48 protein-coding genes and 2 pseudogenes (1 of these 50 only partly in view) are annotated in these 57,384 nt (G+C 70.1%); 23 read left to right on the top strand and 27 right to left on the bottom strand.

Going from position 1 to position 57,384, the window contains the following annotated elements; translation table 11 throughout:
• Positions 1-879, top strand: partial view of an ATP-binding cassette domain-containing protein gene (locus ACTMTI_RS18215; RefSeq protein WP_441121565.1) — the 3' portion only. The gene continues 204 nt to the left of window position 1, outside the view; 879 of the gene's 1,083 nt are visible here — the last part of the coding sequence; the start codon falls outside the window, past its left edge; it ends in the stop codon at positions 877-879.
• 212 nt (positions 880-1,091) lie between these two features.
• On the opposite strand, the gene ACTMTI_RS18210 is transcribed toward ACTMTI_RS18215, so the two are convergent.
• On the bottom strand, positions 1,092-1,745 hold the full coding sequence (locus ACTMTI_RS18210; RefSeq protein WP_441121564.1) for a GntR family transcriptional regulator: 654 nt from the start codon (positions 1,743-1,745) through the stop codon (positions 1,092-1,094).
• A 198-nt stretch (positions 1,746-1,943) separates the two neighbouring features.
• Here ACTMTI_RS18210 and ACTMTI_RS18205 point away from each other — a divergent pair, with 198 nt between their 5' ends.
• From ACTMTI_RS18205 to ACTMTI_RS18190, 4 genes are read left to right on the top strand one after another with little or no spacing between them, the layout of a single operon-like run.
• Positions 1,944-3,302 carry an MFS transporter gene (locus ACTMTI_RS18205; RefSeq protein ID WP_441121563.1) on the top strand — a complete coding sequence of 453 codons (1,359 nt, stop codon included), beginning with the start codon at positions 1,944-1,946 and terminating at the stop codon, positions 3,300-3,302.
• Between the two features lie 5 nt (positions 3,303-3,307).
• On the top strand, positions 3,308-4,141 hold the full coding sequence (locus tag ACTMTI_RS18200; RefSeq protein WP_441121562.1) for a transketolase: 834 nt from the start codon (positions 3,308-3,310) through the stop codon (positions 4,139-4,141).
• Positions 4,138-5,121: a transketolase family protein gene (locus ACTMTI_RS18195; RefSeq protein ID WP_441121561.1), complete on the top strand. Its 984-nt coding sequence runs from the start codon at positions 4,138-4,140 to the stop codon at positions 5,119-5,121. The genes ACTMTI_RS18200 and ACTMTI_RS18195 overlap by 4 nt, the downstream gene beginning before the upstream one ends.
• A gap of 17 nt (positions 5,122-5,138) precedes the next feature.
• Positions 5,139-5,900, top strand: coding sequence for an SDR family NAD(P)-dependent oxidoreductase (locus ACTMTI_RS18190; RefSeq protein ID WP_441121560.1), 762 nt, complete (start codon positions 5,139-5,141; stop codon positions 5,898-5,900).
• A 77-nt stretch (positions 5,901-5,977) separates the two neighbouring features.
• On the opposite strand, the gene ACTMTI_RS18185 is transcribed toward ACTMTI_RS18190, so the two are convergent.
• The 5 genes from ACTMTI_RS18185 to ACTMTI_RS18165 are packed head-to-tail and all read right to left on the bottom strand — an operon-like array spanning position 5,978 to position 10,223.
• Positions 5,978-7,345 carry a UDP-N-acetylmuramoyl-tripeptide--D-alanyl-D-alanine ligase gene (locus tag ACTMTI_RS18185; protein WP_441121648.1) on the bottom strand — a complete coding sequence of 456 codons (1,368 nt, stop codon included), beginning with the start codon at positions 7,343-7,345 and terminating at the stop codon, positions 5,978-5,980.
• 5 nt (positions 7,346-7,350) lie between these two features.
• Positions 7,351-8,307 carry a D-alanine--D-alanine ligase family protein gene (locus tag ACTMTI_RS18180; RefSeq protein WP_441121559.1) on the bottom strand — a complete coding sequence of 319 codons (957 nt, stop codon included), beginning with the start codon at positions 8,305-8,307 and terminating at the stop codon, positions 7,351-7,353.
• Positions 8,308-8,346: 39 nt separating this feature from the next.
• A complete protein-coding gene (locus tag ACTMTI_RS18175) occupies positions 8,347-8,664 on the bottom strand; it encodes a hypothetical protein (RefSeq protein WP_441121558.1) in 318 nt (105 codons plus the stop codon).
• 43 nt (positions 8,665-8,707) lie between these two features.
• Positions 8,708-9,919, bottom strand: a complete 1,212-nt coding sequence (locus tag ACTMTI_RS18170) for an MFS transporter (RefSeq protein WP_441121557.1) — start codon at positions 9,917-9,919, stop codon at positions 8,708-8,710.
• 7 nt (positions 9,920-9,926) lie between these two features.
• Entirely contained in the window at positions 9,927-10,223 is a 297-nt protein-coding gene (locus ACTMTI_RS18165; protein WP_441121556.1) for a hypothetical protein, read from the bottom strand.
• 575 nt (positions 10,224-10,798) lie between these two features.
• Between ACTMTI_RS18165 and ACTMTI_RS18160 the strand changes: the two genes are divergently transcribed.
• A complete protein-coding gene (locus ACTMTI_RS18160) occupies positions 10,799-14,083 on the top strand; it encodes a BTAD domain-containing putative transcriptional regulator (RefSeq protein WP_441121555.1) in 3,285 nt (1,094 codons plus the stop codon).
• A 42-nt stretch (positions 14,084-14,125) separates the two neighbouring features.
• On the opposite strand, the gene ACTMTI_RS18155 is transcribed toward ACTMTI_RS18160, so the two are convergent.
• The 4 genes from ACTMTI_RS18155 to ACTMTI_RS18140 form a co-directional block, all read right to left on the bottom strand.
• Entirely contained in the window at positions 14,126-15,154 is a 1,029-nt protein-coding gene (locus ACTMTI_RS18155) for a DUF5678 domain-containing protein (RefSeq protein ID WP_441121554.1), read from the bottom strand.
• Between the two features lie 36 nt (positions 15,155-15,190).
• Positions 15,191-16,624, bottom strand: coding sequence for a phenylacetate--CoA ligase family protein (locus ACTMTI_RS18150; protein WP_441121553.1), 1,434 nt, complete (start codon positions 16,622-16,624; stop codon positions 15,191-15,193).
• 650 nt (positions 16,625-17,274) lie between these two features.
• Positions 17,275-18,864, bottom strand: a complete 1,590-nt coding sequence (locus ACTMTI_RS18145) for an alkaline phosphatase D family protein (protein ID WP_441121552.1) — start codon at positions 18,862-18,864, stop codon at positions 17,275-17,277.
• Between the two features lie 220 nt (positions 18,865-19,084).
• Complete coding sequence (locus ACTMTI_RS18140) at positions 19,085-19,423, bottom strand: luciferase domain-containing protein (RefSeq protein WP_441121551.1); 339 nt, start codon at positions 19,421-19,423, stop codon at positions 19,085-19,087.
• Between the two features lie 279 nt (positions 19,424-19,702).
• Here ACTMTI_RS18140 and ACTMTI_RS18135 point away from each other — a divergent pair, with 279 nt between their 5' ends.
• A complete protein-coding gene (locus ACTMTI_RS18135) occupies positions 19,703-23,833 on the top strand; it encodes an HAD-IC family P-type ATPase (protein ID WP_441121550.1) in 4,131 nt (1,376 codons plus the stop codon).
• 46 nt (positions 23,834-23,879) lie between these two features.
• Here ACTMTI_RS18135 and ACTMTI_RS18130 read toward each other — a convergent pair whose 3' ends face one another.
• Entirely contained in the window at positions 23,880-26,783 is a 2,904-nt protein-coding gene (locus ACTMTI_RS18130) for a pyridoxamine 5'-phosphate oxidase family protein (protein ID WP_441121549.1), read from the bottom strand.
• Entirely contained in the window at positions 26,780-27,532 is a 753-nt protein-coding gene (locus ACTMTI_RS18125; RefSeq protein WP_441121548.1) for an HAD family hydrolase, read from the bottom strand. The genes ACTMTI_RS18130 and ACTMTI_RS18125 overlap by 4 nt, the downstream gene beginning before the upstream one ends.
• Before the next feature lie 211 nt (positions 27,533-27,743).
• Between ACTMTI_RS18125 and ACTMTI_RS18120 the strand changes: the two genes are divergently transcribed.
• A complete protein-coding gene (locus ACTMTI_RS18120; RefSeq protein WP_441121547.1) occupies positions 27,744-28,625 on the top strand; it encodes a PaaX family transcriptional regulator in 882 nt (293 codons plus the stop codon).
• Here the strand turns inward: ACTMTI_RS18120 and ACTMTI_RS18115 are convergent.
• Positions 28,616-29,038, bottom strand: coding sequence for a RidA family protein (locus ACTMTI_RS18115; protein ID WP_441121546.1), 423 nt, complete (start codon positions 29,036-29,038; stop codon positions 28,616-28,618). The genes ACTMTI_RS18120 and ACTMTI_RS18115 overlap by 10 nt on opposite strands.
• 119 nt (positions 29,039-29,157) lie before the next feature.
• Here ACTMTI_RS18115 and ACTMTI_RS18110 point away from each other — a divergent pair, with 119 nt between their 5' ends.
• From ACTMTI_RS18110 to ACTMTI_RS18090, 5 genes are all read left to right on the top strand, one after another.
• Positions 29,158-29,652 (top strand): cupin domain-containing protein, encoded by a 495-nt coding sequence (locus tag ACTMTI_RS18110; protein ID WP_441121545.1) that lies wholly within the window; start codon positions 29,158-29,160, stop codon positions 29,650-29,652.
• The gene (locus ACTMTI_RS18105; RefSeq protein WP_441121544.1) at positions 29,649-30,584 is read left to right on the top strand and encodes an acyl-CoA thioesterase; all 936 of its coding nucleotides are present in this window, start codon (positions 29,649-29,651) and stop codon (positions 30,582-30,584) included. The genes ACTMTI_RS18110 and ACTMTI_RS18105 overlap by 4 nt, the downstream gene beginning before the upstream one ends.
• Before the next feature lie 59 nt (positions 30,585-30,643).
• On the top strand, positions 30,644-32,302 hold the full coding sequence (locus tag ACTMTI_RS18100) for an AMP-binding protein (protein WP_441121543.1): 1,659 nt from the start codon (positions 30,644-30,646) through the stop codon (positions 32,300-32,302).
• A gap of 12 nt (positions 32,303-32,314) precedes the next feature.
• Positions 32,315-34,666 carry a bifunctional salicylyl-CoA 5-hydroxylase/oxidoreductase gene (locus ACTMTI_RS18095; protein WP_441121542.1) on the top strand — a complete coding sequence of 784 codons (2,352 nt, stop codon included), beginning with the start codon at positions 32,315-32,317 and terminating at the stop codon, positions 34,664-34,666.
• Positions 34,667-35,067: 401 nt separating this feature from the next.
• Positions 35,068-35,220: a hypothetical protein gene (locus tag ACTMTI_RS18090; RefSeq protein ID WP_441121541.1), complete on the top strand. Its 153-nt coding sequence runs from the start codon at positions 35,068-35,070 to the stop codon at positions 35,218-35,220.
• Between the two features lie 258 nt (positions 35,221-35,478).
• Here ACTMTI_RS18090 and ACTMTI_RS18085 read toward each other — a convergent pair whose 3' ends face one another.
• The 3 genes from ACTMTI_RS18085 to ACTMTI_RS18075 all read right to left on the bottom strand — a co-directional run bounded on the left by ACTMTI_RS18085 (position 35,479) and on the right by ACTMTI_RS18075 (position 39,199).
• On the bottom strand, positions 35,479-36,501 hold the full coding sequence (locus tag ACTMTI_RS18085; RefSeq protein ID WP_441121540.1) for a substrate-binding domain-containing protein: 1,023 nt from the start codon (positions 36,499-36,501) through the stop codon (positions 35,479-35,481).
• Between the two features lie 158 nt (positions 36,502-36,659).
• Positions 36,660-37,718 carry an ABC transporter permease gene (locus tag ACTMTI_RS18080; protein ID WP_441121539.1) on the bottom strand — a complete coding sequence of 353 codons (1,059 nt, stop codon included), beginning with the start codon at positions 37,716-37,718 and terminating at the stop codon, positions 36,660-36,662.
• An 80-nt stretch (positions 37,719-37,798) separates the two neighbouring features.
• Positions 37,799-39,199: a glycoside hydrolase family 125 protein gene (locus ACTMTI_RS18075; RefSeq protein WP_441121538.1), complete on the bottom strand. Its 1,401-nt coding sequence runs from the start codon at positions 39,197-39,199 to the stop codon at positions 37,799-37,801.
• Positions 39,200-39,381: 182 nt separating this feature from the next.
• Between ACTMTI_RS18075 and ACTMTI_RS18070 the strand changes: the two genes are divergently transcribed.
• Together ACTMTI_RS18070 and ACTMTI_RS18065 are read left to right on the top strand one after the other, a co-directional pair.
• A complete protein-coding gene (locus ACTMTI_RS18070; protein ID WP_441121537.1) occupies positions 39,382-40,311 on the top strand; it encodes an ATP-binding cassette domain-containing protein in 930 nt (309 codons plus the stop codon).
• 64 nt (positions 40,312-40,375) lie between these two features.
• Entirely contained in the window at positions 40,376-41,434 is a 1,059-nt protein-coding gene (locus tag ACTMTI_RS18065) for a LacI family DNA-binding transcriptional regulator (RefSeq protein ID WP_441121536.1), read from the top strand.
• A 154-nt stretch (positions 41,435-41,588) separates the two neighbouring features.
• On the opposite strand, the gene ACTMTI_RS18060 is transcribed toward ACTMTI_RS18065, so the two are convergent.
• From ACTMTI_RS18060 to ACTMTI_RS18050, 3 genes and pseudogenes are all read right to left on the bottom strand, one after another.
• On the bottom strand, positions 41,589-42,089 hold the full coding sequence (locus ACTMTI_RS18060) for a carboxymuconolactone decarboxylase family protein (RefSeq protein WP_441121535.1): 501 nt from the start codon (positions 42,087-42,089) through the stop codon (positions 41,589-41,591).
• Between the two features lie 137 nt (positions 42,090-42,226).
• Positions 42,227-42,775, bottom strand: a complete 549-nt coding sequence (locus tag ACTMTI_RS18055) for a serine hydrolase domain-containing protein (protein ID WP_441121534.1) — start codon at positions 42,773-42,775, stop codon at positions 42,227-42,229.
• A gap of 64 nt (positions 42,776-42,839) precedes the next feature.
• A pseudogene (locus tag ACTMTI_RS18050) lies at positions 42,840-43,037 on the bottom strand (hypothetical protein); the annotation flags it as partial.
• A 139-nt stretch (positions 43,038-43,176) separates the two neighbouring features.
• Here ACTMTI_RS18050 and sigJ point away from each other — a divergent pair.
• Positions 43,177-44,064 carry an RNA polymerase sigma factor SigJ gene (sigJ, locus tag ACTMTI_RS18045; protein WP_441121533.1) on the top strand — a complete coding sequence of 296 codons (888 nt, stop codon included), beginning with the start codon at positions 43,177-43,179 and terminating at the stop codon, positions 44,062-44,064.
• Between the two features lie 93 nt (positions 44,065-44,157).
• Here the strand turns inward: sigJ and ACTMTI_RS18040 are convergent, their stop codons facing one another.
• Positions 44,158-45,384 (bottom strand): MFS transporter, encoded by a 1,227-nt coding sequence (locus ACTMTI_RS18040; protein WP_441121532.1) that lies wholly within the window; start codon positions 45,382-45,384, stop codon positions 44,158-44,160.
• 284 nt (positions 45,385-45,668) lie between these two features.
• Complete coding sequence (locus ACTMTI_RS18035) at positions 45,669-46,559, bottom strand: diacylglycerol/lipid kinase family protein (RefSeq protein WP_441121530.1); 891 nt, start codon at positions 46,557-46,559, stop codon at positions 45,669-45,671.
• A 74-nt stretch (positions 46,560-46,633) separates the two neighbouring features.
• Here ACTMTI_RS18035 and ACTMTI_RS18030 point away from each other — a divergent pair, with 74 nt between their 5' ends.
• Together ACTMTI_RS18030 and ACTMTI_RS18025 are read left to right on the top strand one after the other, a co-directional pair.
• Positions 46,634-47,377 carry a phosphatase PAP2 family protein gene (locus ACTMTI_RS18030; RefSeq protein WP_441121529.1) on the top strand — a complete coding sequence of 248 codons (744 nt, stop codon included), beginning with the start codon at positions 46,634-46,636 and terminating at the stop codon, positions 47,375-47,377.
• A 37-nt stretch (positions 47,378-47,414) separates the two neighbouring features.
• On the top strand, positions 47,415-48,032 hold the full coding sequence (locus tag ACTMTI_RS18025) for a phosphatase PAP2 family protein (protein WP_441121528.1): 618 nt from the start codon (positions 47,415-47,417) through the stop codon (positions 48,030-48,032).
• 145 nt (positions 48,033-48,177) lie between these two features.
• Here the strand turns inward: ACTMTI_RS18025 and ACTMTI_RS18020 are convergent, their stop codons facing one another.
• Positions 48,178-48,957, bottom strand: a complete 780-nt coding sequence (locus ACTMTI_RS18020; RefSeq protein ID WP_441121527.1) for a class I SAM-dependent methyltransferase — start codon at positions 48,955-48,957, stop codon at positions 48,178-48,180.
• Between the two features lie 57 nt (positions 48,958-49,014).
• On the opposite strand from ACTMTI_RS18020, the gene ACTMTI_RS18015 reads away from it, so the two are divergent.
• Positions 49,015-49,611 carry a helix-turn-helix domain-containing protein gene (locus ACTMTI_RS18015; RefSeq protein ID WP_441121526.1) on the top strand — a complete coding sequence of 199 codons (597 nt, stop codon included), beginning with the start codon at positions 49,015-49,017 and terminating at the stop codon, positions 49,609-49,611.
• 102 nt (positions 49,612-49,713) lie between these two features.
• On the top strand, positions 49,714-50,988 hold the full coding sequence (locus ACTMTI_RS18010) for a hypothetical protein (RefSeq protein WP_441121525.1): 1,275 nt from the start codon (positions 49,714-49,716) through the stop codon (positions 50,986-50,988).
• Between the two features lie 61 nt (positions 50,989-51,049).
• Here ACTMTI_RS18010 and ACTMTI_RS18005 read toward each other — a convergent pair whose 3' ends face one another.
• Positions 51,050-51,778 (bottom strand): DUF6461 domain-containing protein, encoded by a 729-nt coding sequence (locus tag ACTMTI_RS18005; protein ID WP_441121524.1) that lies wholly within the window; start codon positions 51,776-51,778, stop codon positions 51,050-51,052.
• A gap of 69 nt (positions 51,779-51,847) precedes the next feature.
• Here ACTMTI_RS18005 and ACTMTI_RS18000 point away from each other — a divergent pair, with 69 nt between their 5' ends.
• Together ACTMTI_RS18000 and ACTMTI_RS17995 are read left to right on the top strand one after the other, a co-directional pair.
• Positions 51,848-52,159 (top strand): hypothetical protein, encoded by a 312-nt coding sequence (locus ACTMTI_RS18000; protein WP_441121523.1) that lies wholly within the window; start codon positions 51,848-51,850, stop codon positions 52,157-52,159.
• An 18-nt stretch (positions 52,160-52,177) separates the two neighbouring features.
• Positions 52,178-52,309, top strand: a pseudogene (locus tag ACTMTI_RS17995) (SDR family NAD(P)-dependent oxidoreductase); the annotation flags it as partial.
• Positions 52,310-52,402: 93 nt separating this feature from the next.
• Here ACTMTI_RS17995 and ACTMTI_RS17990 read toward each other — a convergent pair.
• The 3 genes from ACTMTI_RS17990 to ACTMTI_RS17980 all read right to left on the bottom strand — a co-directional run bounded on the left by ACTMTI_RS17990 (position 52,403) and on the right by ACTMTI_RS17980 (position 54,752).
• Complete coding sequence (locus ACTMTI_RS17990) at positions 52,403-52,609, bottom strand: hypothetical protein (RefSeq protein WP_441121649.1); 207 nt, start codon at positions 52,607-52,609, stop codon at positions 52,403-52,405.
• Positions 52,610-52,960: 351 nt separating this feature from the next.
• Complete coding sequence (locus tag ACTMTI_RS17985; protein ID WP_441121522.1) at positions 52,961-53,788, bottom strand: alpha/beta fold hydrolase; 828 nt, start codon at positions 53,786-53,788, stop codon at positions 52,961-52,963.
• Between the two features lie 112 nt (positions 53,789-53,900).
• On the bottom strand, positions 53,901-54,752 hold the full coding sequence (locus ACTMTI_RS17980) for a DUF72 domain-containing protein (RefSeq protein ID WP_441121521.1): 852 nt from the start codon (positions 54,750-54,752) through the stop codon (positions 53,901-53,903).
• Positions 54,753-54,919: 167 nt separating this feature from the next.
• Between ACTMTI_RS17980 and ACTMTI_RS17975 the strand changes: the two genes are divergently transcribed.
• A complete protein-coding gene (locus ACTMTI_RS17975) occupies positions 54,920-55,777 on the top strand; it encodes an NAD(+)/NADH kinase (RefSeq protein ID WP_441121520.1) in 858 nt (285 codons plus the stop codon).
• A 63-nt stretch (positions 55,778-55,840) separates the two neighbouring features.
• Here the strand turns inward: ACTMTI_RS17975 and ACTMTI_RS17970 are convergent, their stop codons facing one another.
• Positions 55,841-57,367: a YibE/F family protein gene (locus tag ACTMTI_RS17970; RefSeq protein ID WP_441121519.1), complete on the bottom strand. Its 1,527-nt coding sequence runs from the start codon at positions 57,365-57,367 to the stop codon at positions 55,841-55,843.
• Between the last annotated feature and the right edge of the window lie 17 nt (positions 57,368-57,384).

Below are 57,384 nucleotides of genomic sequence, written 5' to 3'. Positions count from 1 at the left end.
CGCATGCACGAGATCCGGCAGGTGGGTGAGGTGGTCACCGTCCTGCGGGACGGGCGTACGGTCACCGACGCCACGCCCCTCACTGCAATCGAGGACCAGCGGATCGTCGAGGAGATGTTCGGCGAGCAGCCGGCACGGGAACGCGGCAGAATCCACCGGCCGGCTGGCCGGATCGCGCCGGGCGGGGTACGTCTGCGCCACCCCGCTTCGGGCACCCAGGTCGAACTCTCCCGCGGAGAGGTGCTCGGCCTGGCCGGCACACCACAGGGCCCGGCCGCCCTGGCCGACGCCCTGCTGGGGCTGACCAGGCGTCCCTCATGGGAGATCGAGATCGACGGGCGCCCTTGGCGCGCACGCTCACCCCGTCAGGCGGTACGCAGGGGCATCGGCTTCGTCTCCGGGGATCGAAGCGCCAAGGGGACCTTCGCGGCTCTGCCGATCCGGGACAACGCCGTCGTCGCCCGTCAGGTCGTCGAACGCCGGATACTGCGCAGGCCGGCCGAAGCCGCCCATGTCCGGCGGCAGCTGGGGGAGCTGGGGTTTTCCGGAACCGACGTCCACGCCCCGCCGTCGTCCCTGTCGGGAGGAACGCTCCAGAAGGTGCTCATCGCGCGCTGGCTCGGGCTGCCGCTGCGCGTGCTCATCCTCGAGGAGCCGACCCGGGGGGTGGACGTGCGCACCAAGTCGGACCTCTACGGGCTCATCCACTCCATGGCCGAATCGGGCCTGATCGTCATCTGGTGGTCCACCGAGCACACCGAGCTTCTCACGGTAGCCGACCAGATGCTGACCTTCACCGTCACCGGCGAACCGCACGAACTCCTGCCCGCGGCCGAGGCCGACGAGGCACGGCTGCTCCAGCTCACCGGAACCACCTGATCCTGCTCCGTGCCCTCGATTCGTTACAGGAGAACCGATGACGGCCACCAAGCCGATATCACAAGCGCCATCGGGGAGCGCCGCCGCAGACCTCTACGGCGCCCAGTGACTCCATGACGGCTCCGCCGTCCCACGTGGCGAACGCGATGACGTCGGTGCGGGAGTGGGCCCGTCTTCCGTGAACAGGCGCTGCCTCTCAGCGGTCGTCGTGCTCACACGCCCGCGTAGAGTTCGGCGGCCGCGGCCATGTGGTCTTCGACGACCCTGACCGCGGCGGGCACATCACCGCTCTCGATCGCGTCGACGATGGGCGCGTGCCGGTCGTGGGACATCATCTCGGGCAGCTGGGCGGCGTCGTGGCTCATGATCGCGACCCGGATGCGCCCTTCCAGGTGCTTCCAGCTCTCGACCAGCATCGGGTTGTCGGCGAGCTCGCACAGCAGCAGGTGGAATCCGAGGTCGGCGGCCACGCGCTGGGGGAAGTCGGCACCGTGGTCGGACAGCCGGGTCAGGGCCGAGCGCAGGGTCGTCACGGCGGTGTCGCGGTGCGGGGAGTTGATGACGGTCGCCACGGCGAGTCCTTCGAGGGCGGCCCGCACCTGGTAGAGCCCTCTGATCTCCTTGGCGGTCAGGGTGTTGACGCGGAGCATGCCGCGGCGTCCGGGGGTGACGAGCCCTTCCTGCTGCAAATGACGCAGGGCCTCGCGGACGGTGCCTCTGCTGATGCCCAGGCGGGCGGCGAGTTCGACCTCTCCTAGGTGGTCACCCGGCCGGTACTGCCCGGAGGTGATCGCCGACCGCAGGGCCTGCAGCGCGCGTTCACGCAGGGTGCTGCGGTCCAGACTGGGAAGAGGTTCGACGCTCACGCACTCTCCTTCTGTGGTCGGCGATCCCCATCGTAGTCCGGCATCGCGACAAGTGGCGACTGTCAACAGTCCGATCGATCCCCTTGACAGAAGAGGGTGATGCGGGTCACGCTCTCAACTGCTGACTGTTAACAGTCGGCAGTTAGCTCACGTGAGGAACCCGGCTCCGGCCTTCCTCTCACCCCCAGGAGCACTGAGATGGCTGACGCGAAGGTCACCCCATGGCATCCGGTCGACGGCACACCGGAGAAGAAGAAGGTCGCCCTCGGCACCTCGGTCGGCGCGACCATCGAGACGTACGACTTCATCGGCTTCGGCACGGCCGCCGCCCTGTACTTCAACGATGTCTTCTTCCCGGCGAGCGATCCGCTGTCGGGCACCTTGCTGTCGTTCGCGACCTTGGGGATCGGGTTCGCGGTACGGCCGCTCGGCGGGATCGTCGGCGGCTACCTCGGTGACAAGATCGGACGCAAGCCCGTGCTGGTCGGCTCCCTGCTGCTGATGGGCATCGCGACGGTGCTCATCGGGGCGCTGCCGACGTACCAGCAGGTGGGGGTCTGGGCGGGGATTCTCCTGGTCGCGGTGCGGGTGGTGCAGGGACTGGCGTTCGGCGCGGAGTGGGGCGGCGCGATCCTCATGTGCTTCGAGCACGCGCCGTGGCGGCGGCGCGGCCTCTACACCGGCATCACCCAGGCGGGCTTCCCGGTCGGGCTGCTGCTGGCCAACCTGGCCTTCCTGGTGAGCGTGCCACTCGGCGAGCAATGGGCGTGGCGGGTGCCGTTCCTGCTCAGTGCCGTCCTCATCGTCGTCGGGATCGTCATCCGGCTCAAGATCGAGGAGTCGCCGGAGTTCGAGGAGCTCAAGGAAGAAGGCGAGATCGCCAAGAACCCGCTGCTGGAGGTCCTGCGGGACGACTGGCGCACCGTGCTGCGCGCCTTCTGCCTGCGCATCACGGAGACCGCCGGATACGCCGTCACGGTGACCTTCATGCTGTCGTACCTGGCGAGCGAGAAGCTGGCGGACAGGTCGGTCAGTCTGACCGGGCTGATGCTGGCGGCCGCGCTCGGCATCGCCGCCACCACGGCCTGGGGCGCGCTGACGGACCGGGTAGGGCGCCGCCCGGTCTATCTGCTGGGCACCGCGATCACGCTCCTCTGGGGCTTCCCGCTGTTCCTGCTGGTCAATACGGGGACTGCGGCCTGGATTGTGGTCGCGTTCGTCGTCAGCTACGCGGTCTGCCAGAACTCGCTGGCCGGGGTGCAGGGGGCGTGGTTCTCGGAGCTGTTCGCGACCAAGACCCGCACCACCGGGGCGTCGCTGGCCTACCAGCTCTCAGCCGTCGTCTCCGGGTTCACGCCGCTGCTGGCCACGGCCCTGTACGCGTCGTTCGGCTGGGTCGGGCCCGCCGCGCTGCTGACCGGTTACGGGCTGCTGGGCCTGCTCGCTGCGCTGATCACGCAGGAAACCTGGGGACGGGACGAACGCGAAAGGGTGGCGGCGCTCGAGCAAACGTCGCGCACGGAAACGATCACCTACGAAAGGGGAGCAGCACAGTGACGTCGATGACCGAGAAGCGGGTCGACGGGCTGCGGGCGTCCGCGCACCGGATCCGGGGGTACGCGCTGGACATGGCCGAAGTCCAGGGCCAGGGGTACATCGGCCAGGCACTGGGCGTCGCCGACATCCTCGCCGTCGTGTACGGCAGTCGGCTGCGCTTCCGGCCGGACGATCCGCACTGGCCGGGCCGGGACCGTTTCCTGCTGTCGATCGGCCACTACGCCATCGCGCTGTACGCCGCGCTCGCCGAGTACGGCGTCATCCCCGTCGAGGAACTGGCGACGTACGGCGCCGACGACTCGCGGCTGCCGATGTCGGGGATGGCGTCTTACACGCCCGGCATGGAGATCTCCGGCGGCTCGCTGGGCCACGGTCTCGCGGTGGCCGCCGGCATGGGGCTGGGGCTGCGCCACACCGGCAACCCGGCGCAGGTGTTCAACCTGATGTCCGACGGCGAGCTCGACGAGGGCTCCACCTGGGAGGCCGCGCTGGCCTGCGCGCACCACGGTCTCGACAACGTGACGGCGATCGTCGACGTCAACGGGCTGCAGGCGGACGGGGCCACCGCGGGCGTGCTGCGGACCGAGCCGGTGGCCGACAAGTGGCGGGCCTTCGGCTGGCACGCGCTGCGGGTCGACGGTAACGACATCCCCGCGCTGCTGGCCGCTCTCGACCAGCTCCGTGAACACCACGGCTCGCCATCGGTCCTGATCTGCGACACCCGCATCGGACACGGGGTCCCGCTGCTGGAGAACCGCGACAAGGCGCACTTCATGCGCGTGGAACAGCACGAGTGGCAGATCGCCCGCAACCAGCTCGAGGAGGACTCGCACCGATGACCACGGCCAAGCGGCTCACCACGTCGGCGATGATCGCCTCGTTCGCCGACCCCGGCCAGCGCACCACACCGGCCCCGTTCGGGCATGCGCTGGCGCGGCTGGCCGAGCAGCGCCCCGAGATCGTCGGCCTGTCGGCCGACCTGGCCAAATACACCGACATGCATGTCTTCCACGACGCACACCCCGGGCGGTTCTTCCAGATGGGCATGGCCGAGCAGGCGATGCTCGGGGCGGCCGCCGGGCTGGCCGAGGTGGGGCTGGTGCCCTTCGCCTCCACCTATTCGGTGTTCGCCACCCGCCGCGCCTACGACTTCCTCTGTCTGGACATCGCCGAACCCGGGCTCAACGTCAACGTCGTCGGCGCCCTGCCGGGGCTCACCACCGGCTACGGGCCCAGCCACCAGGCCACCGAGGACCTGGCCATCCTGCGTGGCTGCCCGAACCTCACCATCGTCGACCCCTGCGACGCCGTGGACATCGAACAGGCCGTGCCCGCGCTCGCCGCCGCCCCGGGCCCCACCTACCTGCGGCTCCTGCGCGGCGCCGTGCCCAGGGCGCTGGACGAGTACGACTACCGCTTCGAGCTCGGCAAGGCCGCTGAGCTGCGCACAGGTCGCGACGTCGTGCTCATCTCCACCGGGCTGATGACCATGCGTGCCCTGCAGGCCGCCTCCCGGCTGGAAGCCGACCACGTCGACGCCGCCGTGCTCCACGTGCCCACCATCAAACCTCTCGACACCGCGGCCATCCAGCGCGCGGCCCGTACCGACCGGCTGGTCGTCACCCTGGAGAACCACAGCGTCGTCGGCGGCCTCGCCGAATCGGTCGCCTCCACCCTCGCCTTCGCCGGCGTGGGCGCGCGCGTCGTTCCGATCGCTCTGCCCGACGCGTTCCTGGCCGCGGGCGCCCTGCCCACCCTGCACGACCGCTACGGGCTGTCGACCGACGCCATCATCGCCACGATCAGGGCGGAACTTTGAGCTCCCGGAGGAAGACCATGCCAGTCTCTGACCTGACCGCCATCGTCACCGGCGCGGGCTCCAGGCGTGGCATCGGCCGCGCCACCGCACACGCCCTCGCAGCCGCCGGCTGGAACCTCGCCATCCTCGACCTGGACGAAGCCGGCGCCAAGGAAACCGCCGACCAGGTCGCCCACCGCCACGGGGTGCAGGCGTTCGGCCTCGGCTGCGACATCACCGACGAGACCTCCGTCGAAGCCGCGATGGTCCACCTCGACGCCTCAGATCCTCCCGCCGGAGCCCTCGTCAACAACGCCGGCATCACCTCACCGATCCCGTTCCTGCAGGTCACCGGCACGGAATGGGACCGCGTCTTCGCCGTCAACGTACGCGGCGCCTACAACATCACCCGCCGCGTCGCCCCAGGCATGGCCGAGCGCGGCTTCGGACGGATCGTCTTCCTGTCGTCGGTGTCCGCCGAGCGCGGCGGCGGCGTCTTCGGCGGCGTGGCCTACTCCGCCGCCAAGGCCGCCCAGCTCGGCTTCGCCAGGGCCCTGGCCCGCGAGCTCGGACCGGCCGGCGTGACCGTCAACGCCGTCGCACCCGGGCTCATCGACACCGACATCACCGGCGGCGCCCTGGACGACGAGCACAAGGCGCGGCTCCTGGCGGGGACGCCCATGGGACGACTGGGCAACGTCGAAGACGTCGCCGACCTCATCGCGTACCTGTGCCGGGAGGAGTCCGGCTACATCACCGGCGCCACCTACGACGTCAATGGCGGCTCCCACATCCACTGACACGGGAGTGCCCGCGCCTGACGCGACGCGCTGGAGCAGCACTGGGGCCTGGGACCATCGGATGTACGGTCCCTCGGCTACACGGCCAGCGCACGGGCGCAGGCACCGAGCCCGATCTCGCTGGAGGCCTTGACGAGCACCACGTCTCCCGGTTCGAGAAGCGCGGTGGCCAGCCTGAGGGCGCCGTCCACGTCCCCGACGGTATGGACGGCCACGCCCTGGTTCGAGGACTCGGCCGCCTCCGCCATCGCGAGCGGATCCCCTGCTCCGACCGCGATCAGCACGTCGAAGCGGAGGCCGGCGACGAGCCGGCCGATCTCCGCGTGCCGGGCGCGGGAGGCGTCCGCCTGCTGCCCCATCGCGCCGAGCACGGCGACGGTACGACGGGTGCCGGCCAGGGCCTTCACCGCCCGCAGCCCGGCCCGCATGGATTCGGGGTTGGCGTTGTAGGCGTCGTTGACGATGGTGATGCCGTCAGGTCGTTCGACGATCTCCAGCCGGCCCGCGGAGCGCCGCCGGGCGGCGTTCAGCCCATCGGCGATCTCGGCGACGCCCAGGCCGAGTGCGGTGGCGACGGCGGCGGCGGCCAGGGCGTTGCTCACCTGGTGCTCGCCTATGAGGTCGAGCTCGACCGGGGCGCGGCCGGAGGGCGTCACAAGCTCGAACGCGGTGCGCGCGCGGTCGTCCATCCGCACGTCTTCGGCTCGCACCTGCGCCTCCGCCGACCTGCCGTACAACAGGATCTGGGCCTTGGTGCGGCCGGCCATGCCCATGACGAACGGGTCGTCGGCGTTGAGCAGGGCGAAGCCGTCCGCCGCAAGCGCCTCGACCAGCTCGCCTTTGGCCTCGGCCACGTCGGCGAGCCCGACTCCCATACGCTCCACATGTGCGGTGCCGACATTGAGCACCAGCCCGACCTGGGGTTGTGCGATCCCGGTCAGGTACGTCAGGTCGCCCTTCCGGCCTGCACCCATCTCCAGCACCAGGTATCGGGTGGTGGCATCGGCACGCAGCACGGTGAGCGGCAGCCCGAGCTCGTTGTTGAACGACCTGTCGGTGGCGACCGTCGCGGCGTGCCGTTCGAGCACCTGGGCAAGCAGGTCCTTGGTCGTGGTCTTGCCCACGGAGCCGGTCAGGCCGATCACGGTCGGGCTGATGTGTTCGAGCACGTGCTCGGCCAGCAGGCCGAGCGAGAGCTGGACGTCCTCGGCCACGAGGGCGGGCACGCCGACGGGCCTTGAGGCCAGCACGGCGACGGCGCCGCCCGCGACGGCACCGGCCGCGTAGTCGTGACCGTCGACGTTGGCGCCGACCGTCGCGGCGAACAGGCCGCCAGGCGCCACCTCGCGGGAGTCGACCGCTGAGGGGGCTGTCACCAGCGCCTGCGGGTCGCGCACGTCGTGCAGGCTTGCGCCGACGACCTGCGCGATCTCGTTCAGCGTCATGGGGATCACGAGCTACTCCTGGCGAAGGCGAGGTCGATGAGGCGGCGCAACAGGTCCGGGTACGGGACACCGCTCGCGGCCCAGGCCCTGGCGTAGACGGAACGGGAGGTGAAGCCGGGCATGGTGTTGATCTCCAGCACGTACAGGCGTCCCGTGTCCTCCTCATAGAGGAAGTCGACACGGGACAGGCCGTAGCCACCGATCGCCCGGAAGGCGCGCAGGGCCAGCTCGCGCACGTCCTCGATCACCCGTTCCGGCAGCACGGCGGGGATCGTGGCGATCTCGGCCTGGCTGAGGTACTTGGCCTCATAGTCGAGCCAGTCGCCGGGCACGATGAGCTCGCCGGGCACCGAGGCATCCGGCGCGTCATAGCCGCCGAGCACGCCGCAGATGACCTCGCGCGCGGTCACGCCCTGCTCGACGACGACCACCCGGTCGTAGGTGAGCGCCAGCTCAACGCCCGCGCGCAGTTCCTCCATGGAGGTGACACGTGCGATGCCGACGGAGGAGCCCATGTTGGCCGGTTTGACGTACATCGGCCAGTCGAGCGACTTCACCAGACCCCAGTGGTCAGTGGTGGTGCGCCAGTCGTGCTCGGTGAACCACACGTGCGGGGTGACGGGAATGTTCTCCGCCAGGAACGTGCGGCGCATCGCGACCTTGTCCATGGCCACGGCGGAGGCCAGGACGCCGCAGCCCACGTACGGAATGCCCAGCGTCTCCAGGTGACCCTGGATAACGCCGTCCTCGCCGAACGGCCCGTGCAGCACGGGGAAGACCACGTCCGCCAGATCGCGTCGCAGCTCCACCGGCCACCTGCCCTGCCGGTCGATGATGACGGCGACGGGCTCGTACAGATCCCTCGGCAGGGCATCGAGCACGGCCTGCGCCGACTGCAGCGACACCTCATGCTCAGCGGACGGCCCACCCGCCAGCACAGCTACGCGCACGCGTTCGGTCACGATCGATCAGCCTTTCTCAGCGGCACGGAGACGGCGCGGCTAGCGGTACGGTGCTCGCCGTCGCAGCACCCGCCTGCCGAGTGTCGATTCTTCGCCTGACCAGTTCCCAGGCCATTCGCTGTCCAATTCCTGGCCGAAGAACACCCGGTGTGCCGCACTCGGTCGCTTCTGGTCGCCCGCGCCGGTCATCGCCGCCGGCTCGTACGTTCGCCGCCTCATGGCCTGCCGGAAGTACTCCTCGGCGCCGATCGGCCGGACGCCGGCGTAGCGGTGGTTGTCGAGCGGGTCGAGTACGTCGACGGGTGCCACCTCTGTGCCGAGCAGTTCGATCGCCTCGAGGTGCTCCTTCTGCGGCATGCCGCAGAAGCCCATCTGGATGATGACTCGGTTGATGCCGTGTTCAGGGAGTGTCGTCAGCGTGTACGGCTGCTGCCGTAGCGGAACGGTGGCGTGTGTCGACCGCAGGCGCCAGGAAGGCGACGGAGGCGACGAAGGCGAGCACCACCAGCATGGCTGAGCGCAGGCCCCAGTGCTCGCCGAGGAAGCCGAGGCCGGGCGGGCCCACGAGGAAGGCGACATAGCCGATCACAGCCACCAGGCTGACGCGGGCGGTCTGGTCCGGTCCCGATTCCCCCGCGGCCGAAAGAGCGACGGGGAAGCCGAGTGATGCGCCGAGTCCCCAGAACAGAACTGCCGCTCCGGCCAGCACGGCGTTGTCGGAGAAGATCACCAGGATCAGGCCCGCTGCCCCCGAGACGGCGCTGGCCCGCACGACGGTGGTCCGGCCGAAGCGGTCGAGAAAGAACGTGCCGCTGAAGCGGCCGATCGTCATGGCGGCGGCGAACCCGGTGAAGACCAGGGATCCGGACGCGGCGTTCAGGCCGTGTCCGTCCACCATGAGCAGCGGCAGCCAATCGTTGGCAGATCCCTCGGCCAGGGCCATCGCCAGCACGATCGCACCGATCAGGAGGAGTTTGCGGTCCTTCCAGACTCTCGGCTTCGGATGGTCGGCGCCGGTGCCGGCTTGGTCTGCTGTGAGGATTCCGGTGCCTGCGGGAATGGAGCGGATGGCGTAGCAGAAGGTCGCGGCCGCGATCAGGGTGACCGCTGCCAGATGCCAGTGCACCGGGAGGCGGGCGGCCGTGGCGGCGATGCCCGCGCAGGCGCCGATGACGGTGCCCAGGCTCCAGCAGCCGTGCAAGGTGGGCAGCGTCGTCGTGTCACTGATCCGTTCGACGTCGGCGCCGTCGACGTTGACGGCGACGTCAGCTGCTCCCATGCCCGCGCCGAACACGGAGAGGCCCGCCATGACCAGCGGCGCGGATGAGAGGAGAGTGCCGGCGCTGATGACGGCCATGCTCACGATGACCAGTGCGGTTCCCACGCCGATGACGGGTCTGGTCCCGTAACGGGAGACGAGACGTCCGGAGCACAGGATTCCGACCATGGAGCCGAGCGACAGGCCGAACAGCACCCAGCCCATCTGGCCGGTGGACGCCTCCAGCCGGTCGCGGATGTCCGGGGTGCGGGTCACCCATGACGACATCGCGCCTCCTGGGAGGAAGAAGAACAGGAACAGCGCCTGCCGGCGCCGGCGCGTGGCGAGGTCCATGTAGATATCAGCTGCGCGTGCGGATCAGCATGACCAGCCCGGCGATGAACGACCCGAGCAGGAGCGGCGACAGGACCGCGAGGCCGCCCCACACGACGAGGCCGAGATAGCCGAGCGCGGACGAACTGTACGTCGGGTCGGCGTCAGCGGCCGCGAACAGCCCCAGGCCGAGGACGACACCGGCCATCGTGAGCGCGATCGGCGTCCACAGGAGCACGTGGGCCCACACACGGTACGTCCGACTGTGGACACGCCGGGCCGACGGCACGTTTGGCTGCCGGGGATACCCGACGTATTCGCTCATGCCCCATTTGTACCAGTCCGCGTGGGCCCCGCACCGCAGGGCCGGCCGTGGCCGTCGTGTACGACGATCCGTCGGCCGGCACCTCATAGGTCACCTTCTTGGGCGGGAAGATGTAGACGCTCTTGGTCTGCAGCCAGTTGCTCCGCAGCTCCTTCTGCGCGCCCAGGTCCACGGTGATCGAGTAGGGTGCGCCGGTGTTGCGCCCCTGCCAGGCGACATCGCCGTAGGACACCGTGCCGTACGTCCCGTTGGTCAGCTCGCCGCCGCTGTCGGGGTAGGACGAGGAGGGCGTCGACGACATCGTGTACGGCCGGCCCGCCGCCAGGTTGACCGGGTTGTTCGGGGCGGCCGGGGTCGTGGCCGAGACCGAGCGCTCGCGCCCGACTGGTTGCCGGCCGCGTCGAAGGCCCTCAGCGTGTAGGTGTAGGCCGTGGACGGGGCGAGCCCCGCGTCGGTGAAGGTGGTGGGCGTGCCGTACAACGTCTTGATCGACTTCACGCTGACGCGGATCACTCGATGAGAGCGAAGAACGGTCATCGTGCCATTACTACAGCCACCCCCGAAACGGGCGCCCGGTGACCATCGCCTTGCGTACCTCGGCAGCCCGGTGTAGAACGTGTCTCGATGATGATCGGGAGCCGCCTGTGACCGTGTTCGGAATTCTCGGTCCTGTTCAGGCCCGTTCCGCAGACAGGCCCGTGCATCTCTCGGGAAAGCAGCGGTCCGTACTTGGCGTGTTACTGCTCTACCCCAATACGTCCGTCTCTCTGGATCGCCTGATCGACTGCCTGTGGGAGGAGCCGCCCGCGTCGGCCGTATCGAACATCCACAGCTACGTCACCCGCCTCCGGCGAACGGCCGTCCCCCAACTCGTCACCCAGGACCACGGCTATCTCCTGAACCTTGAGCGGAGCCAGCTCGACCTGCTCGTCTTCGAGGACACGCTGAGCAGGGCCCGTCGCCACGCGGACTCCGGAGACCTGGCCGCGGCCAGCGACGAATACCGGACCGCCCTGTCACTGTGGCGCGGCCGGCCTGCCGAGGACGCGCTGCTCACCTCCTCCGTGGCGCCTCGCGTCGCTCTGCTGGAAGAACTGGCGCTTTCAGCCCGGTCCGACTGGACCGATGTCCGCTTGAGGCTGGGCCTGCACGAGGAGCTGATCGGCGAGTTGCGGGCGCTCGCCGAAGCCAACTCGCTCAACGAAGGCGTCTGGCGGCAGCTCATCCTGGCACTCCACCGGTCCGGCAGGCGGGCAGAGGCCCTGGAGATGTACAGCCGGGTCCGTACGGTGTTGGCGAGCGAGCTGGGCGTCGAACCGGGCACCGAGCTCCAGAGCCTGCGCGCGGCGATCCTGGGGAACGACGCGGTGCTCACCCGTCCCGAGCGCGAGCCTGTACGCCGCCTCGTTCCCCGGCAGCTCCCGCCGGCGGTGGGCCGGCTGATCGGCAGGCGGGCGGAGCTCAAACAACTGGACGAACTGTCAGCCGCGCAGGTGATCCTCGTGGTCGGGGGCGCCGGAGTAGGCAAGACCACGCTCGCCGTCCACTGGGCGCATCGCGTGGCGGAGCGGTTCCCCGACGGGCAGCTCTTCCTCGACCTGCGGGGGTTCGACCAGGCGCAGCCGATGAGCACGGCCGAGGCGTTGCCGCGCCTGCTCCAGGGGCTTGGCTGGCCCGCGGAGGACATCCCCGTGGAACTGGAGGCCCAGATCGGCCTGTACCGGTCGATCCTGGCCGGACAGCGTGTTCTCGTGGTGCTGGACAATGCCGCCGAGCCCGACCAGATCCGTTCGCTGATTCCCCCCGAGACCGGATCCCGGGTCCTGGTGACCAGCCGGGACCGGCTGAGCGGTCTGGTGGCGCTGGAGTCCGCCGGGCGGATCACGTTGGACGTGCTCGACCCGGACGCAGCCGTCGATCTGCTCGCCGACACCATAGGACCGGACAGGACGCGCAGGGAACCGCACGCCGCCGCGCGCCTGGCCGAACTCTGCGCGCGCCTGCCGCTGGCCCTGCGGGTGGCGGGTGCCAGAGCGGCGGGCAGCCCGCACAAGACGCTCGCACATTACGTGGCCGAGCTCGGCGATCATGACCTGCTCTCCCAACTGGAGGTCGAGGGCGATCCGCGTACGGCGGTGCGCGGCGCGGTCGGCCGATCCCACGAGGCGCTGGCCCCGGCAGGACGGCGGCTGTTCCGGCTGATCGGGCTGGTGCCGAACACCGGCATCACTGTCGCGGGCGCGGTGGCGCTGTCGGGCTATTCTCCAACGGACACCGCCCAGCTCCTGGACGGCTTGGCGCGGGTCCATCTGATGAGCGCGGAACCGGACCGCTATACCTGTCACGACCTGCTGGTCACGTACGCCGCGGAGCGGACCGAGGCGGAGGACCCGCCCGCCGAGCGCGAGAGCGCCATCAACCGGTACTTGGACTTCTACTTGCGGACGATCGTCTCTGCGGGCGAGCACGTCGATGTGCGAGTGGTCGGACCGGCGCCGGACGGACCGGTCACGGAGGTGACGCCCCTCTCCTTCGGCAACGCGACCGACGCGGAGAACTGGCTCGACCAGGAGTGGGACACCATCGCCGCGATGATCGCCCGCGCGGCGGAGCGCGGCCCCCACCACTTGGCCTGGCGGCTGGCCGATGCCCTGAGAGACGTCCTGCCCTGGAAACGGCCCATCGCCGAATGCCTGCGCATCGCCGAACTCGGGCTCAAGGCCGCTCGCATCGAGCAGGACAGCATGGGACAGGGCGCGATGCTCATGTCCATCGGCTACGTACGGTGGCGGATCGCCGACCTGGACGCCGCCATCGACGCCTACCGTCAGGCGCTGCCCTTCCTGCGCCGCGCGGGCTGGCGCGCGGGAGAATCGGCCGTGCTGCGGGCCAGCGGAGTGGCCCTCGCGCAGGCCGGAGCGCCCGAGCAGGCCGTCAACCGGTTCCGGCGGGCCCTGGCCATCGACCGCGAGCTCGGCAACCGCGTGGGCGAGACATCCAGTCTCGGCAACCTGGCGGCGCTGTATCTCGACCTCGGCCGCCTGCGTGACGCGGAAGAGCGCCACCGACAGGCTCTGGACGCGGCCATCGAGATCGGCAAGCGCCAGCTCGAGGCCGTCGTCCGCACCAACCTCGGAGTGGTTCAGCGGGAAATGGGCCGGCTCGGGGACGCCTTCGACACGCTCAGCGGGGCATGGTCCGTCGGGCGCGAGATCGGATCCCCGTACGTGGAGGCCATGGCGCTGGAATCCCTCGGCAGCGTGCATCTGGAGGCGGGTCGCCATGACGCCGCGCTCCAGGCTCTGTCGGAGGCGATATCCGTGGCCAAGAGAGTCGAGAACCATGAGATCGAGGTGCGCGCACTGATCGGGCTGGCGCTGGCGAGACTCCGGCGCGGGGATGCCGGAGACGCCGACGCCCACCTCGCCGCTGCTGCGGCCGTCACCGAACACACCAGCCACTGGCCGAACCAGGTGGAGCTGCTGCTGGCGCGCTCGGAGCTGGCCCGCTTCCGCGGCCTTCACACCGAGGCGCTGGCCCACGCCGACAGCGCCCGGCACCTGGCCGGCAATGGGTTCGCCTTGGCTCTGGGCAAGGCACACAGCGCCATCGCGGACGCGCGCCTCGGCCTGGGCGAGCTGGTCTCCTGCCAGGAGCACTGCGAGGAGGCGCTGCGGGTCTTCCGCCGGACGGGGCAGCGGCTCGCCCAGGCCAGAACACTGATCACTCTGGGGCATGTGCTCCGGGGTACGGGGAGGGAGAACGCGGCCCGATCGGCTTGGCGGCGCGCGCATGCCATCGTGACGAAAGCCGACGCACCTGAACAGATGGAGACATTTGCCTTGCTATACCCGTCGTAGCCCCATCGCCCGGGTCGCGGCCCTCGTGCCACGTCGCCGCTGCTACAGCTGCCGGATGAACGGGACCTTCTGGTAACCGGCGCGGCGTGCGGCCCGTAGCGCCGTCCCAGGTGTCGGTCCGTGTGCTATGACCACATCGTCGTCAACGGCCACCCAGGTGCCGGTCGGCGTGCCGGTCGCGGATCGGGCGGTGCGGAGGGCGGCCGCCATCTGATCGATTCGACCGGACGTGTCGACCGCTGACGTTGGCACACCGAGCCATTGCTTGGTGCGGCGTTCCACTCTGCGGATCCTGCGCCAGACCAGATACTGCACAAGGATCGCCGGCCCCAGCACGGTGAGGAACGCCATGCCTGAGCGGAGCACGCCGGTGGCGAACCCGATCTGCACCACGATGATCAGGCCGATGCCGCCGGCCGCCCCGATCCATCCCGCGGTCTTGCCGTACGCCTTGGTCGCGACCATCGGCCACAGTGCGAGGATCAGACAGTCGCCGAGGCCCGCCGCGACCGGTATGGCTCCGGTCGTCACGGCGAGGAGCGGCGCGAACGGATAACCCTCCACCTGAGCCAGGAACCGATCGGTCATGTCGCCGAGGCCGGTCGCGAACAGGTCGTACACCGCCAGCGCGGTGGCGAACGCCGCGACGTGGCCGGCCGTCATTCCGGTCTGCGTCCACAGACTTGTCACGCCGATCACGACGATCATGATGAGGGCCGCATTGAGCACCAGCACCAAGGTGCCGTACCCGGCGATGGCGGCTCCGGCCGTGGCGGCGACGAGTAGCACGGCGGCGATCGTGGCAGGTCGTCCGCCCAGCAACGGCGCGAGGGCCAATTGGACGCTGGCGAGGAACATGACGCCGAACACCGCGGAGACGGCCGGTGCCGGCATGGCGAGGTACGCGACGGGCATCACGACCACCAGGCAGCTCATGATGAGCACGTCGGAGGTGGTGAAAAGGCCCACCGGCGGTCGCGGCAGCCGGAACCGGTGCGCGTAGCCGAGGCCGAGCAGCACGATCAGACCGATGAGGAGGTCGAGTAACGCGAAGTTCTGCAAGGTGAACATGGGGGATCTCCGGGCCGCCGAGTGAGGTGATCGCCGCTATGAACGCGACGTCTCGAAGCTGTGCTCATACAGGTCCGCGCGTACTCGGCACGGCTCGGGAAGGTCTCGGGCCTCTTCGACGAGCACGATGTCGGAGACCTGGAGCGAACGAGCCGTCGCCAATTCCTCGATCCGGCCGAGCACACCGCCGCCGCGTGGTGCGACGACGTGAAGATCGGGCTTGAGCGGATCGCCGGCCAGCGCGTACCGGGTCGGCAGCGGGACCTCCCTCACTGCCTGCAGCACCTCCAGGATGTCGCGGGCGGTCGGACCTCCGGTGAAGTGTTTGGCCCGCCCGACGATCGGGGAGGTGGCCGGCAGCTGGGCCAGTTCGCAGCCATAGGGTTCGTCCGGGAGCCGGCGGACGAGATCGCCTGTCCGGTATCGGACGAGCAGCGTCGTGTCGCGGTAAGGCGCGTACGGCGTCGCCACGAGCTCGCCGATCTCACCCACCGCTGCCGGGGTGTCCGCGTTCAGGTCGAGCACCTCGAAGTGGGCCTGCTCGGATGCCAGATGAAGGTGCTGCTGGGTACACACGAGTCCCGTGGTCGGCACCAGCTCCGTCATTCCGTACACGTCGGAGACCGGTACATCGAACACCTCGCGTACCCGGTCGCGGAGCGCGTCGGTCAGGATCTCCGCTCCGGTCAGTATCTGGCGCAGCCCGAAGTCTCTGGCCTGCCAGCCGTCCTGCTCGGCCCGCTGCACGAGCGCCCCCAGGTATGAGGGAACGGTGTACAGGTCGGTGATGTGCGGCGCCTTTCCGGGCAGGTGCAGCGGCGTGGCCAGCCGGTCCAACGCGATGCCCGGGTCGACCAGTCCTTGCGCGACGAAACCGGCGCCGACGAGGCCCAGCGCCCGCTGCACCGAGATCAGGCCCACCGTCGCTCGCGAGCTGACACACGACATGCTGACGTGGTGTTCTCGCACGCCGCCGACCATCAGGTAGGAGATCGCCGACAGCACCGCCGAGAGTTCCAGCTCGTAGCGCGAGAACCAGACGACGGTCGGCGTCCCGGTGGTGCCGGTGGTCTGTGCCATCAGGACCGGCTCGCTCTGGTCGGACACGAACGCCGGACCGGCGCCGCGCAAGGCCGACTTGGGCGTGGACGCGACCTGGTGCAGTTGATCGAGTCCGATTCGAGTCGAATCGACGCCGTGCTCCTTGAACCAGAGCCGATAGTAGGCGGTGTGCTCGGCAGCCTGGCGGATTGCCTGGCGCAGTCGCCGGTCCGCCATCGCCCGGCGGATCTCCGGGTCGTCGACACCGCCGCCGGGCAGCAGTTCATTGGCGTCGTCACCTGGCTCGCCCAACTCGTCAAGCGTTTGGCGGAGGTCGATCACCATTTTCCGTAATGCGTCCACGTCGAATCGGCCGCCGCGGAGCACGGTGGCGACATAGCGGAGCTGTCGAGCGGCTGTGGCAAGCATGGGGCCTCACTTCATCCGACGGCACAGACCGGCCGGTCGGCCGGTCTGTCGACCGGCCGACCGTGTTCCATTAGCTGCAGGGCAGCTGGAACAGTGCGGTCGTCAGGGTGCTGAGTGCGTACCTGGCATAGCGCAGGCTCATTCTGACCACAGGTTCCTCCATTCGACGCTCGCCCCGGCCTTTTCCGCAGCGAGGCATATGGGTGGTGTGGTGACCAGAGGCCGCGTTCGGACGACGATGCGCGAGCAGCTAAAAGCATCAAAGCGCTTGACATCGCCCAAACCCGGCCGTCTGTGCACACCGATCGGCGGTTTCCGGCCCGATGGACGGCGTAGGATCTTGGGACGCGGAGGCGGGGGAGGCCACGCCCAAGATCGCCGCGGTCGCGCTGAGGACGCCAGCCTTCGCTTGAGATTGACAAACACGGAGCTGCTGTCCCCATTTCGTGCCCGGCTCTCCTGGTGCGATCGCCTCACGCCAACGATTGCGGTGGGCTCCACAAAGCCTCCATATGATCACCACATGCGAGGGCCCTCTGGCGATCGCCGCCATGGCCGGCGCCCCGGGCACCGTCTCCGGGTTCATCGCCCGCAGGCTGCGTGCGCAGCCCGACGGCGAAGTACGCCACCGACCCGATGAGCGCCGGTGTTCACACCGCCTGGGTTCCGGGGATTCCGTCCTCCACCACGAAGGACGCGTGGGTGTACGCCGGCGCGTCGGAACGGCCGACCGTCGTCACCATCCGCAGGTCCGTCCGCCACTGCTCCCGGTCGACGGTGCACTTGACGTAACCGCGGCGGTCGCCGTCGAAGAAGCGGATGTGTTCGTTGTGGCGGATCATCGGACCGTAGTACGGGCCGTAGACGGTGTCGTCGCCGTTGGTCGAGATGGACGTGCCGACGAACTCGGTCGCGATCACAGGCGAGTCCGGGTCGTCGAAGTCCCGCTTGATGTCGTTGACGAAGGTGGAGTGCCAGTCACCGGTGATGATGACGGGGTTGCGGACCTGCGCGTCGGCGAACCGGTCGGTGACCCGCTTGCGTGCGGCGGGGAACCCGTCCCACGCGTCGTGCCACAGGACGTCCCCGGACGGTCCGTCGTGGTCGAGGCGGCCCATCATGACGTTGTTCGCCAGGATGTTCCACTGCGAACGGGACGCCGCCAACCCGTTCAGCAGCCAGCTCTCCTGCTCGCGCCCGAGCATCGTCACGGACGGGTCGTACGCCGCGTCGCACGCGGGCGCCTCCCCCCAGCCGCACGGCGGGGTGTCGCGGTACTGCCGGCCGTCGAGCACGTTGAACTGGGCGAGGTCACTGTAGGTGAGACGACGGTAGAGGCGCATCTCGTCATCCGTCGGGATCGAGGAGCGGCGCAGCGGCTGGTGCTCGTAGTAGGCCTGGTAGGCGGCGGCGCGCATCTGCCGGATGTCGCCCTGCTGCTGCGAGGTCACGCCGGCGTAGTCGTTCTGCACCTCGTGGTCGTCCCAGGTGACGATCCAGGGGAAACGTGCGTGGGCCCGCTGGAGGTCCGGGTCGCTCTTGTACAACGCGTACTGCAACCGCCACCGGTCCAGCGTCTGGCAGTCCTCACGGAGATGCTCGGGGACCGGCGTGCGGCGGTAGCCGCCGTCCGCCGGGATGCCGGTCTCGTAGACGTAGTCACCGAGGTGCACGACCAGGTCCAGGTCCTCCTCGGCGAGGTGGCGGTAGGCCGAGTAGTATCCGTTCGCCCAGTGCTGGCAGGACGCGAACGCGAACGACAGACTCGAAACCCTGTCCCGTTTCGCGGGAGCTGTGCGGGTCCGGCCGACCGGCGAGACCTCACCGCGATAACGGAACTGGTACCAGTACTCCCGATCGGGCAGCAGTCCCTCCGGCTCGACGTGGACGGAGTGCGCCAACTCGGGCAGCGCGGCCGTCGTGCCCTGCCGCACAACCCTTTTCATCGCCGGATCGGTGGCCACCTTCCACTCGACGGCGACCGCCTTCGGCGGCATGCCGCCGCCGGTGGGGGCGAGCGGGTGGGGGGCCAGGCGGGTCCACAGCACGAACCCGTCAGGCTGCGGGTCCCCGGAGGCGACACCAAGGGTGAAGGGGTAGCCGGCCGACTGTGCCGACGCGGCAAGCGCACCTCGCTCGAGAGACACCTGGGCCAACGCGGCAAGCCCGGCGATACCGCTCATCGCGCCGACGAAACGCCGGCGATTCCAACCCTCGGACGGCTGAATCGGCTCTGTCATGGTCATCACTCCTTGCACACGGATGTGACGAGTGATGTTCCGGCCTGCCGATGACCTGCGGCTGAAATACGGTCGAACCTGCCATGAGTGGCGTGTTGCAGTCAGAAGCCGGGCAACCGCCGCGTCCGCCCCGGCGAGGGTGAACCCGCCGTCCGCCTGTTTTCGGAGAAGCGGACCTCGTGTGGGTGGCCGGCGTACGGTGGCCGGCAGGGCGGCTCCTTCAGAGGTTGGCCTTGAGCGCCACGCTGACCAAGGACAACAGAGCGTGGAGAGCCACGGAGTCCTCGAGACGGATGATCACCCATCCCGGCTCCGCGGAGCGATCGAGGTGCACGGACGCGTCCAGCGTCCTGATCAGACGATCGATCACGGGACTGGTCAGGTGCAGGTCTGCGGTGCCGTGGTCGTGCAACCGGATGATCTCGCGGTCACTGGCGCTGAACGTCACCGCCTCACCATCGCGGACCATGACGAGCGTGGGCCAGGCGCGCAGGGACTCGACTGCCTGGCCCGCGTAAGAGGCCGCGAGCTGCTGCTCACTGGGCTGATGCCATGTCACACTCTCATGCTGGCGGTCAATGGCCCTGTTGCGAAACCTGCCGTTCTCCAACCGTTATCCGCGAGCGAAGGCCCCCATTGCCCCTGAGCCGCCGCGCCGGCCGCGTTCCGGAACGGGCCGCGGTGGAGTGCGTAAGTGGCCGTTCACTGAAAATTCATCGGTGATGCTGTCTGACGGCGGAGTGTGGGGTACTGGGACGCAATGACTTTAGGCCTTGGAAGCATCACGCGTTCCCTGCGCCGGGCGGCGGAGGCTGTCAGCACTCTCGCCGGTCCGCTCATGGGCCGATCCACCTGGACCTACCCCGGTCAGATCCATCTGGAGCTGCTGCGTGAGCCGGCCGTGGCCGCCGACATCGAAAGCGCGCTGCAGGCCGTGCCGGGGGTGCGCTGGGCGCGGGTCAACGCCGCCCTGGGACGGGCGATCGTGGCGCTCGCCGATCCGCCGGCCGACACGGCGGAGCTGATGGCCGCGCTCGACGAGGCCGAGGAGGGAGCGGCGGGCAAGTCGCAGGAGCGGGTGCCCGAGGAGCCACCGCCAGGGCTGGTCCTGGCCGCGGACGTCGGCGGCATCGTCGCGACAGGGGTGGAGTGGCTGACCCGTCGCACGCCGTTGCCCGCGGAGGCGGCCGGTCTGCTCTCGCTGGTCACCAGCATGCCGCGGCTGCGGGAGGCGGTCGACGCGGCGATCCCGATCCCGGCGGTGAAGGCATGGCTGCCCGTCGCGGGCGCCGCGGTGCAGGGGCTCGCCCCCGGCATGACCGGCCTGGCGGCCGACCTGGCGCAGCGTCTGGTGCAGGTACGGGAGACGCGGGCCATGGAGGGCGCGTGGGAGGCCAGGCAGGAGAGCCTGGCCGGGTCGCCGGAGCGGGCCGCCTGCTCCGGCGCACCTGGACCACGGCCGGGAGCGCTGCCGAAGGGCGCGGCCGAACGGTACGCCGACCAGCTCATCAGCGGGGCGCCACTGGGCGGAGTGGCGGGCTCGCTGCTGACCATGAACGTGCGGCGGGGCGTGCAGACCGCGATGATCTGCACGCCCAAGGCGGCCTTCGCGGGGCGGGAGTCGTACGCCGCCGAGCTTGGCACGGCGCTGTCGCAGCGTGGCGTGGTGGTCGCCGATCGACGGGCGCTGCGGCGGCTGGACCGGATCGACACCGTGCTGCTCGACGAGCGCGTCCTGCGTTCGCCGCGCAGCGTCATCGGCGAGGTGGCGTCGGTGAACGGAGCCGATCAGGAAGAGGTCGCCACCTGGCTGTACCGGCTCTTCGACCCGGAGCGCCCGCGAGCCCGGCAGACACACGGCCCGTGGGAGCTGCGTGCCCGCGGCGCGAAGCTCACCCTTACCCGCGACGGCGACAAGCAGGCGGTCGCCGAGACGGTGCGGCAGCGCCTGCCGCACGCCGACGCCGCCATCGCCATCGCCCGCGCGGCAGGGCTGCGGCTGGTCCTGCGGCCGCGGGTCGACGCCGACCAGGTACGCCGGTTGCAGGCGAACGGGGCCGGGGTATTGGTGGTCTCCGCGAACGGCAGGGCCCTGGCGCAGGCGGACTGCGGGGTCGCAACGATGGGGGACGGGCCGCCGCCCTGGGGCGCTCACCTGCTGCTCGGCGACGACCTGCAGCCCGTGGTGCCGCTGATCGCGGGGGTCGCGGCGGCCCGCGACGTGTCCGCGGAGGGGGTGCGGCTCTCCCGCGCGGGCACGGGTGTCGGCGCCCTGCTCGCGCTGACCGCCCCGGCGAGCCGCTCGGCGAGGCTGGCCCTGGCGGCGGTGCACGCCGTGACCTGCCTGTCGATCGGCCAGGGTGTGTGGCGTGCCCGGCGTGCTGTCCGAACCCCCGCCCCCGCTTCGGCGAGCAGCACGCCGTGGCACGCGATGCCGGTAGAGACGGTGCTGCGCGAGCTGGGCACCGGCCTCGGCGGGCTGCCCGCGGCCGAGGCCTCCCGCCGCCGCGCCGGCGGGAGGGCCACGGCGAAACGGCCGTCCCTGCTGCGCGAGACGGGGGCGGAGCTGGCCAACCCCTTCACCCCCGTGCTCGTGGCCGGGGCGGCGGGCTCGGCGGCAGTCGGCTCCGTCGTGGACGCCGCCCTGGTGGCAGGGGTGATGGGGCTGTCCGCGCTGGTCGGCGGGTTCCAGCGAACGGCGACCGCGCGTACCCTGGCCGGGCTGGCGGGCCACGTCAGTGTGCCCGCGAGAGTGCTGCGCGACGGACGGGAACGCGACGTCGACGCCCGCGATCTCGTGCCCGGGGACGTCGTGCTGCTGTCGGCCGGGCAGGTCGTTCCCGCCGACTGCCGCATCGCGCGCGCGGACGGGCTGGAGGCCGACGAGTCCACGCTGACCGGCGAGTCGCTACCGGTGGCCAAGGACGCCGCGCCGGTGTTCGCTCAGGAGGTGGCCGAACGGCGGTCCATGCTTTATGAGGGCACCTCGATCGCCGCCGGTACCGCCACGGCCGTGGTGGTCGCCGTGGGCGAGGCGACGGAGGCGGGCCGGGCCATGGCGGCCGCCGAAGACCAGGCGCCGCGCAGCGGGGTGGCCGAACGACTGGCCGAGATCACCCGGGCTACCACGCCGATCGCGGTCGCGTCGGCGGTGGCCGTGACCCTGTCCGGCCTGGCCCGCGGGCGGCCGCTGCGCGAGACCCTCGGCGAGGGGGTCAATCTCGCGGTCGCGTCCGTGCCCGAAGGGCTCCCTCTCCTGATCAGCGCGGCCCAGCTGGCCTCCACCCGGCGGCTGTCCGCGCATCGCGTACATGTGCGGGACCCGCGGTCCGTCGAGGCGCTCGGCCGGGTCGAGGTGCTGTGCTTCGACAAGACCGGCACGCTGACCGCGGGCGAGATTCGGCTGGCCCGCGTCTGCGACGCGTACCACGACCGGCCGCCGGAGGAACTGGACGACGAGCTCACCCGCGTCCTCGCCGTGGGACTGCGGGCTACGCCGGAGAAGGAGAGCAACGGCGAGCACAGCCACCTCACCGATGCCGCCGTCGCCGCCGGAGCGGGCCGGGCGCGGGTGACGCGCAAGACGGGCGCACGGGGCTGGCGCGAGTTGGCGGCGCTGCCGTTCGAGCCTTCCCGAGGGTTCCACGCCACCGTCGGCCGCTCGGGGCGTACGCGGTTGCTCAGCGTCAAGGGGGCACCGGAGACCGTGCTGCCGCGCTGCACCCGCGTCCGCATGAACGGCGACGAGCGCCCGATGGACGACGAGGAACGGCGACGCGCCGAGGAACGAGTGGAGTCCCTGGCCGCCTCCGGACACCGGGTGCTCGCCGTGGCCGAGCGTGCGAACACGCAAGGGGATGAGCCGGCCGACGCCGACGTCACCGACCTGGTCTTCGTGGGCCTGCTGGGTCTGGCCGACGCCGTACGGCGGGAGGCCAGCCCGGCCGTGTCCCGGATGCGCGAGGCGGGTGTGCAGATCGTCATGCTCACCGGCGACCATCCCAGCACCGCCACCGCCATCGCCGCCGACCTCATCGTGGCCGACCCCAAGGTCCTCACCGGCCCCGAGCTGGACGACCTGGACGACGCTGAGCTGGACGAGCGGCTTCCGTCCATCGACGTGGTAGCCCGCTGTACCCCGGCGCAGAAGGTCCGGATCGTCCGCTCCTTCCAGCGGCTCGGCAAGACGGTGGCCATGACCGGAGACGGGGCGAACGACGCGGCCGGGATACGGCTCGCCGACGTGGGCATCGCGCTCGGCGGCACCGGCACCCCAGCGGCGCGGGCGGCGGCCGACGTCGTGGTGGCCGACGACCGGCTGGAGACGATCGTCGCGGCGCTGGCCGAGGGCCGGGCCATGTGGGCGTCGGTCCGGCGGGCCCTGGCGATCCTGGTGGGCGGCAACCTGGGGGAGATCGGCTTCACCCTGATCGGCTCCTTGGCCACGGGCGCCTCACCCCTGTCGGCCCGGCAGTTGCTGCTGGTCAACATGCTCACCGACCTGGCCCCCGCGCTGGCCATCGCGCTGCGCGCGCCCTCGCCGCGGTCATCGGCGGAACTGCTGAGAGAGGGGCCCGAGAGCTCGCTGGGCCAGGCACTCAACCACGACATCGCCCGGCGGGCACTGACCACGTCGGTCGGCGCCGGGGTCGGCTGGACGCTCGCGAGATTCACCGGAACGGCGGCGCGGGCCCGTACCGTCGGGCTCGTCGCCCTGGTCGGCACCCAGCTGGCGCAGACGCTCCAGGCCGGCGGGCGCGACCGTACGGTGCTGATCAGCGCGCTCGGCTCTGCGGCGATGCTGGCCGCCGTTGTCCAGACCCCTGGGGTCAGCCACTTCTTCGGCTCGGTGCCACTCGGCCCGGTCGCCTGGCTGATCGCGTCGGCGGCGGTGGCGGCCGCGCTGATCGCTGACCGCGTGGCCGAACGCCCGCTGAGCAGAGTCATGGACCGCCTCATCCGTCCCTGAGCCGGTGGCGTGCGCATGCGAGGCTCACCACGTTGACCAGGCCTGCTCAGAGACCGTGGATCCGGCGGCCGGTGATCTGGTGTGGGGTGATGCGGATGTAGAGGTCGCGCTCGCCGCCCGCCCATGGAGTCACCCCGCAGGCGGCCATGTCCTCGACCTCCTCCTCCGGCACGTGGTGCGCGGGCCCCTGCACCAGGACGCTCCACCCCTCCTTGTTGATCTCGTCTATTTCGTCGATCTCGAAGGCGATCTTGATGTCGACCCCCTCCAGGCCTGTCCGCAGGTCCTGGTCCATGGGCCCGCCGGCGGCCGTGCGGAAGACGATGTCGCCCTTGTGCGTCTTGTAGTTGACGGGCAGCACGGTGGGCCCGTGCGAGCCGGTGAAGGCCACCCGCCCGATCCCGCCCGATTTGATCAGCCGCAGGCACTCCTGTTCGCCGAGCTCCTCCAGCCTCGGATGGGCCATGGCGCGACCGCGCCCCAGCGGTCGTTCCAGGCCGCCGCCGAGCAGCCCCTCCACCGTCGTCTCCAGGGCGCCTGCCAGACGGTAGAGCGCGGCGGTGTCCGGGGTGTCGGGGTTCTCCTCCAGATATTTCACATAGCCTGACGACATGTCGGCCCGCTCGGCGACCTGCTCGCGGGTCAGTCCCAGACGCCGGCGGTGGTGAATGATGCGTCGTCCGAGATCACCTGGGCCTGCCATGATCGCTTCTCCTCCTCTATAGACACGGCGTACGGTGCCGTTGATGCGTGCCTCGCGCCCTTCGGCGTCGATGAAGATCTGCCGCCCGCGGTAGCGGATCGGCAGGGCCAGCATGCCGAGTTGGGCGGGCAGCAGCGGGTCCAGCCGCAGCCCGTCCCGGCGCAGCTCCATGCCCAGGTAGCAGCGCTGCAGCAGGTCGAGCGTGCCGCCCATGGCGCCCAGGTGGATGCCCTCCGCGGTGGTGCCGTCCTGAACGTCCTTGATGTCGCTGTAGAGGGCCTCGGTGAAGAAGCGCCAGGACTGCGCTCTGTTGGAACGTGCCAGAACCCAGGCGTGCACGACCGCGCTGAGCGTCGAGCCGTGGCTGGTGCGCTCCTCGTAGTAGGCGATCGTACGGGTGATCAGGCCGGGTTCGGCGGGGTAGCCGAGCCGCTCCAGGACGCCGGTGAGCTCCTCGCCGGTCAGCAGGTAGAACAGCATCACGGTGTCGGCCTGCTTGGAGGCCTTGTAGCGGTTGATGTCGTCGCCGTCGGCCTCCAGCGCCCGATCCAGCCGTCGCACGCCCCGGTAGCGGGCCCAGTCGAGTTCCTCCAGGTCGCCGTACCCGCTGAACTGGCTGATCACCCCGTCGTGGAAGTCGACGCGCAGGCGGCGGCTGATGTCGTCCCAGCGCTCCAGCTCGGCTGTGGCCGGTGCCAGGTCGGGGACCAGGCGGGCGGTTTCGCGGGCGCGCGTCATCAGCCAGGCGGTCATGACGTTGGTGTAGGCGTTGTTGTTCAGACCCGGTAGGGCGGCGCCCAGATAGCGGTCGTGGTATTCGTCGGGGCCCATGACGCCGCGGATCTCGTACCGCTCGCCGTGCCGCACCGCCATGGAGGCGAAGAATCTGGCGATGTCGAGCAGCAGCTCGGCGCACCACGGCGGCATGGAGCCGGTGGCCAGGTAGTGATGCCACACGTTGTAGGCGATGGCCAGGCCGACGTGCCGCTGCAGGTGGGAGTGGTCGGGCAGCCAGCGGCCCGAGATCGGGTTGAGGTGCAGGACCTGGGTCTCCTCGCGGCCGTCGCTGCCGCTCTGCCAGGGGAACATCGCGCCGTCGTACCCGGCCTCCCTGGCCGCGTCCCTGGCCTCGGGCAGGCGCCGCCAGCGGTAGCGCAGCAGGCCGAGCGAGATCTCGGGGAAGCGCAGGTTGAACCACGGCTGGACGAACAGCTCGTCCCAGAACACGTGGCCACGGTAGGCCTCGCCGTGCAGGCCGCGGGCGGGCACGCCGGCGTCCATGTCGGCGGTGTGCGGGGAGAGGGTCTGCAGCAGGTGGAAGATGTGCAGGCGGACGAGCCGCGACAGTGCGGGCCCGTCCACGTCGAGCCGGGCGCGCCGCCACAGCCGCTCCCACGCGGCGGTGTGGCGGGCCAGCAGGTCGTCGAAGTGCGGGGCGCGGCGCACGTGGCGCAGGGCCGCCGAGCGGGCGTCGTGGCTGGCATGGTCCCGCGACGTGGTCAGCGCCACGGTCTTGATGAGGGTGACCGGCCGCCCCTCGGTGAGCTCGAGGACGTGCTCGGAGACGATGCGATCGAACTCCCTGTGCACCGAGCCCGGCGGCGGGACCGGGTCGAGCCGGCCGGCCAGCGCGATCGTGATGTGCGAGGAGCGGGTGACGGCGGTCAGCCAGCCGATGTCGTCCTGGATGCCGGTGTCGTGGCCGGTCAGGTGATCGCCGCGCAGCTCCCGGTAGCGCGCCACCCCGTGGTTGGCCACCCGCCCGTCCAACATGGCCCGTACGCGGAGCGGACCCGACCAGTTCTCGGCGGTGAACGTGGACTCCATCGCCGCCAGGTAGGGGTCGGCCATGGACACCACCCGGCGCTGGCGTACCGCCGTGATCCGGCCCGCGCCGTCGCGCCAGCGCACCTCCCGCGCCAGCACCCCGCGCCGCAGGTCGAGCTCGTGGCGGTAGTCCAGCAGATCGGCCCGCTCGGGCGCGAACCAGCCGGAGTCCGGCGTGGCGAACCTCAGTGGCAGCCAATCGGGCAGGTTGACGAGGTCCTCGTTCGTCACGGTACGTCCGGAGACGACCGAGTCGATCCGGTCGTAGCAGCCCGCCACGTACGTGCCAGGCGCGCGCGCCTCGCCGTCCGGCGTGGCCCCGCGCGTGGCGAACCTGCCGTTGCCCAGCGTGCACAGCGCCTCCCGCAGCCCCTCCCCGGCGGGGTCGAAGCCTTCGTAGGCGAGCGTCCAGGCGTTCATCGCCGGCCCGCGGGCACGCGGCCCGCCACGCCCACGTCGGCCAGGTCGCCGACCACTTCGTCGGCCCCGGCGGCCCGCATCTCCGCCGCCTGTGCGCCGCTCCGGTCCACCGCCACGACCAGGCCGAACCCGCCCCGGCGCCCGGCCAGTACGCCCGGCAGCGCGTCCTCCACGATCGCCACCCGGGCGGCGGGCAGCTCCAGGCGGCGCGCGGCCTCCAGGAACAGCGCCGGTTCCGGCTTGCCCGCCAGCCCCAGCTCGGCCGCGTCGTTGCCGTCCACCAGCACGTCGAACAGGTGCAGCACGCCCGCCGACGCCACGACCGCACGGCAGTGCCTGCTGGCCGACACCACCGCCGTACGGCAGCCGCGCCGCCGCAGCTCGTGCAGCAGCGCCACCGTGGAGCGGAACGCCGCCACGCCGTGCTCCTCGATCTCCTTCACGAACAACGCGTCCTTGGCCAGCCCGAGCCCGTGCACGGTCGCCGCGCCCGGCTCGTCGTCCGGCCCGCCCTCGGGCAGCGAGATGCCGCGCGAGGCCAGGAACGTCCGCACCCCGTCCAGCCGCGCCCGCCCGTCCACGTGGGCCAGGTAGTCGGCGCGGATGTCGAACGGCGCCGACCGGCGGCCTCGCAGGAAGCCGTCGAAGACGTGTTTCCACGCCGCCGCGTGCACCCGCGCCGTGTCGGTGACCACGCCGTCGGTGTCGAAGACGACCGCGTTGAGCCTGGTCAGGTCGAAGGTGGCCATGATTGGACGCTACCCGCGCGGACGTACCCCAGCCCTGGGCCGCCGGACCTGTCCCGCAGGGACGACGACCCCTGCCGGGCTACGAGGGCCGGGAAACCGGCGTCCGCAACGCCTCCCGCAAGCCGGTGCCGGCCTGCGGGAGGCATCCCCGCGCCGAACTGCTCCCCGCGCTCATCGGCCTGATAGGCCGGGGTGGCGATATCGTGTCTGCGTGACGACGCCAAGCAGCGCGACCGAAGGATCGGAGCCGAGGTCGACACAGCCCCGGGCCTTCATTGTCACGATCTACGGGTTGTACGCACGCGAGGTCGGCGGCTGGATCAGCGTCTCCGCGCTGATCCGGCTGATGGGGCAGCTCAAGATCGACGAGCCGTCGGTGCGTTCGGCCATCTCCCGGTTGAAGCGCCGGGGCCTGCTCGAGGCTCGGAAGGTCAACGGCACGGCCGGGTACGGCCTGTCCCAGCAGGCCCGGGAGATCTTGGACGAGGGCGATCAGCGGATCTTCGGCCGGCAGCGTGCCGAGCTGGCGGATGGGTGGTTGCTCGCGATCTTCAGCGTTCCCGAGTCGCAGCGGCAGCAGCGGCATGTGCTGCGGTCGCGGCTGAGCTGGCTGGGGTTCGGCACGACGGCGTCGGGCGTGTGGATCGCGCCACGCCACCTGTACGAGGAGACCCATGAGGTGCTGGAGCGCTACGAGCTGTCGGGCTATGTGGATTTGTTCCAGGCCGACTATCTGGCGTTCGGAGACGTCACCGAGCTGGTGGGCCAGTGGTGGGACCTGGAGGGGCTGCAACGGCTCTACGACGAGTTTCTGAGTTCGTTCGGCCCGGTGCTGGATCGGTGGCGGCGAAGTGACGCCGGCGGTGACGCGGAGGCGTTCGGCGACTATGTGCGGGCGCTGACCGCGTGGCGACGGCTGCCGTTCCTCGATCCGGGGCTGCCGCCGGAGCTCCTGCCACGCGACTGGTACGGGGTGCGCGCGGCTGAGCTGTTCCATGAGCTGAAGCACCGGCTGACCGAGCCCGCGCACCGCTTCACGAGCTCGGTGATCGATGAACCCGGCGGCCACGGTGTGGCGGCCGGTCAGCGGTAGGGCGCGAAGGTCAGCCTGTCCTCGGGGATGACGGCGACGCCCAGAATCTCGATCATCGCCTCCGGCTGCCACAGGGCGGTGCAGCCGATGCCGGCCATGGCCGGGTAGACGGGCCCGGCGAGCTCGCGCCAGACGCTGCCGATCTCCTTGCCGTGCGCCTGGTAGTCGGGGATGTCGGTGAGGTACAGCGTGATGCTGACCATGTCCTCCGGCCGGCCCCCCGCCTCGCGGAGCGTGGTGAGGACGTTGCTGAAGGCCTGGCGGAACTGCTCGACGATGCCGCCGTCGACGATCTTCATGTTCGCGTCGAGCGCGGTCTGGCCCCCTAGATACAGCGTGTTGCCGATCAGGGTTCCGTGCGAGTAGCCGCTCGGAGCCGGCAGGCCGGCCGGGTTGACAGGGATCGGGGTCATCACGCCTCCGTCAGGTCTCGGTCCGCGCCGCCATCAGGCTGCCGCGGTGCTGGCATTGACTTTATATGACGTACGTGAAAAAAACGGCATACGCCTCAGTCCGAGTTTTAGGAGTCACCATGCATCCGACTGAGGGAGACCTCAGCAACTACCGGCTCGAAGGGGACAACTCGATGTACGCCACCGACAGTGGCCTGGTCGTCCCGGTCGTCACCCGAGGAGGGCTGGAGTCCTTGACGACAGGCCAGTCGGAGGGTGCCTCGCGCATCGCGGGTGTGAGTCCCCAGCACACACTGGCGAGGCGGATCTGGTTCGGGAAGGTCAGCAACGAGCCCGGTTACCGCTCGGTGCCCCACCACCACGGTGAGGCCGAGACCGGCGGATACGTCCTGTCGGGGCGGGCGCGCATCTACTTCGGCGAGAAGTACGAGGACTACATCGACATGGAGGAAGGCGACTGGGTCTTCGTCCCGCCCTTCATGCCCCACGTCGAGTGCAACCTGGACCGCAACCGTCCGCTGACCTGGATGACCACGCGCACGCCGGACAACATCGTCGTCAATCTCGCCGACGTCGCGGACGAGGCGCTGGGCGACTGGGTCGAGCGGCCGTGACGGCCCCGGTCCGGCACGACGCCGTCCCCACTTCTGAGACGTTCACGGCCGCCGTGACCCTGAAGGAGTCCGAGCCGGAGCACTACGACGTGGCTTTCACGGCGGTGACCCAGCCCTGTCCGTGGCCCAAGGCGTACGGCGGTGACCTGGTGGCCGCGGCCGCGGCCGCCGCCATGCGGACGGTTCCGGAGGGTTCGGAGGGCGGCAAGACGCTGCATTCCATGCACTCCTACTTCATGCGCCCGGCCGACATCGGAGCCGAGGTCCGTTACGAGGTGGAGCTGCTGCGCGACGGCCGGGGTTACGGCACGCGGCAGGTCCGCGCGTACCAGAACGGGCGGCCGATCTATGTGGCGCTCGCGTCGTTCGCCGCCGGTGAGCCCGGCGGCACCTTCGCCGTACGACCTCCCGGGGTCCCGGATCCTGGCACGCTGCCCTCCTCGGCCGCATACCTCGAGGAGCGGTCCGGCGGGACGATGACCGAGGAGTCGAAGGCGTACTGGAGCGGTGGGCGCGGCTTCGACATGCGCCACGTTCCCGGGCCCGTCTACCTGACCGTCGACGGGGACCGGGCGCCGCACCAGGCCCTCTGGGTGAAGCCGTACGACGACCTGCGCCCGGTCGAGGGCCTGACCCGCACGCAACGCGACCTGGCGGCCCTTTCCTACGTCTGCGACTACACCATCCTCGAACCGGTGCTGCGCGTGCTCGGCCTGCCGTGGGCTCAGCCCGGCCTGGTCACCGCGAGCCTGGACCACGCGATGTGGTTCCACCGGGTCCCGGGCGAAGGAGTCCTCGACGACTGGTTGCTCTACGCGCAGGAAGCCGGCGCCGCCGGCTCGGGGCGCGGTGTCGGCCAAGGACGCTTCTTCACCCGCGACGGACAACACCTGGCCACGGTCGTCCAGGAAGGCGTGATCCGCGCCTCCTGATCCTCCCTTGAACCACCCCCCACATGCTGCCGGCCCCCACGCCTCCGGAAGGACCCCCGATGAGGCTCTCACCCACCTCCCACACCGACACCTTCGCCCGCGATCACCTGCCGCCGATCGAGCAGTGGCCGCGGCTGGAGTTCACGACCGATCTCCTGCGGTACCCGGACCGCCTCAACGCGGCCGGAGAGATCATCGACGCCGCGGTCGCCGCCTTCGGTCCCCACCGACCCGCGATCCGCACCGACGCGGGGGAGATGTGGACCTACGGCGACCTTCAGCGGCGCGCCAATCAGGTCGCCCAGGTACTCGTCGAGGACCTCGGCCTCGTGCCCGGCAACAGGGTTCTCCTCCGGTCCCCGAACAACCCCTGGACGGTCGCCTGCTGGCTCGGGGTGCTGAAGGCCGGGGGCGTCGTCGTCACGACGATGTCAGCTCTGCGCGCCCATGACCTCACCCCCGTGGTCGCCAAGTCCCGGCCGGCGATCGCGCTGGTCGACCACCGGTTCGTGGCGGAGGTGGAGCTCGTGCGCGACTCCGGTGCCCCCGGTCTGACGGTGGTGCCGTTCGGCGGCTCCGGCGCCGACGACCTGACCGCGCGCTGCGCGGCCAAGCCGGGGGAGTTCACCGGCGTCCTCACCGCCGCCGACGACGTCGCCCTGTTCGGGCCGACCTCGGGCAGCACGGGTGTCCCCAAGATCACCACCCATTTCCACCGCGACATCCTGTCCATCGACAACACCTTCGGCCGGGGGATTCTCCAGCTCGCCGCCGATGACGTGGTCGCCTGCACGGCCCCCCTAGCCTTCACCTTCGGTCTCGGAATGCTCGTGGTGTTCCCCCTCCGGGCGGGCGCCTGCGTGTTCCTCGTGGAAAGCGCGACTCCGGCACGGCTCGCCGACCTCGTCGCGGAGCACGGGATCACGGTGCTGGCCACCGCGCCGACGGCCTACAAGCAGATCCTGAAGGCAGGCAAGATCGACAAGCTGCGCGGCCTCCGCCTCGCGGTGAGCGCCGGAGAGCACATCCCGCAGGGCATCTGGGAGCAGATCGAGGCGGACATCGGGCTCAAGATCATCGATGGCATCGGAGCCACGGAGATGTTGCACATCTTCATCTCCGCGGCCGGCGACGACATCCGGCCCGGCTCGACAGGCAGGCCGGTTCCCGGCTTCCGCGCGACGATCCTCGGCCCGGACGGCGACGAGCTGCCTCCCGGCGTCGAGGGCCGGCTGGCCGTGATCGGCCCGGTCGGTTGCCGCTACCTGGACGACGACCGCCAGAAGACGTACGTCGTCAACGGCTGGAACGTCACCGGTGACACCTTCTACCGAGACGAGGACGGCTACCTCTACTACTGCGCACGCACCGACAACATGATCGTCTCCTCGGGCTACAACATCGGTGGTCCTGAGGTCGAGGCGGTCATCGACACCCACCCGGACGTGATCGAGTCCGCGGTCGTCGCCGAGCCCGACCCCGAGCGGGGAGCGATCGTGTGCGCCTTCATCGTGCTCAGGGACGGCGTCGACGGTGACGTGGCGAAGGCCAAGGAGATCCAGGACCACGTCAAGCGGCGACTGGCGCCGTACAAGTACCCCCGCGATGTGCGCTTCTGCACCTCGCTCCCGCGCAACCCCAGCGGGAAGCTGCAGCACTACGTCCTGCGGAAGATCATCGAAGCAGAGCAGACAGGCGCCATCGCCGCCGCACACTGAGAGGAACTCCCGTTGAAGATCGCAATCGCCGGCGGCGGCCCAGGTGGTCTCTACTTCGCGGCCCTGATGAAGCAGCTGAACCGGGACCATGAGATCACCATCTGGGAGCGCAACGCCCCTGACGACACCTTCGGCTTCGGTGTCGTCTTCTCCGACGAGACGCTGGGGGGCATCGAGAACGCCGACACGGTCATCTACGAGCAGATGGCACGCCGCTTCGCCCGCTGGACCGACATCGACATCGAGTTCAACGGCCAGGCCTTCACGGTGGGCGGGCAGGGCTTCGCGGCCATGAGCCGGAAGGAGCTCCTGCACCTGCTGCAGCAGCGCGCCGCAGAGCTGGGCGTGAAGGTGTTCTACGAGACCGAGGCGCCGGACGTCGACGAGCTGCGCACCGCCCACGACCTCGTCGTGGCGGCCGACGGCCTCAACTCGAGGATCCGGACCAAGTACGCGGACTCCTTCGTCCCCTCGCTCGACCACCGCCGGAACAAGTACATCTGGCTGGGCACGGACCTGGTCTTCGAGGCCTTCCAGTTCGTCGTCAAGCAGACGGAGTGGGGCACCATGCAGATTCACGGGTACCCGTACTCCGCGAGCGGCTCGACCTTCATCGTCGAGATGCACAAGGACGTGTGGCGCCGCGCGGGGTTCGATGCGACCGAGAACGAGTCGTTTGCTCCCGGAGTGTCCGACGAGTACGCGGTCAAGAAGATCAAGGAGATCTTCGCCGACGAGCTCGCCGGGCACCAGGTGCTCACCAACAACTCCAAGTGGCTCGACTTCACGACCGTCCGCAACGAGCGCTGGTACGACGGCAACGTCGTCCTCCTCGGGGACGCCGCCCACACCGCGCACTTCTCCATCGGATCGGGCACGAAGCTCGCGATGGAAGACGCCCTGGCGCTGGCGGCGTGCCTGCACGAGCACCCGTCGCTCGGCGAAGCGCTCGAGGCCTACCAGGCAGAGCGGAAGCCGGTGGTGGAGTCGGCCCAGCGCGCGGCGCAGGCCTCGCTGGAGTGGTTCGAGAACATCGGGATGTACTCCGGCCAGGATCCCCTCCAGTTCTGCTTCAACCTGCTGACCCGGTCGCGGCGCATCACCTTCGAGAACCTCAAGGAGCGCGATCCGGAGTTCGCCCACCACGTCGAGGCGGCGTTCGCCGGGGCGGACGAGATCGCTCCCGCGATGTTCCAGCCGGTCCACATCGGGCCCCTGCGGTTGAAGAACCGCGTCATCGTGTCGCCGATGGACATGTACTCCGCGGAGGAGGGCGTGCCGAACGACTTCCACCTGGTGCACCTGGGCGGCAAGGCGCTCGGCGGCGCCGGGCTCGTGATGACCGAGATGGTCTGCGTCTCCCCGGAGGGCAGAATCACCCCTGGCTGCACCGGTCTGTGGAACGACGAGCAGCGTGACGCCTACCGTCGCGTGACCGACTTCGTGCACTCGCACACGACCGCGAAGATAGGCCTCCAACTCGGTCACTCGGGACGCAAGGGCTCCACCAGGCTGATGTGGGAGGGCCTCGACCAGCCTCTCATCGAGGACAACTGGGAGGTCATCGGCCCGTCCGCCCTGCCCTACGGAGACGGTTGCCACCTGCCTCGCGAGGCCGGCCGCGACGACCTGGACAAGATCGTGGCCGACTTCGTCGCCGCCGCCGAACGCGGCGTCGCCGCCGGCTTCGACCTCATCGAGATCCACGCCGCGCACGGCTACCTCCTTTCCTCCTTCCTCTCGCCGGTGGCCAACAAGCGGACCGACGTCTATGGCGGCTCGCTGACCAACCGGCTGCGGTTCCCTCTGGAGGTCTTCGACGCCGTGCGCGCGGCCGTTCCCGCGCAGATCCCGGTGACGGTCCGCATCTCGGCGAGCGACTGGGTGCCGGACGGCAACACCGCGCAGGACGCGGTCGAGATCGCCCGGGCCTTCGTCGAGCACGGAGCGGCGGCCATCGACGTGTCGTCGGGACAGGTGACCAAGGAGGAGAAGCCGGCGTTCGGCCGTTCCTACCAGACCCCGTTCGCCGACCAGATCCGCCGGCTCGTCGCCGAGCCGGCGGGCGTGAAGGTCATCGCGGTGGGCGCCATCTCCTCCTACGACGACGTGAACTCCATCCTGCTCGCCGGCCGAGCGGACCTCTGCGCCCTGGGGCGGCCCCACCTCTACAACCCCCAGTGGACGTTGCAGGCCGCGGCCGAGCAGCAGTACCAGGGCGAAGGCGCCGAGTGGCCGATCCAGTTCCGTGCGGGCCGCCGCAAGCCCCCGACCTCTCGCACCGACAAGGTCCCGCCGCGCCTGGCGCTCCTGCGGCACCAGGCCGACCAGCACGTCCACATCCGATGGACTCCCGGTCAGTGAGCACACTCCCGCCTCGTGATCCGGTGGACGGCTCTATCCCACGCGGGGTGCGGCATGCCGACACGGCCTCCCCGTGTTCCTGAACACTCCGCGAGCCGCTCCGCCGAGTAACAGGTCGATCGAGACGGCGTCCTATGACGGCGACTGCGGGCGCAAGCCACGTCTGGGCGTCTCCGCCGCACTCATCGCGTCCTCCCAGGCGGAGATCACCTACCGTTGGGTGGTCAACGGGGCGCCCATGGGCCCTGAGAAGATCACGGCCCAGGAAACGTCAGGATATGGCTGGGGCAATCGGCAGGAGCAGGTCCAGGGCGTTGGACTGCGGCCCTTCGGAATACGGCGGGGGACGGCGCTGTTCACGCCACCAAGTTCAGATTTGAACGTCTGGCGAAAGGATCGTCATGGAAATCGCCTTCATGCTCATCATGAGCGCCATCGTCGGAAGCGCCCTCACCGGTGCGGTGGCCGCCGTCGTGCTCAGCGGCATCCGGGACAGGCAGTGGCCGGTGCTGTCGCGTCGGCGCGTCGTCTACCGCGGCTTCCTGCCCCGCTGACCACTCCCGCCGTTCGGAACGGGATCCGGCACGACACCGAACGCGTCAATATCATTCCCCCCTGCGCCGCAAAAGGTCGCACACGATGCGCTCGGCCGCGGCCCGGTCGCGGCCCCGCGGCGGGTCGTCATGCGCGGTCAAGGCGAGCTGGGCGACCGGCGGCGGCGCACCCAGACCAACCCATACACAACGTGGCGACGGCCGGAAACCCGTCCGAGGGGTTTCCGGCCGTCGCGATCTCAGCGGCGAAAGCCGAGGTCAGTTGCAGGTGGTGGTGTAGAGGTATTTCGCCACCTCAGGGTCGTCGACGTTCTCCTTGGTGATGACAGTGGAGTCCGTGCCGATCTGCTTCTGCACCGCCTCGCCCCGTGCCGCCGCGGCGGCCTGGGCGACGCCGTCGGCGCCGATCTGTGCCGGCTGCTGAGCGACCAGGGCCTGGACCACGTCGCCGCGCAGCTGCTCGACCTGCGCGGGTCCGGCGTCGAAGCCGACCAGCTTGATCGTGCCGGCCTTGCCCGCCCCCTTCACCGCGTTGTTGGCGCCCTGGCTCTGATCCGTGCTGAGCGCGAAGATGCCGGCCAGGTCGGGATGCGCCGCGAGCTGGGCGGAGACCAGCTGGGAGATCTTCGCGACACCGTTGGAGGTGAACACGTTGCCGAGATATTTGATGTTGGGATACTTCTTCAGCCCCTCCTCGAAGCCCTTCTGCCGAGCCTCGGCGGTGCTCACCCCGGGCTGGCCGCCGACCAGGAGGACGCTGCCCTTCTCGCCGATGAGCTTCGCCAGCGCTTCGGCGGCGACCTGCCCGCCCTTGACGTTGTCGCTGGCGATCGCTGAGGAGACGAAGCTGGTGTCGGACAGGGTGGTATCCACCAGCACCACCTTGATACCGGCCTCGGTCGCCTGCTTCAGCGGCTGGACCAGGGCCTGGGAGTCGTTGGGGGCGATGAACAGCGCGTCCGGCCGGGCGGCGATGACCGAGTTGACCATGGGGATCTGCAGGCTCACGTCCCAGTTCTTGGCGCCCTGGATGTTCAGGTCCACGTTGTGCTGCGCCGCTGCCTCCTTGGCGCCGCAGGCCATGGTCTCGTAGAACGGGTCACCGGCGACCCCTTCGATGAACGTCACTTTGACCTTCTTGGCGCCCGCCTCGGTCGACGCGGCCGAGGCGCCGGACGTCGCGGCGGCGTCCGTACCGCCGGAAGCGGAGGAGCCGCAGGCGGCGAGCGTGGTCACGAGACCGGCGACGACGGCCAGCCATGCCATGGGTGTTCTCTGCATCGTCGACTCTCCTGATTGATGCGGCCGCACACTGTCGGTGTGTGCAGGCGATGGCTTGAAACGTGCGTCGTCGCAGGAGGAAGCCTCGTGGGCGGCGCAGGGCGTGAGGAGATGTGGGGGAGGCGGCGCGGTCCGGGAAAGCGCGGGCGGAGACCGCGCTAGGTTCGTGCGTCGCGCCGTCTGCGGCGCTGGTCGACCATCACCACCGCGACCAGCGCGGCGCCGAGCGCGACCTGCTGCCAGAAGGGCTCCAGGCCGAGGATGACGAAGCCGTCCGTGAGCACCGAGGGGATCATGACGCCGACGACGGTGCCGAGCACCGTGCCGACGCCGCCGATCAGACTCGTGCCCCCGATGACGACCGCGAGGATCGCCTGCAGCATGTCGGTCTGGTGTCCGTTGAGCGTCGTTGTCTGGAACCGGGCCAGGCTCACGAATCCGGACAGCCCGGCCAGCGCGCCGGAGAGCATGTAGATCTTGACGATGTGGCGATCGACGTTGACCGCGGCCCGGCGGACCGCCTCCTCGTTGGATCCGATCGCGGCCGTGTAGCGGCCGAACCGCGTCTGCGACATCACGAAGGCGCCGACGGCGGCGACCGCCAGCGCCACCAGCACCGTGTACGGCACGCCGAGGAAGTCGCCGAAGCCGAGGGAGTCGGCCAGCGTGCCCGGCACGCCGTGCATGTCCTGCCCGCCGGCCAGGAGGTAGGCGAGCCCGGTGGCGGCGGCGAAGCTGCCGAGCGTCGTGATCAGGGGAGAGACGCCACCACGGGTGGTGACCAGCCCGTTGACCAGCCCCCATGCCAACCCGGAGAGCACCGCGGTGGCGAGCCCGGCCAGCAGGACGAGTGGCCCGTCGCCGCCGATCGCGAGCATCACCTTGAGGCTGACGACGCCTGAGAACACGAGCACCGAGCCGACCGAGAGGTCGATGCCCGCGATCGTGATGACGAACGTCATCCCGACCGCGATGAGCAGATAGCTGGAGGCGTCGACGGCGATGCTCTTGGCGTTGAACCAGGACACGAACTGATCTGGGCGCATGACCGAGAAGATCGTGATCAGGGCCAGCAGCACGAGCACCGACCAGCTGCGTTGCGTCCGGTGCAGGTTGCTGAGCCGGCCAGACGGCTGCGATCCCGGCCGGGTGTCGTCCGCGGTGGCTACCGGACGTGCCGTGTCGGCGCTCGTCGGCGCTGTTTCAAGTTCTGACATCGCTCACCTCTGCGGGGTGCGCCTAATGTGACAACGTTGTCACCTCGATGAGGCACGGTAACCCCAGGCGTCGGCGGCCGTCAACGCTGGTGGCCCAATTGTTTCCGGCCGAGGGTCACCGGCGAATCCGCCGTCCGTACCGCATCGGCCACCTCGGCCGGCACAGGAGGTGTCGGACGCGGTACCGGAAGCCCGGCCAGGGCCAGCGACAGCTCGGCGAACAGGGAATTCGCCCAGGCGAACCACGGCCGGGTGAAGGTGGCGGGGTCGTCGGCGTGGAAGCTCTCGTGCATCAGCCCGGTGCCGGCATCGGTGGCCAGGAGCACACGGTACGCGTCCGCCGACTCCTGCCGTGACCCGGCGGTCAGGGCCTGCACGCACAACGCCATCGGCCAGACGTGCCGCGCGGGTGTGTGCGGGCTGCCGACGCCTTCCGCCGCCCGGCCCCGGTAGTGGTACGGGTTCCCCTCGCTCAGCACGAAGTCGCGGGTCCGCCGGTAGAGCGGGTCATCGCGGTCGCACCAGCCCAGGTAGGGCAGGGACAGCAGGCTGGGCACGTTGGCGTCGTCCATCAGGTTCACTCCGCCGAGGCCGTCCACCTCGTACGCGTAGACGGGGCCGGAGCCGGTCTGCGCCACTCCGTGGCGGGCGATGCCGCCCGCGAGTTCGACGGCCAGTTCGAGCGCTCGGGTGCCGAGCACGGGCTCCAGCAGTCCCTCGTCACACAGCCGTACGACGCCGTTGAGCGCGACCACGGCCGCCGCGTTGGCCGGGATCAGGTAGCCGTACTGGCATCGGTCGTCGCTGGGGCGGAATCCCGACCAGGTCATCCCGGTGCGGCCGACCGGCGACCCGAGGCCGCCGCGGTCCAGCGTGTCGCCCTGGAATGGACCGGCCACGCGCTCGAACCGGTAGGGCGAGGCCCGTTCGTGGTCCTGCTCCACCCGCCAGACTCGCATGACGAGGTCGGCCGCCGCCGCGAAGTCGCTGTCCAGATGCGCCGCCGATCCGCTGGCCGCCCACAGCTCGTAGCCGAAGGACAGCAACGAGCACAGCGAGTCCACCTCGTACTTGCGCTCCCACACGTAGGGTGGCGGCGCCGGCCGGTCGTGCTCGTCCGCGTGGCCGCCGGTGGGCCCCTCGTTCACCGCGTTGGCGTAGGGATCGGCCAGGACCGCGCGGGCCATCCGCCGGACGACCCCGGTCAGGACGCGCAGCACGGCCGGGTCCGGCAGCCCGGTCAAGTACGGCCGGAGCTGGCCGACCGTGTCCCGGTGCCACATGGCCTCGATGTCGCCGGTGATGACGAAGGGCTCGGCCGGGTCCCCGCGCAGCGTGGTCGTCCAGGCGTTGGCGAAGCAGCGCCGGAACATCTCACCGGCGCCGAATTCCGCCTCCAGCCGAGCCGCCGCCCGGGCGGACACGGAGGCCAGACTCCCGGCGAGAACGGTCCAGTGTGCTGCGTGGACGTCGGCTGACAAGAGAAAGCACCCCTCAGCTGATAAGTGGAGCCGGCTCGCTGCCGCAGGTGGCGGCGGGATCTCCGCACCGCGGGCGTCTTTGCTGGCGCACGCTACCCTAGTACTGTCAGATGCGACAGCGTTGTCACCCCCACGATGGATCTCCGGCAATCCCTGGCCGGACGGGATCCGAGGAGGCGCCGATGAGCAGCAGTCCTGACACCCCGCTCCTGCAGTTGTCCGGAATCGTCAAGCACTACGGGACGGTCCGAGCCCTCCAGGGCGCCTCGCTGACCGTGAACCCGAACGAGGTCGTCGCACTGGTCGGAGACAACGGCGCGGGCAAGAGCACCATGATCAAGGTGATCTCCGGGGTGATCCAGCCGGACGAGGGCGAGATCGTCATCGACGGCCGGCCGGTCACCTTCTCCAGCCCGCTCGATCTGCGAAGCCATGGGATCGAGACCGTCTATCAGGACCTCGCGCTCGCCCCTGACCTCGACCCCGCCGCGAACCTCTTCCTCGGCCGCGAGGTGCTGCGCGGCGGCCTGCTGGGCATGCTGGGCATGCTCGACAAGCCGAAGATGCGGCGCCAGGCCGACGACGCGTTCGCCCGGCTCAGCGTCGGCCTGCAGGACACCCGCAGCACGGTCGGCACCATGTCCGGCGGTCAGCGGCAGGGGATCGCGGTGGCGCGAGCGGTGCTGTGGGCGAGCCGCCTGGTCCTGATGGACGAGCCGACAGCCGCCCTGGGTGTCGTCCAGACCGGCCGCGTCCGGGCGTTGATCGAATCCGTGCGGGAGCAGGGCGTGTCCGTGGTGCTGGTCAGCCACAATCTTCCCTTCGTCTTCGAGGTGGCGGATCGGATCGAGGTACTGCGGCTGGGCCGGCGGGTGGCCGCCTTCACGCGGGCGGAGGCCACGGCCGAACGCGTGCTCGGCGCCATGACGGGCGCGATGACCGAGGTGCCGCCCGACGATCTCGCCAAGGCCCCGGCCGGTTCCGCGATCGGCGACCCGGCCGGTACGACCCCGGATACGATGATCGGTACCGCGATCAACGCCAGGACGGACGGCACCCGCCGGGTGGACGGAACCGGCGGTGCCGGCGGAACCCGCGGGATGGAGGCATGACCGGCCCTGCCGACGTGTCCGCGGCCTTGTAGTGATCGACAAGCCGCAGGAAGGGGGACGGACTGTGACTCGGCCGACGATGAAGCAGGTCGCCGAACTCGCCGGGGTGGGCATGAAGACGGTGTCCCGGGTGGTGAACGGGGAGGGCCGGGTGAGCCGTGCGACGCGGTCGAAGGTGGAGGCCGCCATCGCCGCGACCGGCTACCGGCGCAACGAGGTGGCCAGGAGCATGCGCGGCATGCGCTCCGGGCAGAGCACCGGAGACATCGGCCTGCTGCTCGGAGACCTCACCAACCCGTTCTTCGCGGCCGTCGCCTCGGCGGTGATCAGCGTGGCCCGGGCGCGCGGCTACGCCGTCGTGCTGGCCAGCGCGGACGAGGATCCCCAGGCCGAGCGCGCGGCCGTCGATGGCCTGCTCGGCCGCCAGGTGGCCGGGCTCCTCATCGTTCCCGGCGGCCGAGACTACCGTTACCTGCAGCCGGAGATCGAGCGCGGCACTCCGGTCGTCTTCGTGGACCGCCCCGGCGCCGGAGTGGAGGCCGACGAGGTCGTGCTGGACAACGCCGCGGGTGCGCGGATGGCCGTACGGCATCTCGTCTCGTACGGGCACTCCCGGATCGGCGCCATCGTCGCGCCGAGCCGCTGGACGACCACGCAGCGCCTGCGCGGCTTCCGGGACGCCATGCGCGCCGAGGTGGGTTCGGCCGACCCCGCACTGATCCGGCGCCTGTCCACCGGTTCCGTCGCCGAGGCCGAACGCGCGGCCCGCGAACTGCTGGCGATGCCGGACCCACCGACCGCCGTCTTCACCACCACCGGCTTCATGACCCAGGGCCTGCTGCGTGCGCTGGGGCCGCGTCGCGACGTCGCGGTCACCGGCTTCGACGACTTCCCGCTGGCCGACATGCTTCCGGTCCCGCTGACCGTCGTCGCCGGGGATCCGGTCAGCCTGGGCACGGTTGCCGCGCAGACCCTGTTCGCCAGGTTCGACGGGTGGACCGAGCCACCGGCCCGCCGCGTCATACGCCCCACGCTGGTGCCGCGCGGCAGTGGAGAAATCCGCCCATCCGCCGCATCGATTCAGTCCGCCCTGCTGCCCTCAGGATCGCCGGCGCACTCCTGACCAGGCGAACGCCCACGCCTGGCTACTTTCCCTCGGGCCGATGGGGTATGGAAGCGGTCGATCTGGTGGGGGTCGGTCACTCGGGCTCGTCCTGAGCTGAGCGTGCTCAGGGTGAGGCACGGTCGCCGTGTCCTCACCCTGAGCCTGTTGGGCGTTACTGCCTCCACTGCTCCGCGGGCGACACACCGGGGAGTGGCTTGCCGATGAGGGCCAGCGGGATGAAGAAGCAGACCTGGCCGATCGCCATGATGAGCGTGGCCAGCGCCTTGTCGTCGTAGTGCCGGCACGCCTGGGCGTACAGCTCGTCGGGGACGCGCTCGCCGGACGGGTTCCTGGTGAGGACGGCCTCCACCAGCGCCAGCGCGATCCGTTCGGCGTCGGTGAAGCAGGGGGCGTCCTGCCAGGACGCCACGGCGGTGATGCGTTCCTCCGTTTCCCCCGCCTTGCGGAGGTTGCCGGTGTGCAGGACGGTCAGATAGGTGTTGCCGACGATCTGCCCGGCGCGCAGCTGTACCAGGCTGATGGTGGTCTGCGGAATCGACCCGTTCCCGGTGGCCTTGAACAGGGCTCCGCCGATTTCTTTCAGCTCGGGGATGAGCCGGGCGGGGTTGGGCAGACGCGACTGGAGATCGTCCTGCTTGGTGAGCGTGGTCATAGTGGGGCTTCCCTTCTGGATCTCAGCGGTGTGTCACTGCTCTGACGGATCGCACGAGGTGGAGGTGACCGGCGAGGGCGATCGATTTCCGGTGAGGCCGGCGATGGCTGCCTTGCCGGTCGCTGCGCCTTCGCCGATTACAAGGAGGTGATGGCGGCGCGGTGCACCGCGACGGCGAGCCGGTCGTGTTCGGGGTAGGACCAGCCGAAGCCGAAGCGGCGCCGGGTGTAGCCGAAGGTGCTGTTGAGCCCGTGGCCGATCCTGGTGATGCTGTGCGGACCGGGCACGTCCGCCCAGAACGCGGCCTCCTGCTCCGGCGTGGCCGACCACCGCTGGATCGGCAGGAACCGGCCCTCCTGGGCCTCGGGCAGTCCCAGGTACAGGTCCAGCCCGTACGGGACCCGGATGCGCTCTCCGTACACTTGCTGCAGCGACTGTCCGGTCACGCGCCGGATCACCTCGTTGACCATGGCGAACGTGACGAACCCGCCGTAGCCGTAGGCCGACCCGGGCCTCCAGTACGGCCGCTGCCCGGCCAGGCGACGCGCGATCACCGCGTCGTCGGCGAGTTCGGCCGCTGACAACCCGCCGTCGACACCGATGACGCCGGAACGGTGGGTGAGCACGTCCCGCAGAGTGATCGTGTCCTTGCCCGCGGCGGCGAACTCCGGCCAGTGCCGGGCCACTGGGATGGTCGAGATCGAGGACGCCCTCCTGCACCAGCAAGGCCACCACCAACGTCGCGGCGCCCTTGGCGGAGGAGTAGACCCCGGTCAGCGTGTCACCGCTCACCTCTTGCCCTGCCCACAGATCGACCACCTGCCGGCCGTGCACGTAGACGGCGAGCTGCGAACCGGTTTCGCCGTCCTGCTCGGCCACCACCGCGGCGAACTCCCGGCGGACCTCCTCAAAGCCGTCCGCGACCGTTCCGTGGGCATCCGTCTTCATGATGATCAGCAACCTTTCGTGTGGATGGTCGCCGTCATGACGGATCGCATGTGGCAAAGGTGATCAGCAGGCTTCGGGTCACCTTTCTCGGGTTCGATTCGTCAGAGGTACGACGTACTTGAGGAAAGGGAATGTGACCGTGAAGCCCCATGACTTTCTGGCCGTCGAGTTCGAGGGCCACCGCCCTCACCTCAAGGCGGTTGCCTACCGCATGCTCGGCTCGCTGACCGAGGCCGACGACGCCGTTCAGGAGGCGTGGCTGCGGCTGGCCCGCTCGGATGCCGACGACATCGACAACCTCGGGGGCTGGCTGACCACCGTGGTCGGCCGGGTGTGTCTGGACATGCTCCGCGCTCGGAAAGTGCGACGTGAAGAGCCGCTGGAAGCCCGTCTGCCGGATCCGCTGGTCAGCCGTGAAGATGCAGCCGACCCCGAGCAGCAGGTGCTGCTGGCCGACTCGGTGGGGCTGGCACTGCTGGTGGTGCTGGAATCACTGACTCCGGCGGAACGGCTGGCGTTCGTGCTGCATGACATGTTCGGCCTGCCGTTCGAGCAGATCGCGCCCATCGTGGACCGGACACCCGTGGCGGCCAAGAAGCTCGCCAGCCGGGCGCGCCGGCGGGTCCGCGGCGCCGCCCCGAGCCCGGACCCTGACCTGGCCGGCCAGCGCCGGGTGGTGGATGCGTTCTTGGCCGCCGCACGCGGCGGCGACTTCGGCGCGCTGCTGGCCATCCTCGACCCCGGCGTGGTGCTACGCGCCGACGGCGGCGTGCTGACCGGCGGCATGAAGATCATCCATGGTGCCGAGGCCGTGGCCGGGCAGGCCGCCACCTTCCAGCGCATGGCCACCGCCGCCGTCACACACCCCGCGCTGATCAACGGGCTCGCCGGCCTGGTCAACACCATCGACGGTCAGCCGATCTCCGTCATGAGCTTCACCATCGCCGACGGCAAGATCGCCGCGATCGACATCCTGTCCGACCCCGACCGGCTGGCCCACCTCGACCTCACCTACCCGGAGCCCTGATCCCGCCCCGTAGCGCAGGCCGCCGGTCCAGCCGAGGGCCTGTGCTACGTCGCCCTATTCGGGGCATCGAGCGTTCGCATCCGGCCGAACATCTCAGTCGTCGTGGGCGATGAGCATGAGCTGCCGCCACAGCAGCACCACGAACACCGCGGAACCAGCGAAGGCGAACCAGAAGGGCGCCGCGACACCGAAGCGGGCGGCCAGGACACCGCCGATCAACGAGCCGACCACCAGACCGGCGTAGACGCAGACGGTGTTGACGCTGCCCACTCGGCCCTGCAGTTCGCGCGGGACCGCGCGTTGGCGGACGGTGACCGAGGTCGTGCCCCATATGAACGCGTGCGCGCCGAAGGCCAGGAAGATGCCCCCGGCGACCCACGGCGAATGGGTCAGGGCCAAGCCCAGGTGAGTGAACGTTTCGATGATGAGTCCGATCCGCATCAGGGCGCCGAGGCTCACCCTGCGGGTGATGGCCCCGTACAGGCCGGTGCCGATCAAGCCGCCGATCCCGCCGATGGTGGTCATCAGACCGAAGCCCAGGGCGCCGAGGCCGAGCTGCTCCTGGGTGTAGAGGACGAGAACCGACCAGGCCGCGCCGAATGTGAAGTTGAAGATCAGGATTGTGAGCGCCAGCGTGCGGACCGCCGCGTGCTGGATGGTCCAGCTGAACCCGGCGATCAGTTCTCGTACGGTGTTAGGCATGAGATCGTCGGCCTGTCGGCCGTGCGGCGGCAACGTGATCCGGGAGACCAGGACGATCCCCGCCATCACCAGGAGCAGCTGGCCCGCGAACGGCCAGGTCAAGCCCAGGCCGAACAGTGCCGCGCCGATCGGCGGCCCGGCGAGCTGATTGAGCGTGATGAACCCCGTCCCCAAGCGGGCGTTGGCGATGACGAGATCGTCCTTGCTGACCATCATGGGAGTCAGCGTGGCCGTCGCGTTGTCGGCGAACACCTCGGCGATGGACCGGAGCGTGAGCGCCACCAGCGCCGTCGCCACGGTCACGGTGCCGGTCACCATGAGCGCGACGAGCGCCGCCAGCACCACGGCCCGCACCGCGTTCGCGACGAGCACTATCCTGCGCCGGTTGTACCGATCCGACAGCACGCCCGCATACAGGCTGAACAGCAGCGGCGGCGCCCAGCCCACCAGGGCCGACAGCGAAATCATCAGCGGGTCGCGAGTCAACGTCGCGATCAGCAGTGGGCCCGCCGCGGCCGCGACCCCGTCACCGAGATTTGTCAGCCAGCTCGAGGCCAGCAACCACCGGAATCCCGTCCCCAGCCGGGCAGGCAGGACTCGCTCCATCACTGTGATCACGAGCGCAAAACCATACGTTTTGAGAGCATCTACGGCAACGCGTTTTCGCGTCTACGCGCTATGTGGTGAGGAGGGTCACGGCGACCGCGCTCACTGGCGACAACGTGAGCAGGTGCTGGAGAGCGGAGTGCAGGGGTTGGTGTCGTAGGCGGCCCGAATGCGCTCGAACCAGCCGGGTGGCGACGATCTCGGCCCTGGGGAAGGCGTCGGCGATTTGTCCCTACTGCGGGACAGCGAAGCGACTCACCGCAGTTCGTGACCGACCTGGAAGGGACGTTCCGTCCTCAGCGCCGCTCGTCCGGCGGCAGGCAGACGGTGAGCGCGCCCGCCGCGGCCTTGGCTTTGACCCGGGTGGTGGGCTCGCGTTTCCCGCCGTCGAGCTCGTACGTCAGCGGGACCCCGAACCTGGCCGACACCTTCTTGGCCCGGGTGATCCGGACGAACGGCGAGTCGTCGGAGCGTCCTGCGGCCATCCTGCCGATCACCCGCGCCCATTGGACCGGTCCGCTGGCGGTGGAGACGCCGACCTCCAGCCAGCCGTCGTCCGGCCGCGCGTCGTCGAACGCCTCGATGCCGCCGGCGATCGTGCTCACGTTGCCCAGCAGCAGGCAGCTCGCCTGCCCGTCGAACCAGGTCGTCCCATCGATCTTGATTTTCATCGGCACCAGCGGCCCGCCGACGTGCCGGACGGCCGCCTTGACGTAGCTCAGCTTGCCGAGCCGCTTCTTGGCCCGCCCGTCGGCGTCGGCGATCATTTCGGCCTCGAACCCGGCCCCCGCCATCACCGCGAAGCGCTCGCCGTTGAGCACCCCCAGGTCCAGCTTCTCCCGCCGCCCGTGGAAGCCGATCCGCACCGCCTCCTCGAGGTCGGCGGGGATGCCGAGGTTGGCGGCGAACAGGTTCGCCGTCCCCGCGGGCAGCACCGCCATCGGCACGCCGGATTCGGCCAGCACGTCGGCGCAGCGCTGCACCATGCCGTCGCCGCCCCAGACGAACACCAGCTCGGCGCCCTGATCGAGGGCTTGCCGGACCTTTTTGGGCGCCTTCCTGCTCTTGGGCACCTCGTACCAGAGGAGCTCGCCGACGTCCTCTTCGGTGATGAGCACGCGCAGTCTGTCCAGACCTGCGCCGAGGATCTTCTTGCGGTGCGCGACGACAGCCACGATGGGAGACATGCGTTCCGGACTACCCTGAGCGCCGGATTCCAGGCGGAGGAATCGATCGCCTCTGCCGGGGTAGCCGTGCGCGAATGCGTATCGGGAAAGGACGCCAAGGGCACGGCGACCACGGACTGGGATTGCGACTGACGGTCGCCAGCCTCGCGGCGGCGCTGGTCATGATCCCGTTCAGCCTGCTGCTCGTCGTGGCCAAGATGCCCGTCGACGGACTGGACGCGGAGGCCGCGCGGAATCTGCACGAGTACGCGCTCGCCCATCCCGACGTAACCAGGTTCCTCATTGTGTGGACGGATCTGTTCGGGCCGTGGCCGTGGCGCCTCGCTGTCATCGCGTACGCCGCCTGGCTGCTGTACAAGGGGGCGTTGAGGCTGGCCGCCTGGGCGGTCACCACCGTGACCGTGGGCGGGCTGCTCGGCCTGGCGCTCAAGATCATCGTTGCCCGGGCCAGGCCGCACCTGCCGGACCCCGTCGCGCTGGCGCCGGGCGACTCCTTCCCATCGGGCCACGCGGTCAACGTGACGCTCGGCGCAGGGGTGATCGTCCTCCTTGTCCTGCCCATGCTGCCTCGGTGGGGGCGGGCGGTGGCCTGGGCCGTCGCCTGTTTCCTGGTGCTGTCGGTCGGCTACACGAGGATCGCGCTCGGCGTGCACTGGGTGAGCGACGTGGCCGCCGGGATCGTGCTGGGCGCGGCCGTGATCGCCGCGACGGCGGCGGCATTCGAGACGTGGCGGCGTGACCAGGGGCGCAGGCCCGCCTCGCCGCCGGCCGAGGGAGTGGAACCCGAGTTGGTGAGGGTGACCAATGCACGCAAGTGAGCACGTGAAGCACTACGCGTTAGCGATCTTGTTACCGATGCTTCTGATGGCCGGAGTGACCTACGGCGTGGGCAAGGCGATCCTCGCCTGGCCCACCGGGGAGACGTCGGTGAACCGGAGCCTGGCCGCCGACCGGACCCCGCTGTGGAACAGGCTCACCGACTTCGGCAGCAGCCTGTCGGACACCCCGTACATCGTGGCCCTCACCGTGATCGCCGCGATCGTCTTCAGGCTGGTGTACGGGCGCTGGCGCGAATCGATCTTCCTCGTCGCGGCCGTCTGGAGCCAGTCCCTCATCTTCCTGGCCACCACCGCGCACGTCGGCCGGCACCGGCCGCCCGTGCAGCACATCGACCCGGCCCCGCCCACCTCCAGCTTCCCGTCGGGGCACGTCAGCGCCGCCGTCGCGTTCTACTGCGGGGTGGCGCTCGTCCTGACCACACACGTCCGCAACAGAGGGCTCCAGGTGCTGATCTGGGCGCTCGCGATCGCCGCCTCGCTCGCCGTCGGTCTCTCGCGCCTGTACCGCGGCATGCACTTCCTCACCGACGTGCTCTGGGGCGTGCTGCTCGGCGTCGGCTGCGTCGTCATGGCCGCCAGGGCGATCCTGTACCGGCGCGAGCGGCAGCGCTCAGAACTCGTTCGATCCGCGTAGACCGAGGGTCGGCCGTTGGGGTCCTCGGCCACTCGGTACAGCGGCATGGCCATCGGCCGGCGGACACGGCCGTGGCGAGCGTGAGCCGGAGTGCAAGGGGGATCGGCGCCGGAGCAGCGGGCCCTGGCGCTGTCGAATGGTGTGATCACCGGCATCGGGTGGCACGCACGACGACATCGTGGAGGGGGACCGCTCGGCCCCCGTGGCCGGTGAGCGTGCGGAGGTGCTCTTCGGCGGTGACGATCTCCCACGCCATGCCGTCCATGCGCGCGGTGATGGCCGCGGAGGTGGCCGACGCTTCGGCAGGGGGGTGGTGGTGCCCGTGGCCGGTAGAGCCCGGGGTGTGCAGATGCCCCACGATGAGCAGCGTGCCGCCGGGGGCCACCCATCCGGCGATGCGGTCGTAGAACTCCAGCTGGGGCATCGCCGGGTGGGCGTAGTGGGTCATGACCAGGTCGAATTGCGCGCCCGGCCTCCAGACGCTCAAATCCGCTTCAACCCACTGCAAGCGCTCGGGGGCCCCGCTCGTCGCCGCGCGCTCGGCAGCGCGAGCAAGGGCCTCGGACGAGATGTCGGCCGCGGTGACGTGCCAGCCGTGGGAAGCAAGCCAGATCGCCTCGGCACCGCCGCCGCACCCCGCATCCAGTGCCGTGCCCGGTCTCAGGCCGCTGGTCTCACGAGCGAGGTACGGGTTCGGCGGGTTGCCGCCCATGGATCCGGGGCCCCCAGCTCGCCCCTGTTGCCAGTGCCGCTCCCAGAAGTCCTTGTCGAATCCGTGCGTCATAGGTCGTCCTCCTCGTTCCGTGATCTCTTCGCCGTAGCCGGTGACCTCGTCGCGGCCACGTGCCAACAGCTCCGCCGGGCTCACCCGCGCCGGCAGATCGTGCACCCCCTCTGCGGGTGCGGTCCTCGGTTCGTTCTTCATGGTGCTGATGGAGAAGGCGGATGTGCAAACCTTGTTGCCGAATGGCAAAATCGAAGGGTGGATGAAGCCATTGACCGCACACTTGACGCCGTCGGACCGAGGCTGAAGCGCCTTCGGCTGCATCGCGACGTCACGCTCGCCGACCTCGCGGCGGAGACTGGCATCTCCACCAGCACCTTGTCCCGGCTCGAGGCGGGCCTGCGACGTCCCACGCTCGAGCAGCTGCTTCCGCTTGCTCGCGCCTACGGGGTCACCCTCGACGAGCTCGTCGATGCGCCACCGACCGGCGACCCCCGCATCAATCTCCGTCCCATCCCCTGCAGCGACGGCTCGATCATCCTGCCGCTGACCCGTAGGCCCGGAGGAATCCAGGCCTACAAGTTCGTCCTCCCGAGCGGAAGCGACGACGCCGAACCCGACCTGCGCACCCACGAGGGCTACGACTGGGTCTATGTCCTCAACGGAACGCTCCGCCTCGTACTCGGGGAACACGACCTCATCCTCAAACCCGGGGAGGCCGCGGAGTTCGACACGCGCACCCCGCACTGGTTCGGGGCCACCAGCGCTGGTCCCGTCGAGTACCTGAGTCTCATCGGGAAACAAGGCGAACGCGCGCACGTCCGTGCAGCACCGAGACATGGCCCGGCCGAGTAGATGAGACAAGCCAGGACGGCAATCGTCGCTGCTGCATGGCACCGATGAACGAGGGCGCCCGTCCGGGTCAACCGCGGTCGGGTTCCCTGCGTCGTATCCGTTGTGGATCTTGCCAGGCTCCGGAGGCTGCGTATCGCGGCCGCGGCCGTCACCCTGTTGTTCACCCTCGGCGTCTTCGATCAGCTGAAGGTACCCGCCCTGCCGATGCCGGCACGGGCTGCCGCCTCCGTCGAGGAGATCGCCGACCGGCTGCGCGGGCACCTCGACGACGACGTCACCTACGCTCCCTATGTCACCCTCCCGGGCACCCCCCTTCTGGCTTGGTGCTGGCCGGAGAGCATTGAGACACGGATGCCGCCCGAGGGCGTGCCCGCCTACAGCGGCAAGCTGCTCCCACCAGAGATGGGCGCGGCGCTGGAGGTGCGGTTCTGGATCACCTCCCCTGAGGCGGCGGTGAGCGCGGTCGCGGCGGCCAGCCGTGGCACCGAGGAGTGCGGCCGCTCCGGCAATGACGTGCTCAAGGACGTGGCCGACTTCAACCAGTGGGGGTGGCTTGGCGTGCAGGCCTTGGTCACTACGGATGCCTGGACGGAGGACGGCGACCCGGGCGCCGGGGTGACGATCGTGGCAGCGCGTGGCGGGCTGCTGGCGGAGGTGACGTGGGCCTGGCCGTTCGAGGTGGACGGCGAGCCGGACCCGCATGTACTGCTCCAGGGCACTGTGTCGGCCACGTCCGTGCTGGCCACCGTTGGCGGCGACCCTGCCAGGCCCTTACCCGCCGCCACCACCACGCGGTCGGCCTTGGCCGCGATGGCCGCGGCCCTGCCCCCGCCGTCCGTGTACGGCAAGGACATGGTGTCGTGGCCGCGCCCAGGGGATGGTCCCCTCTCCCACGAGTTGGTCTGCCAAGATTCCTTCTTCGAGCAGAACGCCTACGACGGTGCGCCCGCCGTCACCCGCCGGCTGATCGGCGAGGTCTCCGTTCGTGAGGATGTGCTGTTCCTGCCCGATGAACAAAGCGCTGAAGAGGCCCGCGTTCGGCCGCTCACCGCCGGATCAGGAGTCGCCACCGACAACGGGGCCAAGCCCTGTGACTCCGAGGACTCAAGGTCCTACAGCATCGCCCCTCGCCGCGAACCTTTCACTCGGGGCCCGTGGACCGGCGAGATCGAGATCTTCGCCGTAGGTCGCCCTGATTTGCTACGCCAGCCGTTCGATCACGACTCCGTGGCGCAGGTCGCCGTGGCCGTGCGTCATGGCTCCACCATGGTCTACCTCCGTTGGCAGGCATCGGACCGGGCCGACCCGGCCGCCGCTTTGCGCGCGGGTCGCGCCGCCCTCACTCGTACGCTCGACCGCCTGCCCACAGGCGGCTGAAGCCGGCAACATCCCCTATGGGCTCCTCAGCCAACTGGGCCGCCTCGCCCAGGATCCGCACTCAACGGCTGTTCACCTTCGCAAGCAGCTGAGGACGGGCAAACCAGTCGACATCGAGTCGCTGGCCGGTCAACGACTCCAGGGTGGCCATCGCGGTCTCCCAGTCAGGGCCCGGGCCGGAACGATCGCGGAGGTCGCGCAACGCATCGAGGTGGTCGGTCAAAGCCTCCGGGTCGGTACCCCACCGGGCCAGCGGGCGCAGCGTCTCCACCTCGGTGACCACCACGCCGTCGACGAGATAGTAGAGCCTGCTGAAGTTGTTGATCAGCCAGAACACCGAATGAACTGTGGCGCTCTGGCTGAGCCGCCGCAACGCGTCCTCCTCAGCGGTGGCGGTGCCGTACCCCACGATGATGACCGTGCCGCCGCGCTGTTCGAGGAAGACCGTGTCGTCGTCGTAATCGGCATCAGCCGGCCGGTAAGTCGTCACAGTGTCCGGGTCACCGTGCAATCGGCGTACCACCTCATGCACTGTCAAACCCGCTTGGTGAGGACGGACCACCGTCCAACACAAGTTTTCCCCGGGGCACGGCGAAAGATCGCTCAACTGCTCGAGCATTCGCACGTAGTGCTCGATTTGCTCCGGTGTCGGGCCCGCCATGATCGTCTCCTTCGCAGTCGCGGTCGCCCGACCGTACTGCCAAATGTGGCTGGCGGCACAAGGCGCACGACTTGCCCGCGACGCGCAATCGCAGGTGGGCAGCTCGAACGCACTGACCGTGTCGATCAAGGCGCGGAGCTTCAGTATCGCTTCGGCTCCGGCCAGTCCCCACCTTGCGCCGGTGATCCCGCCTGGACCGTGATGGAGCCGCTGTGGGCCCGAGCCGGCAGCCTCTTCGCACGGGAGACCGAACGGATCGGCGCCGCCGTGGTCAGCCGCGGCCTTGACGCCGTTCTGAGCGGTCTGAGCAGCCCCCTCCGCTACGTCGACGGCACGCTGCACCTGCCCCATCCGCCCTGCCGCCGCTACCCGCCCGAACTGAACGGGCGCCGCCTGGTGCTGGTACCGCTCGCCTCAGGGTTCAGTGCCAGCATGTGCGACGTCGAACGCGCGGAAATCCTCGACCTGTTCGCGGGATCACCAGAGGCGGGGGTGTTCTCCGGAAGCTGACCCCCAAAGTGGCCCGGCGTGACGGCTGTGACGCTGGGCGCCGAGATCGCCGTCAACGTCACGAGCCTGGTCCATCTCAGCCGCGTCTTCATCGAACGGCTGCCCGCCCGCGACGGCGGCGTGATCGTCAACGTCGCGAGCATGGCGGCCTACCAGCCACCCCCCATTCGCGGGTGGGTGCTGCGTGGCCATCACGCGACTGCCGGTCCCCGGGGAGCCGGGGACCGGCAGCGGGACTGCTTCCTACTTGAGCCAGAGCATGTAGCCGGAGGGCACCGTGGTGCACTTGTACGCGTCGAAGTTCTCGCGTACATACTGCTGACCGGCGTTTACGCAGGCGCTGTAGCTGCCATAGACGCCCCAGGGTTTCCAGTCCGCCGCCTGGGCGGGCAGGCTGGTTCCGACGACCGCCAGGGCGGCGATTCCCACACTTGCAAGCGCTGTCCGCACACGCATCCTTGACTCCCCTTCACAACCTCGGACAATACTCAAAGATCATCTCAGGATGAGGTAAGGCGGGTGACCGGAAAGATTTATCAAGTGATCTAATCAATCTCGGCAGCTCTCGCCCTTGCCCTGCCCTCTCGCGTATGACAGAAAGGAGGGTCGGTCCAACCACGCCAGCGCGCCGCGCCGTGCCCAGGAACACCCCGGTGGGGCTTGCAGCGACTGTCTGGCGTGCTCGGCGGCCGGGGCGGCCGCAGGGCGCCACTGTTCACTTGATGTGCCCGATGGCGGGCTCTTCGCGAACACCTCCATGTTGCGCGTGGCCGGCGCCGAGTAGTCGCGGACGTTCCTCGTTCATCGCCGGTCAGCGGACGAGAGGAAGTCGAGCAGCAGTTCGTTGACCGCTTGGGGAGCTTCGAGCGGCATCCAGTGGCCTATGCCGTCCAGCCGCTCGTAGCGCCACGATGCGGTGACGTGCTCGGCGGTTCCGGTCATGGACTGCTCTGTGAGATAGCGGTCGCCGCTGCTCCACACGCCCATGGTTGGTACGGGGATGGGCGGTATGTCCGCAGGCCTGCTGAGCAGCATTTCGGGCGGAACTCCCTTGCGGTAGATCGCCAGTCCCGCGGTCAGCGCCTGGGGATCGCGCATGCGGTCGATGACCTCGTCGGGTTCGGGGTGGGTGGTCAGCCAGTCCCGCATGTTCGCGAAGTCGTCCCGGCTCAGCCATTCCTCGGCGATGTCCGGGAACTGAAACAGCAGGAAGTACCAGGACTTCTCCCGCTGTTCCAGGCCGGCCGACCCCATGGAGCCGGGATGGCCGACGGACAGGCAGGTGAGGCTGGTGACCCTGGCGGGCGCGGCCATGGCGGTCAGCTGTGCGAGGGCGGCTCCCCAGTCGTGGCCGACCAGGTGCGCCTGCCGTACCTCGAAGTGGTCGAGGAGGCCCAGCAGGTCGCCGACGTGCAGGGCCAGGTCGTAGCCGTCCACGTCCTGCGGTTTGTCGGAGGCGCCGAAGCCGCGCAGGTCGGGGGCGATCGTACGGTAGCCGGCGGCGTTCAGCGCGGCCACCTGATGGCGCCAGAGCGCGTGGGTGTCCGGGTAGCCGTGCACGAGCAGGACCGCCGGACCCTCCCCGCTGTCCTGGACTTCGAGACCGATTCCGTTGATCTCTACACGCATGACATGATCCTGATCATGTGACTCCTTCGAGACGGAGAGCGAACGAGCCCCGGCTCGGCTCGGCCCGGCGCGCTCGCGCGGACGCCTCGCCGGCATCCCCATGGCCCGCTGGTCAGAAAAGGGTCAGTGGCTCGTTCGGCATGGGGTCGGGCAGCGGTTCCAGCTCGGGCACGCGGGCCCGTACGTCGTCGTGGAAGCGGCGGGCCAGAGCGAGGGCGTCGGCGTTGTCGGGAGTGTGGATGAACACCGTGGGGGAGCGGCCCTCGCGCAGCCACTCCGTGACCGTGTCCACCCATGGCCGCCAGCCTTCCACCGTGCGGTCCGTGGCGTCGCGTCCCAGGTAGCGGATGATCGGGCGGTCGGTGAGGGCACGTGACCGGCGCGGCACGCGGGGCTTCTTGGTCCAGGCGTCGCGTTCGGCGTCGCTGGTGGGCGGGCTCTGGAAGAGCGTGGTGGTGTCGAACGGGACCCACTCTGCGCCGGCGCCCGCGAGAACCCGTTCGAGGTGCTGTGCTGAGCGCTCGTCTTCGAAGAAGGCGCGGTGGCGGACCTCGACGGCGTACCGGTGCGAGCCGGGCAGCCGGCGCAGGAAGGCCGCTAACGCGCCGAGGTCGGCAGGGCCGAACGAGCCGGGGAGTTGCACCCAGAGCGCGTGCGTACGCGGCCCGAGCGGCTCCATCGCCTCCAGGAAGGCGCCGAGCGCCTCATCGGCCCCGGTGAGGCGGTGCTCGTGGGTGATCGGCTTGGGCAGCTTGACGACGAAACGGAAGTCGGGGGCCGTCTGGCGCGCCCACGACTCCACCGTGCCGCGCGTCGGCGTCGCGTAGAACGTCGTGTTGCCCTCCACCGCGTTGCACCAGGTCGCATAAGACCGCAGGCGCTCCCCGGGCGGGAGCGGGCCGGGCAGGAACCGCCCCTGCCATGCCGCGTGCGTCCACATCGCGCACCCCACATGAAGCCGCATGGACTCGACGTTATCGGAGAGCGCGGTACGTCTCGCTGTTCGGGCCCGTCACGCCGGGCTGCGGTCCGGCGCCGTGCTCCGGCGAGCGGCATCATGGGACCGGCGGGCCGGGTCCGGCCTGACGCCGCTTGGCGAGGTCACCGGTGGCGGGGTCGTAAGGTGGCCGCATGGGCATGGTCGGGACGGTCGGGCTGGTGCTGCATCCGCAGCGCGACTCCAAGAAGGCGATAGACACCATTCTGAGCTGGGCCGCCGGCAAGGGGGCCACCGTGCTGGGGCTGCCCGAGGAAGTGGGGCGGATCGACTGCTCCGCCGTGGCCGTCGACGCCGTCGCGCTCGTGGAGCGGGCCGACCTGCTGGTCGGGATCGGCGGCGACGGGACGATGCTGCGCACCATGCGGCTGCTCGCCGGGCGGCCGACGCCCATCCTCGGGGTGAATCTGGGGCGGCTCGGGTTCCTGGCGGAGATCGACGTGGACGAGCTGGAGGACACGCTGTCGGCCATCGACGGCCATCGCTACACGATCGAGCCGCGCATGGCGATCAAGAGCAGCGTCGGAGGCGCGGAGGTGACCGCGTTCAACGACATCGCGCTCGTCCGGATCCCCGGGGAGGGAATGGCCGCGGTGTCCGTCACACCGGCCGGCACCGACTTCGTTCGCTACTCCGCCGACGCGGTGATCGTGGCGACCTCCACCGGGTCCACGGCCTACAGCTTCTCCGCGGGCGGCCCCATCGTGTCGCCGCGGGTGGAGGCCGTGCTGGTCGTGCCCGCCTCGGCGCACTCCTCCTTCAACCGGGCCCTGGTGCTGCCCGCCGACGAGGAGGTGACGCTGGAGGTGCTCCCACGCAGCGGGCGGCTGGCCATGGAGGTGGACGGGGCCGTGGTCGGTCATCTGTGCCCCGGCGACAGCGTCACGGTGACGGCGTGGCCGGGGGCGGCGAAGGTGGTGCGGCTCGGCACCACCTTCTACGAGCGCGCCCGGCGCAAGCTGCGGGTGGACGGTAGCGCCGCGGTCGATTGATCCGCTCGGCGTGGCCGTCCTCTCGCTCCTGCGGCGTCCGGCACCAGGTCTCGGCTCGGCGGCTCAGGTGTCGGCTCGGCGGCGGTGGCGGGCAGGCGGGCGCTCGGGGCCGTCCTGCGGGGCGGGCTCGGTGGGACGCGCTGAAGGCCCCGGCCGGCGCGCCGGCGGGGAGAAGTAGGCGCCTGGGGCGGGTTGCTCGCGATGATCGTCCGGTCCTGCGGGGAAGGCGCCGCCGCCCCTGTCCCGGCGGACGGAGCCGCCACTGCCCGGGCCGGCGAAACTACCCGGGGTGGCGAGACTGTCCGGGGTGGCGAAGAAGTCATCGTCGGGCCCGCCGTCCGGGCGAGTGAAGAAGTCGTCGTGCGAGTCGTCCTCCGTGCCGCGACGGGACGGCGGCTCCCCGTGGGCGGAAGACGGGGCGTCACCGGCGTGGCGGGCCTGGCGGGAGGCCGTCAGGGCGGCCAGGGCCGTGGTGATGGGAACGGCGGAGATGAGGCCGAGCGTGCCGACGACGCTGCGTACGATCTCCTGGGCGATCACCGGCGTCGCCAGAACCTCCCCCAAGGGCTGCCGGCCGATGCTGAACAGCAGGAGCAGCGGCAGCGACGCGCCCGCGTACGCCAGGATGATCGTGTTGATCACCGAGGCGATGTGGGCCCGCCCGATCCGCCCGGCCGCCCGGTAGAGGCGCCTGAACCCGTACGAGGGGTTCGCGTGGGCCAGCTCGGCCACCGTCACCGCCTGCGTGACCGTGACGTCGTCGAGCACCCCCAGCGCGCCGATGATGATGCCCGCCAGCAGCAACCCCTGCGTGTCGATCGACGTGCTCATGCCCAGGGTCAGCGCGCTGTCGTCGGTGATGCCGTTGAGCTCGGCGAACCCCAGCGCCGCGTACGAGAGCACGCCGGTGAGGGCCAGGCTGGCCAGCGTGCCGAGCACGGCCATGGACGTGGGCACCGAGAAGCCGTGCGTCAGGTAGAGCACCGCCAGCATGATCGCCGCCGCGCCGACGATCGCCACCAGCATGGGCGGCTTGCCCTCCAGGATGCCGGGGATGACGAACGTCAGCAGCAGCACGAACGTGATCGCCAGCCCGATGAGGGCGGTGACGCCGCGCCAGCGGGCGAAGGCGATCACCGCCAGCGCGAACGCCCCCACGAACAACCACAGCGGTGCCGCCCGGTCGTGGTCGGAGATCTGGTAGGCGCCGTCCGCGTCCCGCAACAGGATCACGTCGTCACCGGGAGTGAAGTGCTGCGCGCCGGGGCCGCTGGGCAGGCGGAGCGCGACGTCCTTGCCCACGTCCGGGCCCTCGGCGACCTTGACGGTGGCGTTCCCGCAGGTGGCCGGGTCCGGCTGGGGTGCGCCCTCGGTGGCGGGCGGGCAGGGCTTGAGCGTGACGGTGGCGATCGTGCCGGTGAGCCGCTCGACCCCGGCCTGCGGCGGGCCGGCGTCCTGCCCCCCGTCCGGCCAGAGCCACAGCAGGCCCGCCAGCGTGACGATCGCCAGCGGCAACAGCACGGCCAGGCTGGCCACGATCGTCCGCCGCGAGCTCGGTACGGCGGTGCCGTGCGCGTGGTTGGCGCCCATCGATGTGCAGGTCCTCC

Origin of the sequence: Nonomuraea sp. H19, assembly GCF_052068215.1 — a bacterium.
GTDB lineage: Bacteria > Actinomycetota > Actinomycetes > Streptosporangiales > Streptosporangiaceae > Nonomuraea.
This window is presented reverse-complemented; position numbering and strand designations above follow the sequence as displayed.

Bases quoted from the DNA above. Each gene is read 5' to 3' on its own strand.
- ACTMTI_RS18110 (WP_441121545.1), top strand. From the start codon at position 29,158: ATGCATCCGACTGAGGGAGACCTCAGCAACTACCGGCTCGAAGGGGAC.
- ACTMTI_RS17980 (WP_441121521.1), bottom strand. From the start codon at position 54,752: ATGCGGCTTCATGTGGGGTGCGCGATGTGGACGCACGCGGCATGGCAG.
- ACTMTI_RS18130 (WP_441121549.1), bottom strand. From the start codon at position 26,783: ATGAACGCCTGGACGCTCGCCTACGAAGGCTTCGACCCCGCCGGGGAG.
- ACTMTI_RS18060 (WP_441121535.1), bottom strand. From the start codon at position 42,089: ATGACCACGCTCACCAAGCAGGACGATCTCCAGTCGCGTCTGCCCAAC.
- ACTMTI_RS18125 (WP_441121548.1), bottom strand. From the start codon at position 27,532: ATGGCCACCTTCGACCTGACCAGGCTCAACGCGGTCGTCTTCGACACC.
- ACTMTI_RS18185 (WP_441121648.1), bottom strand. From the start codon at position 7,345: ATGACGCTGAACGAGATCGCGCAGGTCGTCGGCGCAAGCCTGCACGAC.
- ACTMTI_RS18145 (WP_441121552.1), bottom strand. From the start codon at position 18,864: ATGACAGAGCCGATTCAGCCGTCCGAGGGTTGGAATCGCCGGCGTTTC.
- ACTMTI_RS18150 (WP_441121553.1), bottom strand. From the start codon at position 16,624: ATGCTTGCCACAGCCGCTCGACAGCTCCGCTATGTCGCCACCGTGCTC.
- ACTMTI_RS18200 (WP_441121562.1), top strand. From the start codon at position 3,308: ATGACCGAGAAGCGGGTCGACGGGCTGCGGGCGTCCGCGCACCGGATC.
- ACTMTI_RS17985 (WP_441121522.1), bottom strand. From the start codon at position 53,788: ATGCGTGTAGAGATCAACGGAATCGGTCTCGAAGTCCAGGACAGCGGG.
- ACTMTI_RS18100 (WP_441121543.1), top strand. From the start codon at position 30,644: ATGAGGCTCTCACCCACCTCCCACACCGACACCTTCGCCCGCGATCAC.
- ACTMTI_RS18035 (WP_441121530.1), bottom strand. From the start codon at position 46,559: ATGTCTCCCATCGTGGCTGTCGTCGCGCACCGCAAGAAGATCCTCGGC.
- ACTMTI_RS18205 (WP_441121563.1), top strand. From the start codon at position 1,944: ATGGCTGACGCGAAGGTCACCCCATGGCATCCGGTCGACGGCACACCG.
- ACTMTI_RS18115 (WP_441121546.1), bottom strand. From the start codon at position 29,038: ATGACCCCGATCCCTGTCAACCCGGCCGGCCTGCCGGCTCCGAGCGGC.
- ACTMTI_RS18070 (WP_441121537.1), top strand. From the start codon at position 39,382: ATGAGCAGCAGTCCTGACACCCCGCTCCTGCAGTTGTCCGGAATCGTC.
- ACTMTI_RS18190 (WP_441121560.1), top strand. From the start codon at position 5,139: ATGCCAGTCTCTGACCTGACCGCCATCGTCACCGGCGCGGGCTCCAGG.
- ACTMTI_RS18170 (WP_441121557.1), bottom strand. From the start codon at position 9,919: ATGGACCTCGCCACGCGCCGGCGCCGGCAGGCGCTGTTCCTGTTCTTC.
- ACTMTI_RS18090 (WP_441121541.1), top strand. From the start codon at position 35,068: ATGGAAATCGCCTTCATGCTCATCATGAGCGCCATCGTCGGAAGCGCC.
- ACTMTI_RS18085 (WP_441121540.1), bottom strand. From the start codon at position 36,501: ATGCAGAGAACACCCATGGCATGGCTGGCCGTCGTCGCCGGTCTCGTG.
- ACTMTI_RS18025 (WP_441121528.1), top strand. From the start codon at position 47,415: ATGCTTCTGATGGCCGGAGTGACCTACGGCGTGGGCAAGGCGATCCTC.
- ACTMTI_RS18155 (WP_441121554.1), bottom strand. From the start codon at position 15,154: ATGTTCACCTTGCAGAACTTCGCGTTACTCGACCTCCTCATCGGTCTG.
- ACTMTI_RS18080 (WP_441121539.1), bottom strand. From the start codon at position 37,718: ATGTCAGAACTTGAAACAGCGCCGACGAGCGCCGACACGGCACGTCCG.
- ACTMTI_RS18135 (WP_441121550.1), top strand. From the start codon at position 19,703: ATGGGCCGATCCACCTGGACCTACCCCGGTCAGATCCATCTGGAGCTG.
- ACTMTI_RS18175 (WP_441121558.1), bottom strand. From the start codon at position 8,664: ATGCCGCAGAAGGAGCACCTCGAGGCGATCGAACTGCTCGGCACAGAG.
- ACTMTI_RS18030 (WP_441121529.1), top strand. From the start codon at position 46,634: ATGCGTATCGGGAAAGGACGCCAAGGGCACGGCGACCACGGACTGGGA.
- ACTMTI_RS18195 (WP_441121561.1), top strand. From the start codon at position 4,138: ATGACCACGGCCAAGCGGCTCACCACGTCGGCGATGATCGCCTCGTTC.
- ACTMTI_RS18020 (WP_441121527.1), bottom strand. From the start codon at position 48,957: ATGAAGAACGAACCGAGGACCGCACCCGCAGAGGGGGTGCACGATCTG.
- ACTMTI_RS18165 (WP_441121556.1), bottom strand. From the start codon at position 10,223: ATGAGCGAATACGTCGGGTATCCCCGGCAGCCAAACGTGCCGTCGGCC.
- ACTMTI_RS17975 (WP_441121520.1), top strand. From the start codon at position 54,920: ATGGGCATGGTCGGGACGGTCGGGCTGGTGCTGCATCCGCAGCGCGAC.
- ACTMTI_RS17970 (WP_441121519.1), bottom strand. From the start codon at position 57,367: ATGGGCGCCAACCACGCGCACGGCACCGCCGTACCGAGCTCGCGGCGG.